The organism is Streptomyces sp. NPDC055962 (assembly GCF_042270185.1).
Classification (GTDB): Bacteria; Actinomycetota; Actinomycetes; order Streptomycetales; family Streptomycetaceae; genus Streptomyces.
The window spans coordinates 288,358-344,355 of the sequence record NZ_JBHJYN010000001.1 but is presented as its reverse complement, the minus strand read 5'-3'; the positions used below and the strand labels follow the sequence as shown (position 1 = coordinate 344,355).

Here is a 55,998-nt window from a genome sequence, read left to right as displayed (position 1 = left end):
GGGCCACGGTGAGGCGGGCCCGTCCGCCGGCCCCCGGTCCCGCGGAGACCGCGCCCGCGGCGGCCCGGACCATCGGCCCGTACAGCTCGACACCGGCCCGGTCCAGGGTGAAGACCAGTCCGGTGAGCGCGACCGCCCCGACGACCCGGCCCTCCTCGTCCCGTACCGCCGCGGCGACCGCCCGCCGGTCCTCCCGTTCGTACTGGTCGTCGAGTGCGTACCCGCGCTCCGCCGCCTCGGCGATCGCGGCCCGCAGTTCCGCGGCGGGCACCGGCAGCGGGTGGCCGGCAGCCACGGCGGCGGCGACGGCCTCCTCGGACTCGGCGGCCGGGAGGGCGGACAGCGTCGCGATGCCGGGCGCGGAGAGGAGCAGTGGGGAGCGTGTGCCGGGGCGCAGCTCCAGCGCGTACTCCCGGGCCGGTTCCGACACCTCCAGGCAGACCGCGCTGTCCCCGTCGCGCACGGCGTAGTGCGCGAGGAGTCCGGTGCGGGTGCGGAGTTCGGCCAGCACGGGGCGGACCGCGCGCAGTCCCGGACCGCTGTCGAGCGCGGCGGCGGCCATCCCCAGCAGCCGGGGTCCCGCACGGTAGCTCCCGCCTTCGGCGGGCTCGGCGAAGCCGGAGGCGGCGAGTCCGCGCAGCAGGCGGTGCACGGTGGGTTTGGTGAGCCCCGTGCGGCGGGCCAGGTCGGCCAGCCGGTGCGGTGCACCCGTCTCCACCAGCGCGGACAGGACCTCCATCGCCTTGTCCACCGGACCCATGACGGAGTGTTCGACAGCCCGGCCCGCAGGCGGCTGCTCCTTCGGACGGCTATTGACCGGTTTCCCCATGTCGCTTAGCTTACCCCCACTGCATTCCATCTGCCGGAACGGATGTGTTGTTCAATGGAACGAATATGTGGAGGGTGGATCGGGGACCGCAGCCGCCCCTCCCGCCGCACGATCCTGCGGTACGGCAGTGCACTGCTCCCCGCGGTGGCCGCGCCGGCGCTGCTCACCGGCTGCGGCACCGATCCCGCATCCGGCGCCGGCAACGTCCTGCGGGTCTCCCAGACAGGGGACCCCAAGACCATGGACCCGCAGAAGCAGGGCGACATGATCTCCATGAACGCCCTGGTCAACATGTTCGACACCCTCACGGCGCGGGCCCGCGACAACACCCTGGTCCCCCGGCTCGCCCTGTCCTGGAAGGCGGTCTCCCCCCGCGTCTGGCGCTTCCGCCTCCGGCCCGGCGTCACCTTCCACAACGGCGAGCCCTGTGACGCGGCCGCCGTGCGCTTCAGCATCGAACGCCTCCTCGACCCGGCGACCAAGTCGCCCATCGTCGAGCTGCGTTACGTCGAGGGCGTCACCGTCGTCGACCGGCTCACCGTGGACGTCCACACCACCGTCCACGACCCGATCCTGCCGGACAAGGTGTCCCTCTTCGGCGGAGTCGTCGTCCCCCCGCGCTACATCGGACGGGTCGGTGACGAGGGCTTCGCCGCCCGTCCCGTCGGCACAGGTCCCTTCACCTTCACGCGCTGGCAGCGCGACCACCAACTGCGGATGCGCGCCAACGAGAAGCACTGGGAGGGCAGGCCGGCCGTCGACGAACTCGTCTTCACTCCCGCCCCGAACCCGTCCTCCGCGCTCGCCGCCCTCCAGAGCGGCGGTGTCGACCTCGTCGCCGGACTCACCCCCGACGCGGCCCAGCAGCTCGACGGCTACACCGGAGTCAGCCTCGACCACCACACCGGCATCCGCACCTCGTACCTCTCCCTGGACACCCTCACCGAGGGGCCGCTCCAGGACCGCCGGGTGCGCCAGGCGCTCAACCACGCCATCGACGTGCCCCAGCTCATCAAGGCCGTCCTCGGCGGGAAGGGGACCGAGGTCCCCGCGATGATCCCGCGCGGCGCCTTCGGCTTCGACCCCTCCGTCGAGCCCTTCACCCGCTCCGTCGCCAGGGCCCGCGCCCTGCTGGCCGAGGCCGGACACCCCGACGGCATCCGCACGACCCTCACCGCGTCGAACGTGGACGCCAACGTGGCGGAGGCGGTCGCCGGGCTCCTCGACCGCGCCGGCGTGCACGCCAGGGTCGACCTCCTCGACCCCGGCACCTACGCGCAGCGCCTCACCTCGGACAACCACGGCGCACTGGGCCCCATGTACCTGGCCGCGTCCACCGTCTGGACCCTCGACGGCGAGAGCATGATCCAGTCCAACGTCCGCAGCGACCGGCGGCAGAGCCGCTGGCACGACGAGGAGGCCGACCGGCTCGTCGACCTCGAAGAACTCTCCGTGGACCCGGAGACCCGCCGGCGCGCCTTCTCCGGCCTCCAGCGGCTGATCAAGTCCGAGGCGCCCTTCGTGCCCCTCTACCAGATCGACAACATCTACGCCCGCAACAGCAGGCCCCGCTGGACCCCCGGCTTCGCCGGCGTCCTCGACATGGCGAGTGCGGAGGTCTCCCGATGAGCGAGCTCCTCACCCCTCCCGCCCCCGCACCGGACGAGGAGTCCGAGCGGCCGGCCGAACCGCGCCGCGACGCACTGCGCGTCCTGCGCATGACCGCGTCCCGCATCGGCACCGCGCTGCTGGTCCTGCTCTGCACGGCCACCGTCGCGTTCTTCCTCGTACGGCTCTCCGGCGACCCGGTCAAGGTCCTCCTGCCGCCGGACGCCACGGCCCAGCAGGAGGGCGTCCTGCGCCACAGCCTGGGCCTCGACCGCCCCCTCCTCACCCAGTACCTCGACTACCTGTGGGGCATCCCGCGCCTCGACTTCGGCGACTCCCTCTTCTACAACGAGCCGGTGCGCGCCGTCCTCGCCGACCGCATCCCCGCGACCCTCCTCCTGGCCACCGGGGCGCTCGTCGTCACCCTCGTCGTCGCCCTCCCGGCCGGGACCGTCGCCGCGATGCGCCGGGGCCGGGCCGCCGACCGCACCGTCATGACCGGTGTGCTGCTCGGCCAGTCCACCCCGCCCTTCTGGATCGGCATCCTGCTCATCCTCGTCTTCGCGGTCGGCCTGCACGCCCTGCCCGCCTCGGGCTACGGGACCTTCGCCAACCTCGTCCTGCCCGCCGTGACCCTCGCCGTGTACTCCGTGGCCGTCGTCGCCCGGCTCCTGCGTTCGTCCCTCATCGACGTCCTGGGCGCCGACCACATCCGCACCGCGCGCGCCAAGGGCTTCGGACCCGTCAAGGTCGTCCTCACCCACGGGCTGCGGAACGCCTCCCTGCCCGTGGTCACCGTCGTCGGCCTGGAGGTCGGCAGCCTCCTCGGCGGCGCGATCCTCACCGAGCAGGTCTTCTCCTGGCCGGGGGTCGGACAGCTCACCATCGAGGCCATCTCCAACCGCGACTTCCCCCTCGTCCAGGCCACCGTGCTGCTCTTCGCCGCCACCTTCGTCGTGGTGAACCTGCTCGTGGACCTCTCCTACAGCCTCCTCGACCCGAGGGTGAGGACCTCCCGATGACCACTGCCTCCCGGACTCCGGCCCCCGCGCACGACCGCGCCCCCGCCCCTGACCGCGCCCCCGCGCACCGGACCGCCGCCGTGCGGACGCTGCTGCGCAACCGGCTCGCAGTGGCCGCGCTCGCCTTCCTCGCCCTCGTCGTGATCTGCGCGCTCCTCGCCCCGCTCGTCGCGCCCACCGACCCCAACGCGCAGGACCTGCTGGCCCGCCTCCGGCCACCCGCCTGGCAGGACGGCGGCAGCGGCGCCCACCTCCTCGGCACCGACCAGCTCGGGCGCGACCTGCTCTCCCGCGTCGTCTACGGCACCCGCGTGTCGCTGCTCGTCGGCGCCGGTGCGGCCCTGCTCGCCGGGGTCATCGGCACCGTCATCGGCCTCGCCTCCGGATACTTCGGCGGCTGGCCGGACCGCGTCCTCATGCGCCTCGCCGACGTCCAGCTCGCCTTCCCCGCGATCCTGCTCGCGCTCGCGATCGTCGGGTTCCTCGGCTCGGGCCTCTGGTACGTCATCCTCGTCCTCGGTGTGACCGGCTGGGTGTCGTACGCCCGCGTCGTACGCTCCGAAGTGCTGTCCCTGCGCTCCCGCGACTTCATCACCGAGGCCCATGCCATCGGCGTCGGCCACACCGCGATCATGCGCCGCCACCTGCTGCCCAACGTGATGGCCCCGCTCGCCACCATCGGCACCCTCCACGTCGCGGCCGCCGTCGTCGCGGAGGCCTCGCTCAGCTACCTCGGCCTCGGCGTCCCCAAGGAGACGGTGACCTGGGGCTCGATGCTCGCCGACGGACAGCTCTACCTCGGCACCTCGTGGTGGGTCGCCGTCTTCCCCGGCATCGCCCTCATGCTCACCTCCCTCGCCGTCAACATCACCGGCGACGCCCTGCGCGACGTCGCGGACCCGAAGGCCTACCGCCGATGACCTCCACCACCCCCGCAGCGCCGGTCCTCGAGATCCACGACCTGCACGTCGACTTCCGCCTCGCCACCACGACCGTCCACGCGGTCCGCGGCGTCAGCTTCGCCGTCGCGCCGGGGGAGACCCTGGCCGTCGTCGGCGAGTCCGGCAGCGGCAAGTCCGCGACCGCCCTGTCCGCGCTCCGCCTCAACCCGGAACCGCCCTGCGTCTACGCCGGCGGCCACATCCTGCTCGACGGGAAGGACCTCCTCACCCGCAGCGAACGCGAACTGGGCCGGATCCGGGGCGCCGACCTGTCCATGATCTTCCAGGACCCGATGACCAGCCTCGACCCGCTGCAGCGCATCGGCAGCCAGGTCGCCGAGGTCCTCCGCCACCACGGCGGCCACAGCAGGGCCGAGGCCAGGGCCGCGGCCCTGGCCGCGCTCGACGAGGTGGGCATCCCCGATCCCGAGCGCCGCTACCGCCAGTACCCCCACGAGCTCTCCGGCGGTCTGCGCCAGCGCGTCATGATCGCCGCCGCGCTCGTGGCCCGCCCCCGTGTCCTCATCGCCGACGAACCGACCACGGCGCTCGACGTCACCGTGCAGCGCCAGATCCTCGACCTGCTCGTACGGCTCCAGCAACGGCACGGCATGGCCGTCGTCCTCATCACCCACGACCTCGGAGTCGTCGCGGAGACCGCCGACCGCGTGGTGGTCATGCACCACGGCCGAGCCGTCGAGAGCGGGGACGTCCACGACGTGTTCGCCCGCCCCGAGGACCCCTACACCCGCCGACTGCTCGACGCGACACCCCGACTGGAGACCGCCGGATGACCGCCACAGCTCCGCCGCTGCTCGAACTCGACGCGTTGCGCAAGGAGTTCGCAAACAGCGTCGCCGTCGACGACGTGAGTCTCACCGTCCGTGAGGGCGAGACCCTCGCGCTGGTGGGGGAGTCGGGCTGCGGGAAGACCACACTGACCCGGCTGCTGCTCCGCCTGCTGGAGCCGACCTCGGGCACCGTGCGCTTCGAGGGCACCGACCTCTCCGGCCTCGACGCCGCCGCGATGCGCGCGGTCCGCCGCCAGATGCAGGTCGTCCTCCAGGACCCCTACTCCAGCATGAATCCGCGGCTGCGGATCGTCGACATCGTCGCCGAACCCCTCGTCACCCACGACCCTGCGGCCCGGGGCAGGCGTGGCCGGCCCCACGTCCGGCAGCGCGTCGGCGAACTCCTGGAGGCCGTCGGCCTCGACGACACGATCCTCGACCGCTACCCCCACGAGTTCTCCGGCGGCCAGCGCCAGCGCATCTCGATCGCCCGCGCGATCGGCCTCGAACCCCGCCTCGTCGTCCTCGACGAACCGACCAGCGCCCTCGACGTGTCCGTCCAGGCCCGCGTCCTGGACCTGCTCGCCGAACTCCAGCAACGCCTCGGCCTCACCTACGTCTTCGTGAGCCACAACCTCGCCGTCGTCCAGCAGGTCGCCGACCGGGTCGCCGTCATGCGCCGGGGCCGCCTGGTCGAGGTGGGCACCGCCCACCAGGTCTTCACCGCCCCGGAGCACCCGTACACACGCCAACTCCTCGACGCCGTACCGATTCCGGACCCGGCGAGGGCCCGCAGGACCAGGCTCGCCGCCGCAGACACGGAGAAGGTGCCGGCCGGCCGGCCCCCCGCGCACGACGGCGCCGCATGAGCGCCGCCCCGCGCCTACCCGCCCGACAGGACGAGCCCCGCCCCGCCGAGCAGGACGACGTCGTCCACCGCCGCCTCGCTCACCACCACCCGGGGGAGTTCGCCACCGCCCAGGGCGTCCGAGCGCAGCCGGGACTCGACCAGGGCGCGGAACGGCTCCCCGCCCTCCCGGGCCTCCCCGTGCAGGACGAAGAGCCCGCAGGCGAAGAGCTGCTGGACCGTCGCGAGCCCCAGCACCAGATTCTCCGCGTACTCCGCCACCAGGGTCCGCGCCGCCTCGTCCCGCGAGGCCACCAGGGCACCCAGCGAGGCGCCCGCGGCCCCGAGGCCGAGCGCCTCGGCGCGCTGCCGCAGCCAGCGGGTGGTGGCCACCGTCTTCCAGCAGCCCCGCCGGCCGCACGTGCACGGTTCACCGCTGGCCGACACCGTCATGTGGGCGCCGCTGCGGCCGCCCTCGGGGGCCAGCACCTCACCGTCGTACAGGATGCCCACCCCCAGCACCTCGCCGGTCGACACCGAGGCGAAGGAGCGCCGGCCCCGGCCAGGCCCGAACCACCGGTCCCCGAGCACCTGGACCCGGGCACGGTGCTCCACCCGCACCGGCGCACCGGTCAGCTCCTCCAGCCGCCCTGCCACCCGGTAGCCGCGCAGCGCCGGAGCCTCGTTGACCTCGATCACCCGGCCCCCCGCCGGATCGATCACCCCGGCCGCCGCCACCCCGATCCCGGACGGACGGTGCCCCTCGAACACGGCGGCGACCCGCGCGAGCGCCTCGTCGGGCCCCGCGGGGCTCGGGGACGCCGCGTCGAACTCCGCCTCGGCCCGCCCGAGCACGGCACCCGAGCGGTCGAGCAGCGCCGCGCGGATCCGGCCGGGCAGCAGCTCCACGGCCCCCAGGGTGCGGGGAACCGCCCGCACCTCCGGACCCGGCACGGGGTCCGGCACCAACCGCAAGGGAGAACGTTCATGAGCCATACGCCGACTCTGCCACGCCGGTGTTCCGGGGAGATAGCCGTATGAGCCACCGGCACCTCACCGAAACCACCTGGCAGGAGACCCGCGAGGCGGCACCCGGAGCCATCGCGCTGCTGCCCGTCGGCTCCCAGGAGCAGCACGCCGGGCACCTGCCGATGGGCACCGACACCCTCCTCGTCGACGCCGTGGTGGACCGGGCGCTCACCCTGCTGGACGAGGACGCCGACGGGGCCCCGTCCCTCGTCCGGCTGCCGACGCTGCCCTACGGACACAGCCCGCACCACCTGTTCGCGGCGGCCCTGACCCTGTCCGCCGCCACGCTGGAAGCCGTACTCGGGGAGATCCTCGACTCCCTCGCCGCGTGCGGGCACCGGCGCGTCCTCGTCGTCAACGGGCACGGCGGCAACGACGAGATCATGAAGCTCGCCGTCAAGCGCTTCGCCCTGCGCGCCGAGGTCACCGTCGCCGCCTGCTCGTACTGGACGGTGACCGGCGGGGGCGAGGACGGCGGCCGCCCCGACGTCACCCCCGGGCACGCGGGCTGGTTCGAGACCTCCCTCATGCTCGCCGCGCACCCCTCCCTGGTGCGCACCCCCGTGCCCTCGCGGGCCCCGGTCGACCCGCCGCCGCTCTTCGACCGCCCGCCCTACCCGGGGCTCACCGTCGAGCGGCACGGCGAATGGGAACGCGTCGGGGGCTCCACCGACGACGCCTCCGGTGCCGACGCCGCGCACGGCCGCAGGCTCCTGGACGACCGCGCCCTCGGTCTCGCCCGCGCCGTCCGGGCCTTCGACACCGCGACCCGCACCGGGCCGTGAGCGGACGGGCCCGCTCCCACCGCACCATCCGAACCGAACGAGGAACAGCATGAAGATCACCGATGTCGACGTCCACGTCGTGAACCTGCCCCTGGTCAACCCGTTCACCAGCTCCTTCGAGACGAAGACCGGCGAGACCCGCACCGTCGTGCGCATCCGGACCGACACCGGTGTCGAGGGCTGGGGCGAGACCATGTGGGGCCGGCCCGTCGCCGCCATCGTCAAGATCATTGCCGAGGACCTCATCGGCATGAGCCCCTTCGCGCTCGAAGCCTTCCACCGCAAGCAGCACATGGTGCCCTTCTTCTACGGCTACCTCGGCTACGCCGCGATCGCCGCCCTCGACGTCGCGTGCTGGGACGCCATGGGCAAGGCCACCGGCCAGTCCGTCACCGACCTCCTCGGCGGCCCGGTGCGCGAGGAGGTCCCGCTCACCGCGCTCGTCACCCGGGCCGACGCCCCCGGCGCCCGCCCGGCCGACCTGCCGGCCGCGCTCGCCGAGCACACGCTGCGCGTCGTCACCGAGGGCGGCTTCCAGGCCGTCAAGCTCAAGGGCACCAAGGACGTCCAGGGGGACGTCGCGATCCTCCGCGCCCTGCGCGCCGCCCTGCCCACGGTGAGCCTGCGGGTCGACCCCAACGCGGCGTGGTCCGTGCCCGACTCGATCCGCGCCGGCATGGCCCTGGAGGAGCTGGACCTCGAATACCTCGAGGACCCCTGCGTCGGCATCGAGGGCATGAGCCAGGTCCGCGCCAAGGTCCGCATCCCGCTGTGCACCAACATGTGCGTCGTACGCTTCGAGGACTTCGCACCGGCCATGCGCCTGGGCGCCGTGGACGTCATCCACGGGGACGTCTACAAGTGGGGCGGCATCGCGGCCACGAAGGCCCTCGCGGCCCACTGCGAGACCTTCGGGCTCGGCATGAACCTGCACAGCGGCGGCGAACTGGGCATCGCGACGGCCGCCCACCTCGCGGTGGTCGCCAGCACGCCCGTCCTGTCCCGCGCCATCGACTCCATGTACTACCTGCACGCCGACGACATCATCGAGCCCCTCACGCTCGAGAACGGCAGCCTGCGCGTCCCGGCCGGTCCCGGACTCGGCGTCACCGTCGACGAGGAGAAGCTCCGCCACTACGCGGAGGTCAACGCACGCGAGGGAGACCTCACCCGATGACCTCGACCCCTCCCGGCGCCCGGCGAGCGGTCCGCACCGATCGTGCTCCCGACCCGGCCGGTGCCTACAGCCAGGGGATCGCCGCGGGCCCCTACCTCTTCACCTCGGGCTTCGGCCCGCAGGACCCGGACACCGGTGCGGTCGCCGGCACCGTCGAGGAGCAGACCGCGCAGGTCCTGCGGAACGTCTGCGCCGTACTGGAGGCGGAAGGGCTCGGGCCCCGGGACGTCGTCAAGGTCACGGCCCATCTCCAGCACCTGCGCCGCGACTTCGCCGCCTACGACGCCGTGTACCGCTCCTTCTTCACCGCGCCGCACCCGGTCCGCACGACCGTGGGCTCCGACCTCATGGACATCCTGGTGGAGATCGACGTCGTCGCCCTCCGCCGGGACGCGCCGACGCTCCCGTAGGAGCACCGGGCGCACCTCGTACCGTCCGCCGGACCGAGGTGCGCCCCGGGCGGAGCGCCTGCCGACCGCGGCGGGACGGTCCGTCAAGTCACGGCTGCACGCGGTGCGGTGCGAGTAAAGATCACCCCGCCGTGTCGACAATCTTCACCGAAACATTGAACTGATTACAGGATGGTCACTAAGGTCGTGCTCCGAACCTTCGTACGGTTGATCGCCCATTCGGGGTGGCAGCGAAGGAACCGCCGAGTCCGTGACGTGCGCGGAGCCGGGGACGGGTGCCCGACGACCCGGTAGGCGGCTCGAGGAAGAAGGAGCTCGCCTCCGTGGCGTCCCACCGTCGTCCCAAGCAGCCGAGCCGCACCCGCGTGACCGTGCTCACCGCCACCGCCGCCGCAGCTGTGGCGCTCACCTCCCAGGCGGCCCACGCCGACCCCAAGCCGACCAAGAGCGAGGTCAAGGCGAAGGTCGACAAGCTCTACCACGAGGCCGAGGAAGCCACCGAGAAGTACAACGGCGCCAAGGAGCAGCAGGACAAGCTCAAGAAGCAGGCCGACGCGCTCCAGGACAAGGTCGCCCGCGGCCAGGAGGAGCTCAACACCCTCCGGAACGAGCTGGGTTCGCTGGCCACCGCGCAGTACCGCTCCGGTGGTCTCGACCCGTCGGTCCAGCTGCTGCTCTCCTCGGACCCGGACAGCTTCCTCGACCAGGCCTCCGCGCTCGACCAGCTGACGGCCAAGCAGGCCGAGTCGCTGCGGAAGATCCAGGCGAAGCAGCGGACCCTCGCGCAGGAGCGCAAGGAGGCGCAGGGCAAGCTCGCGGATCTGGCCGAGGTCCGCACGGCGCTCGGCGAGAACAAGAAGAAGTTCCAGGGCAAGCTGGCCGAGGCCCAGAAGCTGCTGAACACCCTCACCGCCGCCGAGCGCGCCAAGATGGCGGAGCAGGAGCAGCGCGCCAGCCGTTCCGCCGGCGACCGGGTCGAGCTCGGCAACGAGGTCCCGGCCTCCGCCCTCGGGGCAGCGGCGCTCGCGGCCGCCGACACACGGGTGGGCAAGCCCTACGTCCGCGCGGCCACGGGCCCCGACTCCTTCGACTGCTCGGGTCTGACCATGTGGGCGTACGCCCAGGCCGGCGCCGACATCACCCGCACCACGTTCACCCAGATCAACGAGGGCACCCGCATCGCGCGCAGCCAGCTGAAGCCCGGAGACCTGGTCTTCTTCAGCAACACCTCGCACGTGGGTCTCTACGCCGGCAACAACACCGTGCTGCACGCGCCGTACCCGGGCGCCTACGTCCGCTACGAGTCGATGAACACCGTCGGCAGCTACCAGGCCGCCGTTCGCATCTGACGACCGGCGCCCGCCGGACGACGTGCAGGAGGGGACCGCTCGGGGGGTGGTCTCCTCCTGCGTCGTTCCCGCTGCGGGGCGTCAGTCCTTCTTCAGCTCCTCGGCGAGCATCACCAGGATGCCGCTGGGCCCGCGGAGGTACGTGAGCTTGTAGACGTCCTCGTATGCCGCCACCCCGCGAAGCGGACGGCATCCGTGCCTCGCGGCCACTTCGAGGGCCTCGTCGATGTCGTCGACCGAGAAGGCGACGCGGTGCATGCCGATCTCGTTGGGACGCGTGGGCTGCGTATCGATCGCCTCGGGGTGGATGTACTCGAAGAGTTCGAGGCAGCCGTTGCCGTCCGGCGTCCGGAGCATCGCGATCCTGGCGTGGTTGCCGTCCAGGCCCACTGCGGTGTCGGTCCACTCCCCACGTACCGTGTCACGGCCGACGACCGTGAGGCCGAGATCGGTGAAGAAGGAGACCGCTGCTTCGAGGTCGCGGACGGCGATACCGACGTTCTCAAGTCTGATGGCCACGCGCCGCATGCTACCGAGCCGGACGGACCGGCTCCGGGAAGGACGCAGCCGCCTGCCGGACCACCGCGGGGAACGGCACGCCCGGCTCACCGCGCGGGACACGGGCTCCGGCGGCCCGGCCCGGGTCAGCGCATGTCGTCGCGGGACGAGTAGGTCTTGCTCGTCAGCACGCCGTCGGTGAAGAAGAACTCGATCTCCGGGTAGGACTCGTCGACGGTCCCGGTGCACCGGACCATGGTCTTCCACCCGCTGGACGACGGATAGCCGGGGCGCTCGATCCAGATGTCGGTGCATGCCGTACCGGCGACGCGTGCGTCGACCTCCGCCAGCGTGTCGCCCACCGCGAACTGCTGCTCGTACTGGACCTTGGTCATGGTCGTGGGCAGGTCGTACGTGTACCAGGCGTAGGCGAAGGCGTAGTCCTTCTCCTTCCTGACCAGCTGGTCGGAGGCGTTGAAGGTGAAGGACGCCGTCTGGTCGACGAACTGGTTCTTCGCCCAGCAGACCAGGGCGCCGCCGACCCCGACCGCGGAGCAGTGCGGCTGTGTGCCGATGACGGCCTCGACCTGCTGTCTGCTCATACCGAAGCTCACGGCTTCGTACTTGGTGTCGGTGAGGTAGTTCTTGTCCGGATCGGCCTTGGGGTCGGCCGAGGAGACCGACGAGGTGGAGCCGACCACGGCGGCCGCGAGAACAGCGGCGGTGACCAGACGGCGAAGGCGCATGTGTGTGCTCCTGACGAAGGCTGCGGACGTCCGCGTACGACTCGGACGGACGGCGGCCACAACGGCCAGCGGCATCCTGGGACCCGGGCCTCTCACCGCGCTCTCCGCTCACCGCCCGGTGGCCGGGAATGCTCCACCGCCTGCCCTCGTCCGGTGGCCCGGGACCCGTCCCGGCCCAGCTCTCTTCCGTCGGCAGGGACGGGAGCGAGGGGCGGCCCCGTCGTCCCGCAGAGGCGGGGGCAGGCGACTGTGAAGTCGCTGCCCAGCCGCCGGGGCCGGCCACCATCGGCCGGTCGGACCTTCCCGTGACTCGTGCAGGGCGGGTGCGGAGGTTCAGGTCCGGGGCTGGACGGCGGCGCATGCCGGCTCCAGGGAGGAAGGGCTGAACGACCGGTCGTGCACGCGGGCGGGTATCGGCCTCCGGGGCGTGTGCCGACTCCTCGGCCGCCGTTGCCTCCGGCAAGGGCCGGGTGAGTCCCGCGACCGTGCGGGCGTACGCGTGCGCCGCCTGCCGACGTTCGCTGAACGGCAGGAGGTGTGGGCGGCAGGCCGTCAGCCTGCCGCCCGCAGTCCGAGGCCCCGGGGCTTCGGATCAGCCGTCGAGGCGGCGCTTGGCGAGCCAGGTCACGATCTCGGGATCGTGGTGGTCGAAGAAGAGGGAGCTGCCGGTGTCGAGGGTGGCGATCTCGGCCATCTGCTCGTCGGTGAGGTCGAAGTCGAAGACGTCGAAGTTCTCCGCCATCCGCTCGGCGCGCACGGACTTCGGGATGGTGACGATGTCGCGCTGGGTGAGCCAGCGCAGGACGACCTGGGCGACGGACTTGCCGTGTTCCTTGCCGATGCCTGCGAGGAGGGGGTTGGTGAACAGGTCGTTCCTGCCTTCGGCGAAGCCGCCCCAGGACTGGTGCTGCACGCCGTGCTCGCGCATGAGGGCGTGGTGGCCGGAGCGCTGGAAGAAGGGGTGGGTCTCGATCTGGTTGACCGCAGGGGTGATCTCGTTGTTGACGATCAGGTCGATCAGCCGGTCGGGGTAGAAGTTGGCGACGCCGATCGCGCGGGTCAGGCCGTCGCGGTTGAGGGCTTCCATGGTGCGCCACTGGCCGTAGACGTCGCCGTAGGGCTGGTGCATCAGGTACAGGTCGAGGTGGTCCAGGCCCAGCTTCGTCAGTGAGGTCTCGAAGGCGCGGCGGGTGTTGTCCTGGGCAGGGGCGTCCTGGACCCACAGCTTGGTGGTGACGAACAGGTCCTCGCGCGGGATGCCGCTGGACCTGATGGCACGGCCGACGGCTTCCTCGTTGCCGTAGGCGGCGGCGGTGTCCAGCAGCCGGTAGCCGGCGGCGAGCGCGTCGGAGACGGTGCGTTCGGTGTCCTCGGCGGGCACCTGGTAGACGCCGAAGCCGAGCAGCGGCATGACGACGCCGTTGTTGAGGGTGACGGTCTTCATCAGAGGGTGTCCTTTGCTGTGCGGGCGCCGGTCGTGGTCAGGGGCGGATGAGGGCCTTGAGGACCTGGCGGTCGGCCATGGCCTGGTAGGCGGCCGGCGTCCGGTGGAGGGGGAAGGCCTGGTCGAAGACGCGGCCGGGGGCGATGGTGCCGTCCAGAACGTGGGGCAGCAGCTGTTCGATGTAGGCGCGGGCGGGGCTGGCGCCGCCGGTCAGGGTGATGTTCCGCATGAACCCGGCCGGGCCGAGAGGGCCCTGCTCGTACTGGGGCACGCCGAGGCGGCTGATGGTGCCGCCGTCGAGGACCGCGCCGAGCGCGGTATCGAGGGTCTGGCGGGTGCCGACAGCCTCGATGACCTTGTTCACGCCGCCGGTCAGTTCGCGGATGTGCGTGACGGCCTCCTCCCCGCGCCCGGCGACCACGTCGGTGGCGCCGAACTCACGGCCGAGATCCGTGCGCGCCTGGTGGCGTCCGGCGAGGACGATCCGCTCGGCCCCGAGCCGCTTGGCGGCGATGACCGCGCACAGGCCGACTGCACCGTCGCCGACGACGAGGACGGTGTCGCCGCGGCCGACGCCGGCGGTGACGGCGCCGTGGTGCCCGGTGGTCATGACGTCGGACAGAGCCAGCAAGGACGGGAGCAGCGCGGAGTCTGCGCCTACCGGGAGTCTGACCAGGATGCCGGCCGCCTGGGGGACGCGGACCGCTTCGCCCTGGCCGCCGTCCACGCCGTCGAAGCCGTACCGGCCGCCGTGGCGGCAGGAGATGTGCAGGCCCTTGGCGCAGTAGTCGCAGGTGTTGTCGCTGTACGTGAACGGGGCGACGACCAGGTCTCCTGCCGCCAGCCCGGTCACCTCCGTCCCGGTGTCCTCGACGACGCCGAGGAACTCGTGCCCCATGGGACGGCCGGCGTCGGTGGCGGGCATGGAGGCGTAGGGCCACAGATCGCTCCCGCACACGCAGGAGGCGACGACGCGCACGATGGCGTCGGTGGGCTGGTCGATCCTGGGGTCGGGCCGGTCTTCGACGCGGACGTCTCCGGCGCCGTACATCACGGCTGCACGCATGACGGTGCTACTCCGAACGGGTGGGCGGAACAGTGCTCCGGCGGGTGTGGGGGTCAGCGCTCCAGCATCCGGGCCTGGGCCTCGGTGTGGGTGGCGCCGGAGGCCGACGGGAGGGCGGTCAGCGTCTGGATCTGCCGCGGGGTGAGGGTGACACCGTCGGCGGCGGCGTTCTCCTCCACCCGGGACACACGTTTCGTGCCGGGGATCGGGGCGATGTCGTCGCCCTGGGCCAGCAGCCAGGCCAGCGCCACCTGCCCCGGCCTCGCACCGACCTCGTCGGCCAGGTGCTTGACCTGGTCCGCGAGGGCCAGGTTGCGCTGGAAGTTCTCGCCGGTGAAGCGCGGGTTGCCGCGGCGGAAGTCGTTCTCGTCGAACTGGCCGGTGGAGCGCACCGTGCCGGTCAGCATCCCCCGTCCGAGCGGGGAGAAGGGCACCAGGCCGATGTTCAGCTCCCGCAGCACCGGCAGCACCCGCTCCTCGATCCCGCGCGTGAACAGCGAGTACTCCGACTGCACGGCAGTGACCGGCTGGACGGCGTGGGCGCGCCGGATCGTGTCCGGGCCGGCCTCCGAGAGTCCGAAGGCCCGCACCTTGCCCTCGGCGATCAGGTCGCCGACCGCGCCCGCGGTCTCCTCGATCGGCGTGGCCGGGTCGACGCGGTGCTGGTAGTAGAGGTCGATGTGGTCGGTACCGAGCCGCTTCAGAGAGCCCTCGACGGCCGTACGGATGTTCGCCGGGCTGGAATCCAGGTTCCATGCACCGTCCCCGCCGTGGGAGACCAGGCCGAACTTCGTCGCGAGGACCACCTGGTCCCGGCGGCCCTTCAGAGCCCGGCCGAGGAGCTCTTCATTGGTGCAGGGGCCGTAGATCTCGGCGGTGTCGATCAGGGTGACGCCCAGCTCCAACGCCCGGTGCACGGTCCTCATCGATTCCGCGTCGTCGGTGCCGGAACCGGTGTAGCCGTGGGACATGCCCATAGCGCCCAGCCCGATCCGGGAAACCTCCAGGTCGCGCAGCTTGATGTACCGCATCTCGCCCTTCCTTCACCTCACAGATGTCCGGCCCCTTCCACATTCGTCGGGTCGGGCAGGCCGCGCCTGTCCGCCCAGGGGGCCGGGGTGTCTTGCTCCTTCACCTTCACCCAAATTGCGTGCGTGTGGCAGGGCGGGCTCTTCAGGGGTAACGACAGGGCCCCCTCGGCGCTGCGCGCGGGGCGCAGAGCGGGTGAGACTGGGGGCATGGCACCGACGAGCGCACACAGCGAGGGCGCCGAGCTGGGCCGCTACCTGCGCGCCCGCCGCACCCGGACTAGCCCCGGACACGTGGGTCTCACACCAGGCGCCGGCACCCGCCGCACGCCGGGAATGCGCCGCGAGGAACTGGCCACCCTGTCCGGCATCAGCATCGACTACTACGTCCGTCTGGAACGCGGCAAGGAGACCCACCCCAGCCCCGCCGTCCTCGACGCTCTCGCCCGCGCCCTGCACATGGACGACCAGGAGCACCAGCACCTGCGCGAGCTCGCCGCCCGCGCTGCCCGCTACGTCGCCGAACCGCCGCCCGCGCCCAGCCGCACCGTGCGACCCCACCTCAAGCTGTTGCTGGAGTCCCTGCGCCCCAACCCCGCGTATGTGATCAGCCGCAGCATGGACATGCTCGCGTGGAACCCCGGCGGGCTCGCCCTGTACGCGGGACTCGAGGACTGGCCTGCCAAGCACTGCAACCTGGCCCGCTACCTCTTCCTCCACCCCGCGGCCCGTGATCTCTTTCCCGACTGGGACCGCCAGATCACCGCCTGCGTCGCCCGCCTGCGCGCCACCGCCGGCACCGCACCCGACGCGCCGGATCTGACCAACCTCGTCGGCGAACTGCTGCTCAAGAGCCCGGATTTCGCCGGCTTGTGGGAGCGCTACGAGGTGACCGGACGCAAACCCGCCCACAAGAGGTTCCAGCATCCACAGGTCGGCGCCCTCACTCTCACCTCGCAGTCCCTCGACGTCGAGGGCACCCCGGGGCAGCGCATCGGCGTCTACACCGCCGAACCCGGCAGCCCCGACCACGACGCCCTGCTGCTGCTCGACATGACCGCTCCCCGCCCCACGCACGGACCGGCTCTCGGATCGACGAATCCGGGGACCTCCTCGTAGGACAGCCACACCCTGCCGGGCGCGCGTCAGGCGACGAGGTACAGGCGCGTCAGGCGACCAGGTGCAGGAGGGTCTTGGATCCGACGCCGAGGTCGAGCAGTCCGCGGCACAGCGAGCCATCGGCGACTTCACCCCGAGCTCGCCGACCTGACCGACGAGGCGCGCTCCGCGGACGTGGGGGAGCGCGACGGTCTGTCGCCCCGCGACCGCGGCCTGGCCAGCCTCCGCGCCGTTCGCCCCGGCGCTCCCGGCAGGTCTCACGCGACGGGTGCCTCCGCCCAGCTCAAGGCCGTCGTCACCGAGGTGTGGTCACGAGCGGCCGCGCGCCACTGACACCTGCGTTGATCAAGGAGAGATCCGCCCGGGCCGATCACGGCTTCGAGCAGTCCTTCGCGTTCGGTGGGACCGACGACGCCTACGCCGGGATCTTCATCGGGCAGAGCTGCCTGGCTCCCCTGACCGGGGAGTGTCCCGGTCAGCAACGTGTCCTTCGAGCCGGGCTGCCGCAACGACCGGCACGTCCGTCACGGCACCGACGCCGGCGGCGATCGGCGCACGGGGAGAGATCCCAGGGACTGGCTCCCACGTCTGTCCGAGGGCGTTCCCCAGGGACCTTCCGCCGAGCGGGCAGGAATGCCCTGACAGCGCTGAAGACACGAACGCGCTGGTCAGGGCACGCTCGCCTAGCACTCGATGATGTTCACCGCGAGCCCGCCCCGCGCCGTCTCCTTGTACTTGACGCTCATGTCCGCGCCGGTGTCCTTCATGGTCTTGATGACCTTGTCCAGGGAGACCTTGTGGCTGCCGTCGCCGCGCAGCGCCATCTTCGCCGCCGTGACGGCCTTGACCGCCGCCATGCCGTTGCGCTCGATGCAGGGGATCTGGACGAGGCCGCCGACCGGGTCGCAGGTGAGGCCCAGGTTGTGCTCCATGCCGATCTCCGCGGCGTTCTCCACCTGCTCGGCGGAGCCGCCCAGGACCTCGGCGAGGGCTCCCGCGGCCATGGAGCAGGCGGAGCCCACCTCGCCCTGGCAGCCGACCTCGGCGCCGGAGATGGAGGCGTTCTCCTTGAAGAGCATGCCGATGGCCCCGGCGGCCAGCAGGAAGCGTACGACGCCGTCCTCCTTCTCGGCCTGGGTGCAGCCGCCCGCCGCGAAGGTCAGGTAGTAGTGCAGGACGGCGGGGATGATGCCCGCCGCGCCGTTGGTCGGAGCGGTGACGACGCGGCCCCCGGCCGCGTTCTCCTCGTTGACGGCCATCGCGTAGAGGGTGATCCACTCCATCGCGTGCGCCTGGGGGTCGCCCTCGGCGCGCAGCTGCCGCGCCGAGTTCGCGGCGCGGCGGCGGACCTTCAGGCCGCCGGGGAGGATGCCCTCGGTGGACATGCCGCGCGCGATGCAGGCCTCCATGACGCGCCATATCTCCAGGAGACCGCCGCGGATCTCGTCCTCCGTGCGCCAGGCCTTCTCGTTCTCCAGCATGAGGGAGGAGATCGACAGGCCGGTCTCACCGGCGAGGCGCAGCAGCTCGTCACCGGTGCGGAAGGGGTGCTTGAGGACGGTGTCGTCGGGGATGATCGGGTTCTCGCCGGCCACGGCGTCCTCGTCGACGACGAAGCCGCCGCCCACCGAGTAGTACGTCTTCTCCAGGAGCGGGGCGCCCTCGCGGTCGTGGGCGGTGACCGTCATGCCGTTGGCGTGGTACGGCAGGGCCTTGCGCCGGTGCAGGACCAGCTGCTCGTCGGCGTCGAAGGGGATCTCGTGCACCCCGAGCAGATTGATGCGGCCCGAGGTGCGGATCTCCTCGACGCGGGCGTCGGCGCCCTCGATGTCGACCGTGCGGGGCGATTCGCCCTCCAGGCCGAGCAGCACGGCCTTGGGCGTCCCGTGGCCGTGGCCGGTCGCGCCGAGCGAGCCGAAGAGCTCCGCCCGCACCGACGCGGTGTGGACCAGCAGGCCCTCGTTCTTGAGGCGGCGGGCGAACATGCGGGCCGCGCGCATCGGGCCGACCGTGTGGGAACTGGACGGGCCGATACCGACCGAGAAGAGGTCGAAGACCGAGAGGGCCACGGGAGTACTCCTAAGGCGTTGGTGGACGTCGTTGTCCGCCGGGTGGTGCGGGGACGGGCCGGTGGGCCCGGGTACGCGGGGCAAAGGGGTGGGGGCACCGCGCACACGGTGTCCAGTGTGCGCGGTGCCCCCACCCGGCGTGCAAATCCTGGGTGACTACTTGACGCCGGGGTACAGCGGGAACTTCTCGGCCAGCGCGATCACGCGGGCCTTGAGCGCCTCGGCGTCGTAGACGGGCTTCAGGGCGGCCGCGATGATCTCGGCGACCTCGGTGAAGTCCTCGGCCTGGAAGCCGCGGGTGGCCAGGGCGGGCGTGCCGATGCGCAGACCCGAGGTGACCATCGGGGGCCGCGGGTCGTTCGGGATCGCGTTCCGGTTGACCGTGATGCCCAGCTCGTGGAGGCGGTCCTCGGCCTGCTGGCCGTCCAGCTCCGAGTTGCGCAGGTCGACCAGGACCAGGTGGACGTCCGTGCCGCCGGAGAGGACGGAGACACCCACCTCGGTGACGTCCGGCTGCACCAGGCGCTCGGCGAGGATGCGGGCGCCGTCCAGGGTGCGCTGCTGGCGCTCCTTGAACTCGTCGGTCGCCGCGACCTTGAAGGAGACGGCCTTGGCCGCGATCACGTGCTCCAGCGGGCCGCCCTGCTGACCGGGGAAGACCGCGGAGTTGATCTTCTTGGCGAGCTCCTGCGTCGACAGGATGACGCCGCCGCGCGGGCCGCCGAGGGTCTTGTGCGTGGTGGTCGTGACGACGTGGGCGTGCGGCACCGGGTTGGGGTGCAGGCCCGCGGCGACCAGGCCCGCGAAGTGCGCCATGTCGACCATCAGGTACGCGCCGACCTCGTCCGCGATGCGGCGGAAGGCGGCGAAGTCCAGCTGGCGCGGGTAGGCGGACCAGCCGGCCACGATGAGCTTCGGCTTCGACTCCTTGGCGAGGCGCTCGACCTCGGCCATGTCCACGACGCCGGTGTCGTCGACGTGGTACGGGACCACGTCGTAGAGCTTGCCGGAGAAGTTGATCTTCATGCCGTGGGTCAGGTGACCGCCGTGGGCCAGGTTCAGGCCCATGATCGTGTCGCCCGGCTTCAGCAGCGCGAACATCGCGGCGGCGTTGGCCTGCGCACCCGAGTGCGGCTGGACGTTCGCGGCCTCGGCGCCGAAGAGCGCCTTGATGCGGTCGATCGCGATCTGCTCGACCACGTCGACGTGCTCGCAGCCGCCGTAGTAGCGGCGGCCGGGGTAGCCCTCGGCGTACTTGTTGGTGAGGACGGAGCCCTGCGCCTCCATGACCGCGACCGGAGCGAAGTTCTCCGAGGCGATCATCTCGAGGGTGGACTGCTGGCGGTGGAGCTCGGCGTCGACGGCGGCGGCGACGTCCGGGTCCAGCTCGTGGAGGGAGGAGTTGAGAAGCGACATCAGTGGGTCCCTAAGGTCTCAGTTGCCGGAGAACGCGGTGTACTCGTCGGCGGAGAGAAGGCCCTTCGGCTCCTCCGCGACGCGCACCTTGAACAGCCAGCCGCCCTCGAAGGGGGCGGAGTTCACCAGCGACGGGTCGTCCACGACGTCCTGGTTGGCCGCGGTCACCTCGCCGGTCACCGGCGAGTACAGGTCGCTGACCGACTTGGTCGACTCCAGCTCACCGCAGGTCTCGCCCGCGGTCACCGTGTCACCGACCTCCGGGAGCTGGGCGTAGACGACGTCACCGAGCGCGTTGGCCGCGAACTCGGTGATGCCGACCGTGGCCACGCCGTCCTCGAGGGCCGACAGCCACTCGTGCTCCTTGCTGTACCGCAGCTGCTGGGGGTTGCTCATGACCTGAATTCTCCTGTACGCGGGGGAGTGCTGATGAACGGTGGTCTTACGGTGTGAGACACGACTGCGTCACGTGCGCGGGCGCCGTGTCACTTGCGGCGCTTGTAGAAGGGCAGCGCCACGACCTCGTACGGCTCGTGCGTGCCCCGGATGTCGACCCCGACACCCTCGGTGCCGGGCCCGGCGTACGCGGCGTCCACGTAGGCCATGGCGATCGGCTTGCCCAGGGTGGGCGACGGGGCACCGGAGGTGACCTCGCCCACGACCTCCCCGCCGACGACCACCGGGAAGCCGGCGCGAGGGACCCGGCGCCCCTCGGCGACGAGGCCGACGAGCTTGCGGGGCGGCGCGGTCTCCGCGCGCGCGGCCGCGGCGATCAGCGCCTCGCGGCCGACGAAGTCGCCCTCCTTCTCGAACTTCACGACCCGGCCCAGGCCCGCGTCGAAGGGCGTCAGCGCGGTGGTCAGTTCGTGCCCGTACAGCGGCATGCCCGCCTCGAGACGGAGCGTGTCGCGGCAGGAGAGCCCGCAGGGGATCAGCCCGTAGGGCGCGCCGGCCTCGGTCAGGGCCTTCCACAGCTGCTCGGCGTGGGCGGGGGCCACGAACAGCTCGAAGCCGTCCTCGCCGGTGTAGCCGGTACGGGCGATGAGCGCGGGGACGCCGGCGACCGTGCCGGGGAGGCCGGCGTAGTACTTCAGCCCGTCCAGGTCGGCGTCGGTGACCGACTTCAGTACGGCGGGGGAGTCGGGGCCCTGGACGGCGATCAGCGCGTACGCGTCGCGGTCGTCCCGCACCTCGGCGTCGAAGCCGCCGGCACGCTCGGTGAGGGTGTCCAGGACCAGCTGCGCGTTGCCCGCGTTGGCGACGACCATGTACTCCGTGTCGCCCAGGCGGTAGACGATCAGGTCGTCCAGGATCCCGCCGTCCTCCGCGACGATCATCGTGTAGCGGGCCCGGCCCACGCCGACGGTGGCGATGTTCCCCACCAGTGCGAAGCCGAGGAAGGCCGCGGCCTGCGGTCCGGTGACCGTGATCTCGCCCATGTGCGACAGGTCGAAGAGTCCGGCCCGGGTGCGCACGGCGTTGTGCTCGTCGCGCTCGCTGGCGTAGCGCAGCGGCATGTCCCAGCCGGCGAAGTCGGTCATGGTCGCGCCCAGGGAGCGATGCAGGGCATCGAGGGCGGTCAGACGGGGGGCGGCGCTCGGGGCAGTGCTCATGGACATGGCTCCAGGGCATGACGACAGGGGGTGGTTCCCTCCCCATCTGTCATCGGAACCTGAGAGGTTCGCCGAGAGCCTCTGAAAGGGTCCTGACGGGGTCAGCCCTGTCAGGCTCGGCTTGCACCTTGGGTGGGGCCGCACAGCGGCCCGCTTTTCAGATCTGCCTCATCCACGCGGTACGGGGCCTGAGAGATTCAAGGGAGGAACTTGCTCCTTCGGCGCCCGGCGCACACGGTGACCGGGACTCTCCCGCGCGGATTCAAACGGCCGGTATGCAGTTGGCGGGGTCATCATCGCACGCCTTGGGGGAGAGTGGGGCGTCCCGGTCCGTACGGGTGCCGGTACCGACACGTGGGACCGGAAGCGGTTGTGCCGCATTACCTTTTCTTTACACTTCTTGGGCAGGTCGGTGGGTGACTCGGCAGGGGGAAGGCGATGACGTTGCAGCGCTACGCGACGACGGCGGGGGCGGCACCTGGTGCGATGCCGCGGCAGCCGGGCACGCCCGCCCGCGGGCCGGTGGGCGGGGGCGTGCCGGTGGTCAGTGACCTGCGGGGCAGGGGCGGCCGGGGCCCGCACCGGCTGGAGTTCGCGGCCGGTGACGTGGTGGTGGTCTCCGGGCTGCCCGGCAGCGGCAAGTCGACGCTGATCCGGCGCGCGGTCCAGGAGTACGCGATCGACTCCCAGGACACCAGGGACCGCTGGGCGGCCGCCCTGCCCGGGTCACTCCCGTACGCCCTCTACCGCCCCCTGGTGCGCGTCGCGCACTACGCCGGGCTGTGGCGGGCCCTGCGCTCGGGCGGCCCGGTCGTCGTGCACGACTGCGGCACGCAGGCCTGGGTGCGGCGCTGGCTGGCGCGCGAGGCCCGGCGCCGGGGCAGCACCCTGCACCTCGTGCTGCTCGACGTCACCCCCCGGGTCGCCAGGCAGGGGCAGCGGGAGCGGGGGCGGGGAGTCTCCGGATACGCCTTCGCCCGGCACCGGCGCGCGGTCGGACGGCTGCTGCGCGACACCGAGAGCGGGATCCTTCCGCCGGGGTGCGCCTCGGCGGTCCTGCTCGACCGCGAGGCCGCCGCGGCGATCGGCCGGATCTCCTTCCCGGCGGCCCGGCTCCCGCAGGAGTAGAGGGGCTGCGCGACCCGGTGCGGACCGGGAAGGCGGAGCGCACGGTTCCGGGGAAGCCCGGAACCGTGGCCCGGGGCGTCACCGTTCGCATACGCACAGTTCGCACCCGTCCGGACCGGCGTCCGGAATCTGGACGGCACGGCGGCCCCGGACGCCGCCCCCGCCTGCGGCGCTGCCGTCACGGCGCGAGCCGGTCTAAGGTTTCAGCCGCACCGCACGGCGAGAAAGGGACACAGACACCGTGGACATTCCGGCTCAGGCCCAGGCTCCGCATCCGTCGCAGGGATGGCCGGCCAACGAGCTCGAAGAAGTGCTCAGCGCCTCGCTCGGCGTCCCCGGCGCGGGGGGACGGCTGGTCGAGGTGCTCGGCCGCAGTCAGATCTGGGTGCCGCTGCCGAACGGCGGCGGGCCCGACAGTGCTGCCCTGGACCTGCCGACGATCGACATCGAGGGCGGTGCGTACGTCCCCGTCTTCAGCTCCGAAGCACAGTTCCTCCAGTGCGTCGGATCCCATCTCTCCTTCACCGTCGCACCCGCGCGCGAGTTCGCCCGCGGGCTCCCGCCGCAGCTCGGCATCGCGGTCAACCCGGGCGGCGTGGTCGGGACGCCCCTGCCGCCGCCCGCCGTCGCCGAGCTCTGCCGGGCCGGGCGCACCGCGCTGGACGGCCCCGCGAGCGGTGGCCGGGTGCGGCTGTACGAGCCGGACTGGAAGGAGGACCCCGTCGACTTCCTGTCCGCGGTCTCCGCCGAGTTCCAGGCCGCAGGCGTGGTGGGCACCGCGCGCAGGGTGCTGGCCAGCATCGAGGGCGACAGCCCCGTCCTCTTCGTCGGCGTCGAGCTCACCGTCCTGGACGCCACGACGCAGAGCGTCCCGCTGGACGCCCTGGGGCGTGCGCTGGGGCGGGTCCAGGTCCCCTGGCCGGTCAATCTCCTCCTGCTCGACGTGGCGCAGGATCCCGTCGGCGACTGGATGCTGGAGAAGGTGCGCCCCTTCTACCTGCGCGACGGGCGCTGAGCGGCGAGCCCCCCGCGGCCCGTGGCGTCAAGCCGGTGTCGGGGGCGGCGCATAAGCTGGTTGGATGACGAGGCCGCCCCGTGTGCCCGGGCGCGGCGCCAGAGCACCGCGAGGCATGCGGGAACAGCGGATCGAAGAGGGGCGGGACCCAGGGTGAGTGCGTCAGGCACCGCGGCGGCCGGGCAGGTCGAGCACATGCTGCGCCAAGTGGCCCCCGGGCGCCTCGACACCTACGAGTCGCTGCTGCGGTCACTGGCGGACGGCCAGGTCTGGATGCTGCTCTGGCACGGCACGGCGGGTTCCCCCGACGCCCAGTACGGCAACATGGAGGTCGACGGCCTGGGTTACGCCCCGTGCGTGACCTCCGCCCAGGAGCTCTCGGCGAGCGGCTGGAACAGGGCCCACGAGGTCACCACGGGCCGGGACATCGCCCGTTCCCTCTTCCCGGACCGCTGGGGCATCTGGCTCAACCCGCACGCCCCCGGCGGCGGAGTGGGCATTCCCTGGCTGGACCTGCGCCGCATCGCCACCGGCCTCGACCGGATGCCGGCGGGGCCGCTGAGGCTCACCGAACCCGCCGTCGAGATCCCGCAGTTCTACGCCCTGCTGTCGCAGAACGCCCACCGCACCCCCGCCGTCCGCGCGCTGCGGCGCGCCTGGGTGCAGCCCGCACTCGGGGTCCCGTACCTCGCGATCGGGCTCGATCTCTACGACACCGGCCGGCCGTCCGTCGACGCCGTACGCGCGATGATGCAGCAGTCGATCGGTGTGGTCCCCGACGGCCTGCCCGTCTCCACGGTGTCGTTGTCCGACGAGTACGACCCGGTCGCGATGTGGCTGAACGCCAACGCACGGCCGTTCTACGACCGCGAGGCGCACGCCCCGGCCCCCGCCGCTCCCGGCTACGGCTACCCGCCGGCCACCGGACAGGCTCCCCGGGCGTACTGAGCCGACGTCAGCCGGCGTCGAGGAGACCTCAAGGCAATTGGCCCGGTGTTCAACGCTGTTGGGCCTCATGTCCGCTATGGCGGATTAGCGACCGAGAGGTCCGCTCAGTGAGCACGGCTGTCCGGATAACGGAAGCCCCTTGGCAGCATCACGTTTGAGCAAACATTCCCCGTCAGGTCTGGCGGGTGATCGCAAAGTGGTTGAAGACTCCCTACAGCAGGTGCTCCATGCCCCGCGTACCCCTCTTTCAAACAGGGTTCGTTCGGCCCGCGCACCACCACACGCACCACATGTTGATACGAGCCGCTACAGCGGCGGTCACAGGCCGGCCACCGTCGGCCGAGAGGGGTCTCCAGCGCAATGACGGCACCGATCGAGACCACCGGGGCGGATGTACGGCCCGAAACGGTGCTGGAAGGCGCCGGGCGCAAGGAGATCGAGGGCCGTTCGCTCGGCCGCATCGCCTGGACGCGCTTCAAGCGGGACAAGGCCGCGATGGCCGGTGGCATCGTTGTCGTGCTGCTGATCCTCGTCGCGGTGCTGTCCAAGCCGCTCCAGTCGCTCTTCGGGCTCGATCCCGACGCGTTCAACCAGAGCCTGGTCGACCCCGTCCTGCTGGCGCCCAAGGGCTCCCTGGGCGGCATCAGTTGGGACCACCCGCTCGGCGTCGAGCCGCAGACCGGGCGCGACATCCTGGCCCGCATCCTCGAAGGATCCTGGGTCTCCCTCGTGGTGGCCGTCGGCTCCACGCTGCTCTCGGTCGTCATCGGCGTCGTCATGGGCGTCGTGGCCGGGTTCTACGGCGGCTGGGTGGACAGCTTCATCAGCCGCCTGATGGACACCTTCCTGGCCTTCCCGCTCCTCCTCTTCGCGATCTCCATCTCCGCCTCCCTCCAGGGCAACGCCTTCGGGCTGGAAGGCCTCACGCTGCGGATCGCGGTCCTGATCTTCGTGATCGGCTTCTTCAGCTGGCCCTACATCGGCCGTATCGTCCGCGCGCAGACCCTGTCGCTGCGCGAGCGGGAGTTCGTCGAGGCCGCCAGGTCGCTCGGCGCACGCGGTCCGTTCATCCTCTTCCGCGAGCTGCTGCCGAACCTGATCGCGCCGATCCTCGTCTACGCGACGCTGCTGATCCCCACGAACATCCTCTTCGAGGCGTCCCTGTCCTTCCTCGGCGTCGGTATCGCACCGCCGCAGGCGTCCTGGGGCGGCATGCTGACGCAGGCGGTCGACCTCTACGAGGTGGACCCGATGTTCATGGTCATCCCCGGCATGGCGATCTTCATCACCGTGCTGGCCTTCAATCTGCTGGGGGACGGGCTGCGTGACGCACTCGACCCTCGTGGCAAGTAATCGCGGCTGTGCCGCACCGGACTAGCGAGGGGGCTTTCCTCAGCATGCAGAACAGAAAGACAGCAGCGGCCATAGCCGTGGCCGTGGCGGTATCGCTCGGCGCATCGGCCTGCAGCGGCAGCGACTCGGGCGGTGACAGCAACGGCGGTGGGGGCAACGCCAAGGCGGACGCCGCGCTGACGAGCATCGTCAACGGCACCGACAAGAAGGGGGGGACGGTCACGTACGAGCACTCCAGTGGCCCGGACTCCCTGGACCCGGGCAACACGTACTACGGCTGGGTGCAGAACTTCTCCCGCCTGTACGCCCGTTCCCTGGTGACCTTCAAGCCGGCCGCCGGCAAGGAGAGCCTGGAGGTCGTCCCCGACCTCGCCACGGGCCTCGGCAAGGCCAGCGCGGACGCCAAGACCTGGACGTACACGATCCGCAAGGGCGTGAAGTTCGAGGACGGCACCGAGATCACCTCGAAGGACGTCAAGTACGCCGTCGAGCGCTCCAACTTCGCGCCGGAGGCCCTGTCCAACGGCCCGACGTACTTCAAGGCGTACCTCGAGGGCGGCGACAAGTACAAGGGTCCGTACAAGGACAAGTCCCCCGAGGGCCTCAAGTCCATCGAGACCCCGGACGACTACACGATCGTCTTCAAGCTGAACAAGCCGTTCGCGGACATGGACTACCTGGCCGCGTTCTCGCAGACCGCGCCGATCCAGCAGAAGGCCGACACGGGCGCCAGCTACGTCCAGAAGATGGTCTCCTCGGGCCCGTACAAGGTCTCGGCGTACGACGAGAGCAAGGGCGCGACGCTCGTCCGCAACCCGGAGTGGGACCCGAAGACGGACCCGATCCGCAAGGCCCTGCCGGACAAGATCGAGCTGAAGCTCAACGTCAACCCCACCACGGTCGACGACCACCTGCTCAACGACGTGAGCACCGCTGACGTCGCGGGCACCGGTCTGCAGTCCAAGACGCAGCCCAAGGTCCTGGTCAAGGCCGCCGAGAAGGCGAAGACGGACAACCCGTACGCCGGCGCCCTCCAGTACATGGCGCTGAACGTCAACGTGAAGCCGTTCGACAACATCGAGTGCCGCAAGGCCGTCCAGTACGCGGTCGACAAGCAGAGCCTGATCGACTCGATCGGTGGCTCGGTCAAGGGCGACCCGGCCAGCACGGTCATCCCGCCCACCGTCGCCGGTTACAAGAAGTTCGACCTGTACCCGACCGAGGGCAGCAAGGGCGACGCCGCCAAGGCGAAGGAGCACCTGACCAAGTGCGGTCAGCCCAAGGGCTTCAAGACCACGCTGACGGCGCGCTCCGACCGTCCTGACGAGATCACCGCCGCCACGCAGCTCCAGGGCAGCCTGAAGGCGATCGGCATCACCGCCGAGATCAAGCAGTTCCCGTCGGACAAGTACTTCACCGACTTCGCGGGCGTCCCCGAGTGGGTCCACAAGAACAACGCCGGCATGATGATGATGCAGTGGGGCGCCGACTGGCCGACCGGCTTCGGCTTCCTGGACCAGATCGTGAACGGCACGGCCATCAAGCCGTCCGGTGGCACGAACCTGATGGAGCTCGACGACAAGGGTGTCAACGAGGCCCTGGTCAAGGGCATCGGCACGGTGGACACCACGGCCCGTAACGCCGCCTGGGGCGAGGTCGACCAGAAGGTCATGGAGAACGCCTCCCTCGTTCCGCTGGTCTACCGCAAGAACCTGCTCTACCGCCCGGACTCCGCGGCGAACGTCACGGTCACGGACGCGTACCTCGGCATGTACGACTACGTGCTGATGACGTCCACCAAGTAACACCTGTTCATCGACAGCATCCCTTGAAAGGCAGGTGAAGGCGCCGGGCCGGCGGGCGTTACCCCGTCCGCCCGCCCGGCGCCGCACGGCTGTGGCTGCGTACATCATCCGACGCGTATTCGCCGCGGTGTTGCTGCTGCTGGTGGTCAGCGCAGTCACGTTCGCGATCTTCTTCCTCGTTCCCCGGCTCGGCGGCCAGACCGTCGACTCGATGGCCGCCCAGTACGTCGGCAAGAGTCCCGACCCCGACGTCATCGCCGCGGTCAAGAAGAACCTGGGGCTCGACCAGCCCCTCTATCTGCAGTACTGGCACTTCGTCAAGGGCATCGTCGTCGGCGCCGAGTACCAGTTCGGGCCCGAGCCGGTCACCTGTCACGCGCCGTGCTTCGGCTACTCCTTCAAGACCCACACCGAGATCTGGCCGCAGATCATCGACCGCATCCCGGTCACGCTGTCGCTGGCCGTCGGTGCGGCCGTCCTCTGGGTGGTCTCCGGTGTGGCGACCGGTGTGGTGTCCGCCCTGAAGCGGGGATCGGTCTTCGACCGCCTCTCCATGGGCGTGGCCCTCGCGGGTGTCTCGCTGCCGATGTTCTTCACCGGTCTCGCCGTGCTGGCTCTGTTCGGCAACGGTGACTACGTCCCCTTCACCCAGAATCCGGCCGAGTGGGCCGCGGCCCTGGTGCTCCCCTGGTGCACCCTCGCCCTCCTGTACTCGGCGCTCTACGCCCGGCTCACCCGCGCGGGGATGCTGGAGACGATGAGCGAGGACTACATCAGAACCGCCCGGGCCAAGGGGCTCAAGGAGCGCAAGGTGGTCGTCAAGCACGGCCTCCGCGCGGCGCTCACCCCCCTCATCACGATCTTCGGCATGGACTTCGCGCTGCTGCTCGGCGGCGCCGTCATCACCGAACGGGTCTTCTCCTTCCAGGGCATGGGCGCCATGGCCATCGAAGGTGTGACCAAGGCCGACCTGCCCAAGGTGATGGGCGTGACGCTCGTCGCCGCCTTCTTCATCGTCATCTGCAACCTGCTGGTGGACCTCGTGTACGCCGCGATCGACCCCCGGGTGAGGCTCTCATGAGCGACGCAACCAAGAAGGACGCCCCGGCGGCGGACACCACCGTCCCGGCCCCGCGGTCCGGCGACGACGGAGCGTTCCTCTCCGTGCGCGACCTCAGCGTCCACTTCGACACCGACGACGGCCTGGTCAAGTCCGTCGACGGTGTGAGCTTCGACCTGAAGGCCGGCCAGACCCTCGGCATCGTCGGCGAGTCCGGCTCCGGCAAGTCCGTGACCTCGCTGGGGATCATGGGCCTGCACACCTCGGAGCGCGCACGGATCGGCGGGGAGATCTGGCTGGACGGCGAGGAGCTCATCGGCGCGGGTCCCGAGCGCGTACGCCAGCTGCGGGGCCAGAAGATGGCCATGATCTTCCAGGACCCGCTGTCGGCCATGCACCCGTACTACAGCATCGGCGCGCAGATCGTCGAAGCGCACCGGGTCCACCACAAGGTCGACAAGAAGACCGCGAAGAAGCGCGCGATCGAGATGCTCGACCGCGTCGGGATCCCCGAGCCGCACCGCCGTTACGAGGACTACCCGCACCAGTTCTCCGGCGGCATGCGCCAGCGCGCCATGATCGCGATGGCCCTGGTCAACAACCCGCAGCTGCTCATCGCGGACGAGCCGACGACCGCCCTCGACGTCACCGTCCAGGCGCAGATCCTCGACCTCATCCGCGACCTCCAGAAGGAGTTCGGCTCCGCGGTCGTCATGATCACCCACGACCTCGGCGTCGTCGCCGAGATCGCGGACCACCTGCTCGTGATGTACGCGGGACGCTGCATCGAGCGCGGCAGCGCCGAGAAGGTCTTCTACGAGCCCCAGCACCCCTACACCTGGGGGCTGCTCGGCTCGATGCCGCGCATCGACCGGGAGCAGACCGAGCGGCTCATCCCCGTCAAGGGATCGCCGCCCAGCCTCATCAACGTCCCGTCGGGCTGCGCCTTCCACCCGCGCTGCCCGTACGCCGACGTCCCGCCGGACAACATCACCCGCACCGAGCGTCCGGAGCTGCAGCAGGTCAGCGACGGACACTACTCCGCGTGCCACATGTCGCGTGAGCAGCGCGACCGGATCTGGACCGAAGAGATTGCGCCGAAGCTGTGACTGATCTGAACAAGAAGGCTCCCGCGTCTCCCGCGGCCGGGTCGGACGGATCCGGGTCGGAGCCGCTCCTCAAGGTCGAGGGCCTCGTCAAGCACTTCCCGATCACCAAGGGCGTGCTCAGGCGCAAGGTCGGCGCGGTCCAGGCCGTGGACGGGCTCACCTTCGACGTGCGCCCCGGGGAGACCCTGGGCGTCGTCGGCGAGTCGGGCTGCGGCAAGTCGACCATGGGACGGCTGGTGACCCGCCTGCTGGAGCCGACCGGCGGCAAGGTCGAGTTCCAGGGGCGCGACATCACGCACCTGTCCGCGGGACGCCTGCGGCCGATGCGCCGCGACATCCAGATGATCTTCCAGGACCCGTACGGCTCGCTGAACCCGCGCCACACGGTCGGCGGGATCGTCGGCACCCCCTTCCGGCTCCAGGGCGTCAAGCCCGAGGACGGCGTGAAGGCGGAGGTCCAGCGGCTGCTGGAGCTGGTGGGGCTCAACCCCGAGCACTACAACCGCTATCCGCACGAGTTCTCCGGCGGCCAGCGCCAGCGCATCGGCATCGCCCGGGCCCTCGCACTGAAGCCGAAGCTGGTCGTCGCGGACGAGCCGGTCTCGGCGCTGGACGTCTCGATCCAGGCACAGGTGGTGAACCTGCTGGACGACCTCCAGGAGGAGCTCGGCCTCACCTACATGATCATCGCGCACGACCTGTCGGTCATCCGCCATGTCTCGGACCGGATCGCGGTCATGTACCTCGGCAAGATCGTCGAGCTGGCCGACCGCTCGTCGCTGTACGAGGCGCCGATGCACCCGTACACGAAGGCCCTGATGTCCGCGGTGCCGGTGCCCGACCCGCGCCGGCGCGGTGCGAAGAGTGAGCGCATCCTGCTCAAGGGCGACGTGCCGTCGCCGATCTCACCGCCCAGCGGCTGCCGCTTCCACACCCGGTGCTGGAAGGCGACGCAGGTCTGTGCGACGACCGAACCGCCGCTGCTGCAGCTGAAGACCGGGCACCAGGTGGCGTGCCACCACCCGGAGAACGGCGAGGACCAGAAACCGGGGGACGCGCCGCTCGTCGCGGACGTCATCACGGTGAAGTCGGCGGCCGCCGAGCCGGTCGCGGTGGCGAAGGCGGAGGACGCCGGGGCAGCCGCCCCGGAGGAGCCCGCCGAGCCCGTGGCGTCGGACGAGGCCGGGGCCGCCGCCTCGGACACGACCGAGGCCGCCGCTGGGTCTGCCGCGTCGGACGTGCCTGCCGCGCGGGACGAGTCTGCCGCGTCCGACGAGGCCGGTGAGGCTCCCGCCGCACCGTCCAAGGGTGCGGAGGCCGAGCCGAAGGAGTAGTACCGGCACAATTGCCCGGTGCTCAACGAACTCTTCACCCCCTCCGTCCAGCATGCGCTCGACATCGTCGGAATCTTCGTCTTCGCGATCTCGGGCGCCCTGCTCGCCGTACGCAAGAACTTCGATGTCTTCGGCATCGCGGTCCTCGCCGAGGTGACGGCGCTGGGCGGGGGGATCTTCCGTGACGTGATGATCGGCGCGATCCCGCCCGCTGCGTTCACCGATCTCGGGTACTTCCTCACCCCGTTGCTCGCCGCCGGCCTGGTCTTCTTCCTCCACCCGCACGTGGAGCGGATCCAGGTCGGCGTCAACGTCTTCGACGCGGCGGGGCTGGGGCTCTTCTGCGTGTCCGGCACGGTCAAGGCGTACGACTACGGGCTCGGCCTCACCTCCTCCGCCGCCCTCGGGCTGGCGACCGCGGTCGGCGGCGGCGTGCTGCGCGACGTCCTGGCCAACGAGGTGCCCTCGCTGCTGCGCTGGGACCGCGACCTGTACGCCGTGCCCGCGATCGTGGGCTCCGTCATGGTGGTCCTCTGCATCCGTTTCGAGGTCCTCAACGCCTACACGAGCGGCACCGCCGTGATCACCGCGTTCGTCCTGAGGCTGCTGTCCATGCGCTTCCACTGGCGGGCGCCGCGGGCCTACAACCGGCGCTCGGCCACGGCGGAGGAGAGCCCGGCCGTCATCTGAACGCAACAAAAAGCTACCGCTCAGTAATACGATCGGTGTACGGTGCATGCCATGGCACAGGCAGCAGCGCAGGAGTCGCGCGCAGTACAGGCGACCATCGGTGACAGCGAGTTCGACCGTGACACCGCGGTCACGCTCAGGGAGGAAGGCGTCTACGACGCGGAGCTCTCCGCGGGCTGGACGATCATCCACGCGGTCAACGGCGGCTACCTGCTCGCCATGCTCGGCCGCGCACTCGGCGAGGCGCTCCCGCACTCCGACCCCTTCTCGGTCTCGGCCCACTACCTCACGGCCTCCGTGCCCGGCCCCGCCGTGATCCGCACCCAGGTCGTCCGCACCGGCCGGACCCTGTCCACCGGCGAGGCCTCGCTCTTCCAGTTCGCGGAGGACGGCTCGGAGGTCGAGCGCATCCGGGTGCTGGCCACCTACGGGGAGCTGGACGGCCTGACCGACGAGGTCCGTACGACCGCCCTGCCGCCGGCCATCCCGCCCCTGGACCAGTGCCTCGGGACGAGCGACGGCACGGCGCCGATCCCCGGCAGCTCCGCCATCACCGAACGGCTCGACATCAAGCTCGACCCGGCGACGGTCGGCTGGGCCGTCGGCGCACCCTCGGGCAAGGGCGAGATGCGGGGCTGGTTCGGGCTCGCGGACGGCCGTGACGCGGACCCGCTCTCGCTGCTCCTCACGGTCGACGCGCTGCCGCCGACCTCCTTCGAGCTGGGGCTGAAGGGCTGGACCCCCACCATCGAGCTCACCACCCACATCCGCTGCCGCCCCGCCCCCGGTCCGCTGCGGGTCTCCATCACCACCCGCAACCTCGCGGGCGGGTTCCTGGAGGAGGACGCGGACGTCTGGGACAGCGCCGACCGGCTCGTCGCCCAGTCCCGCCAGCTGGCCCGCGCACCCCGGGGCTGATCCCGCGCCATGATGGCGAGGTGAAGTCCGACCGGCTGCTCTCCGTCCTGCTGCTGCTCCAGACCCGCGGCCTGGTGCCCGCCGGTGAACTGGCCGAGCGCCTCGAAGTCTCCGTACGCACCATCTACCGGGACGTCGAGGCGCTCTCCGCCTCCGGGGTGCCCGTCTACGCGGAGCGGGGGCGCAACGGCGGGATCGCCCTGCTGCCCGGATTCCGTACGGACGTCACCGGGCTGACCGCCGACGAGGCGCGCGCCCTCTTCGTCGTCGCCACGCAGGGGGCCCACTCGGCGCTCGGGCTGGACGCCGCGCTGGGGTCGGCGCTGCGCAAGGTGATGGCGGCCCTCCCGGCTCCGCACCGGCCCGCCGCCGAACAGACCAGCCGCCGCATCCTGGTGGACCCCGTCCGGTGGATGAGCGGGCCCCCCGTCACCGTCGAGGTGGGAGAACTGCGCGACGCGGTCTTCGCCGACCGGAGGCTGTTGCTCCACTACCGCCACAGCGGCACGGACACCCCGCGCGTGTACACCGTCGACCCGTACGGCCTCGTCGTGAAGGCGGGTGTCTGGTACCTGACCGCGGACCTGGACGGCGCGCCCCGGCTCTTCCGCGCGGACCGGGTGGAACGGGCGGTCCTCACCGGGGAACCCGTGGTGCGCAGGGACGGCGTGGAGCCCGCCGACGTCTGGGAGGAGCTGCGCCGCCAGGTCGAGGAACGGCCGGGCGGCGTACGGCTCCGGGTGCGCGTCCACCGATCCCGGCTGGACCTCTTCGTGCGCCTCCACGCGGCGGTGCTGACCGGTCGTCCGGAGCCCGAGGGGGAGCCGGAGGGGGAGTGGGTGCTGGCCGAACTCGACGTGCCCGAGGTGGAGTGGGCGCGCTCCCTGCTCTCCTTCGGCCCGAACCTCGAAGTGCTGTCGCCGCCCCGGGCGCGCCGTGTGGTCGCCGAGGCCGCGGCCGCGGTCACGGAGCTGTACGCAGGAAACGGGTGAGCGCCGCGGTGAGCTCGGCGGGCGCGTCCTCCTGGACCAGGTGCCCGGCGCCGTCGATCAGCCGCAGCTCGGAACCGGGGATCAGCCCGGCCAGCTCATGGCCGCGAGCCACCGGGATCCACGTGTCGTCCGTCCCCCAGCAGATCAGCACGGGCAGGTCCAGCTCCCCGTAGCGGTGCTGGATCTCGTCGGTGAACCTCTGGTCGTTCTGGGTGATCTGCCGGTAGAACGCGGGCTGCCCGGCCTCGGTGCACCAGGGGGCGACCAGCCGGTCCAGCACCGCCGGATGCAGTCCCCGGTGGCTGGCCGATCCGACGTACTCGGTCACCAGCGCGCGGTGCAGCTCCGGCGGCAGTTCCTCGAAGACCTCGGCGCGGCCGCCGAGCAGCCGGTAGGCCGGCGAACCCCACGGGGACAGCGCCACCGGGTCGACGAGGGCCAGGCGCCGGTAGCGGGCGCCGTGCAGGAGGCGGGCGCGCAGGGCGACGCAGCCCCCGAAGTCATGGGCGGCCACGGCCGGTTCCTCCAGCTCCCAGTGCGCGAGGAGCTCGGTGAGCACCCGGGCCTGGGCCCGCAGCGACACGTCCTGGCCGGCGAACTGTGCGGAGGAGCCGTAGCCCGGAAGGTCCCACACGTACACCCGGTGGTCCTGCGCCAGGCCCCGGGCGATCCCGCGCCAGACGTACGAGGAGAAGGGTGTGCCGTGCACGAGGACGACGGGCGGGGCGTCCTCGTGGCCGAGTGCGGCCCAGCACACCTCTCCCGAGGAGCTGGTGAAGGTCCGGTCCGGGGTCCAGTCGCTCATGGAGCCGACCTTACGGCTCGTCCAGCCAGTGGGCCCGGCCCAGCGTCACGAGGCGCAGCCGGCGCCGGGCGACCCGGACGACCTCGTGCTCGCCCCGGGGGCCGGCGTCCAGGAGGGCGGAGGCGGTGAGCACCATGTGGTCGACGTACAGACCGCCCAGCATCAGCAGGTCCGCCCGGTCCCAGCCCGCCGACTCGGGTTCGGCGCCGAGGACGTGGGCGACCTCCTCGGCGAAGCCGCGCAGCTGGGCGTCGATCGCTTCGCGCACCTGGACCACGCCGCCGTGCTGCTCACGGGCGATGAAGCGGAAGTGGGCGGGCTGGGCGGCGACATGACGGGCTATCAGCCCCACGCTGCGGTCGAGCCTCTCCTCGGTGTCCCCTGTGTCGGCGAGTATCGCGCCGATCATGCCGTGCAGGCTCCCGAGCGTCTCCTCGACGAGGGCGACGCCCAGCGACGCCGTGCCGTCGAAGTGGCGGTAGAAGGCGGTCGGGGTCACGCCCACGGCCCGGGTGACCTCGCGCAGGCCCAGGCTGCTGAGGCTCTGGTGCTCCAGCAGTTCCAGGGCGGCGTCGAGCAGCGCCTGACGCGTCTTCAGCTTCTGGGCCTGGCGGATGCCGATGGTGTGACTCATGCCATTCAGTAAACAACCGTTCTCCGAGTCCTGGAAGGGGTACAAGGTCTAGACTCAGAAGTCAGTGAACAGTCGTACTCTCAAAGCTCGCGGAAAGGCCGGACATGTTCGTGCTCGTCGCCGCCCTGCTCCTGCTGGGGGTCGTCCTCGGGGCGGTCGCACACCTCCCGCTCCCCGTGGCCCTCGTCGCCGCCGCCGTGATCGGTCTCTGGCTCGCGGTCTTCGGCGCCCGTGAGCGCCTCGCCCGCCGCACCCGCTGAGGAAGGAGTCCCCACCATGGCACTCACCACCGCACGCACCGCACCGCGCGACAGCCGTTCCGCAGGCCCCGCCGATGGCGCGTCCACCGGTAGCGCATCCACCTGCGGCCGGTCCGGGGCTGTGCCCCGGCCCGCCTCCCGGGACGCCTCCCGGCCCGCCTCCCGGGACGCCGACGGGCTCGCCGTCGCCTCGTTCGTGCTCGGGCTGCTCGGTCTGCTCGTGATGAACATCGTGCTCGGGCCGGTCGCCATCGTCATGGCGCTGCTGGCCCTCGCCCGCTCGACCGCCCGCCGTGGCCGGGCCCTCCTCGGACTGGCCCTCGGGATCGCGGACCTGGCCGTCCTCGCCGTGCTGGTCACCGCCAACGGCACGGTCTCCTGGAGTCTCGCGGGCTGACTCCGCGACCGCGGTGCGTCGTCTACGCCCGGACCGACCGCCAGATCTGTTCCGGCAGGAGGCGTGCCGCTTCGTCGAGGTCCACGTCGCCGATGCCCGACAGCGAGCGGCGGACGACCGCCACGACGGGGTCCAGGACGAGCGACTCGATCAGCGGCAGCGGGAGCGGGGCGAGCTCCCCGGAGTCCATCCGTAGCCGGACCCACGCGGCCATGCCCGAGACCCTGGGCGATGCCCTTGCGGTCGGAGAGCGGGGAGTGCAGGAGCAGGGCGGGCCCCGGGAAGGTGCGGGCATGTCGGATCCGACGGGCAGCGGAGCCGAGCCGCTGGGCGCGGACGACCCGCGCCGGATCGGCGGAATTCCGCTCGCGGGCAGGCTCGGCTCCGGCGGCATGGGGCGCGTCTGAGCACGGCGCCGTGCGGACTCCTCCGATGCCGTCCCGGGCCGCCCGCCGCCCGGGACGCGCGGGGGCGGGCACCGGCCGCGGGCTCCCGCCCGGTCCGGGACCGGTGCTCCCGGCACGAGCCGCTCCGCGGGCTCGTAGAATCGTCACCACCATGGCTTACCTCGACCACGCCGCGACCACGCCGATGCTTCCGGAGGCGATCGCGGCGATGACCGCGCAGCTCGCCGTCACCGGTAACGCGTCCTCCCTGCACGCTGCCGGGCGCCGGGCCCGCCGTACCGTCGAGGAGTCCAGAGAGACCCTCGCCGACGCGCTCGGCGCGCGCCCCAGCGAGGTGGTCCTGACCTCCGGTGGCACCGAGGCGGACAACCTCGCCGTGAAGGGGCTCTACTGGGCCCGCCGCGACGCCGACGCCCGGCGCACGCGTGTTCTCGCCAGCCCCGTCGAGCACCACGCCGTCCTCGACGCCGTGGACTGGCTGGCCGAGCACGAGGGCGCCACCGTCGAGTACCTCCCGGTCGACACGTTCGGGCGGGTGCACCCGGACGCGCTGCGCGAGGCGCTCGCCCGCAACCCCGACGACGTCGCACTGGTCACCGTGATGTGGGCCAACAACGAGATCGGCACCATCATGCCGATACGTGAACTGGCCGAGGTGGCAAGCGAGTTCGACGTCCCCATGCATGCCGACGCGGTGCAGGCGTTCGGGCAGCTGGAGGTCGACTTCGCCCGCTCGGGGCTGGCCGCGATGACGGTCAGCGCGCACAAGATCGGCGGCCCCTTCGGTATCGGCGCGCTCCTGCTCGGGCGTGAGTACACCCCCGTACCGGTCCTGCACGGCGGCGGGCAGGAGCGCCATGTGCGCTCCGGCACGCTCGACGTACCCGCCGTGGCCGCGTTCGCCGTGGCCGGGCGGCACGCCGCCGACGGACGCGAGGACCACGCCGGCAGGATCGGCGCCCTCCGGGACGCGCTGGCCGCGGCCGTCCTCGAGGCCGTGCCCGACGCCCTCCTCGGCGGCGACCCCGCGCCCGGCGGGCGGCTGCCCGCCAACGCCCACTTCACCTTCCCCGGCTGCGAGGGCGACTCCCTGCTGCTGCTCCTCGACGCCCAGGGCATCGAGTGCTCCACCGGGTCCGCGTGCACCGCCGGGATCGCGCAGCCCAGCCATGTGCTCCTGGCCACGGGCACCGACCCCGCCCTCGCGCGCGGCACGCTGCGCTTCTCGCTCGGCCACACCTCGACGGCGCAGGACGTCGAGGAGCTCGCGCGGGCGATCGGCCCCGCGGTCGAGCGGGCCAGGACGGCGGGGCTCAGCTAGCCCGGGACCCGCCGGTGGACGCCGCGCGCACCAGCTTCATGTAGCGCGGCCAGTCCCAGTGCGGTCCGGGATCGGTGTGGTCCGTGCCGGGAACCTCGACGTGCCCGATGATGTGCTCCCGGTCCATCGGGATCTCGTACCGCTTGCATATCGCCGCCGTCAGCCGGGCCGACGACGCGTACATCGCCGCGGTGAAGTCCTGCGGGCGGTCGACGAAGCCCTCGTGCTCGATGCCGATGCTGCGCTCGTTGAACGAGCGGTTGCCCGCGTGGTACGCCACGTCCAGCTCGCGGATCATCTGCGTCACCCGGCCGTTCTGCCGGACGATGTAGTGCGTCGCCGCCCGGTGCGCGGGGTCCTGGAAAACCTTGACCGCGCTCGCGTAGCTGCCCTGGGTGACATGGATGATCACCCGGTCCACGCCGTAGTCGTCGGGGCGGTCGGCCCGTCGCCAGTTCGCCTCGGAGGCCGCCACCCAGCGAGCCGGGGCGTAGTCCAGCGCGCCGGCCTCACGGGGCTTCTCCACGCCCGGCACCCGCCACCACACGCGCCGGATCTCGTCCGCGGCCAGGACGGCCGTGCCCGCCGCCGCGACGCCGCCGCCGATCAGCAGTGAGCGTCGGCTGATGCCGTGACCGGGGCCTTTACCCGATCCGCCGGCACTCCCGTTGTTCCCCATGTGCTCCTCAACGCTTATCCGCGAGCATTCGGTTCCCGGGGCCCCGTACTCTGGTGAAGCTATGACTCAGACCTCCCAGCGCCCCCTCCGTGTGCTCGCCGCCATGTCGGGCGGCGTCGACTCCGCCGTCGCGGCCGCCCGAGCCGCCGAGGCGGGCCACGACGTGACCGGTGTGCACCTCGCCCTCTCCGCGAACCCGCAGTCCTTCCGCACGGGCGCCCGCGGCTGTTGCACCATCGAGGACTCCCGGGACGCCCGCCGCGCGGCGGACGTCATCGGCATCCCGTTCTACGTCTGGGACCTGGCGGAGCGCTTCCGCGAGGACGTCGTGGACGACTTCGTCGCGGAGTACGAGGCCGGACGCACGCCCAACCCCTGCCTGCGCTGCAACGAGAAGATCAAGTTCGCCGCGCTGCTCGACAAGGCGCTGGCCCTCGGCTTCGACGCCGTGTGCACCGGCCACTACGCGACGGTCGTGCTCAAGGAGGACGGCACCCGCGAGATGCACCGCGCCTCGGACATGGCCAAGGACCAGAGCTACGTCCTCGGTGTCCTCGACGAGAAGCAGCTCGCCCACGCGATGTTCCCGCTCGGTGACACCCTCACCACCAAGGACGAGATCCGGGCCGAGGCCGAGCGCCGGGGCCTGGCGGTCGCCAAGAAGCCGGACAGTCACGACATCTGCTTCATCGCCGACGGCGACACCCAGGGCTTCCTGGCCGGCCGCCTCGGCGGTCCGGCCCAGGGCGACATCCTCGACGAGGAGGGCGCCAAGGTGGGCACCCACGAGGGCGCCTTCGGCTTCACCATCGGCCAGCGCAAGGGCCTGCGCATCGGCCACCCCGCCCCCGACGGCAAGCCCCGCTACGTCCTGGACATCTCCCCGGTGAACAACACGGTGACGGTCGGCCCGGCGGAGGCCCTCGACGTCACCGCCCTGACCGCCATCAGGCCCCGCTGGTGCGGCACCGCCCCCACGGGTCCCGGCACGTACACCGCCCAGCTCCGCGCCCACGGCGGCGAGACCGAGGTGACCGCGGAGCTGGTGGACGGCACCCTGACCGTCACCTTCGCCGAGCCGGTCCGGGGCGTGGCCCCCGGCCAGGCGGTCGTGCTGTACGACGGGACGCGCGTCGTCGGCTCGGCGACCATCGCGACGACGGTGCGTCGCGAAACGGCGGCGGCGGGCTGACGGGCCGGGGCTGGCACGGCCGGTGCCGGCGTCATAGGCTGCACGTGCGGATCGTCCGCATGCGGTGTACGTACGACGGGGTCAGCCTCCCCGTCCTGTCGGGAGGCCGAGGGTGCTACTGCGTTTCCGGGTGGCCAATCACCGCTCGATCCGCGATGAGTGCGAGCTGTCTCTGATCGGTTCGGAACCCGGCGTGAGTGGTGGCCGCCCGACCGGACTCCGCCACGCGGAGCAAGAAGTCTCGGCGCTGCCGGTGCTGGGGGTCTTCGGCGCCAACGCCGCGGGCAAGAGCAACATGCTCAGTGCCCTGCGCGACATGCGCGCCGCGGTCCGTACCTCGTTCGCCGACTGGGCGAAGACGCCCGGGGTGCCCCGGAAGCCGTTCAAGCTCGCCCCGGCTTACGCTGAGGAGACCAGCCTCTATGAGGTGGACCTCACTCTGGGACGCAGCCGCACGCGGTTCACGTACGGGTTCGAGCTCTCGGACGAGCGTGTCGAGGCCGAATGGCTGCACGCCTACCCGCAGGGGAAGCGCGAGATCTGGTTCGACCGGGAGGCCGGGCGCCCGGAGCCCGAGGGCGGGGAGTTCGTCTTCGAGAGCGACGGCTTCAAGGGCCGCCGCGAGGACCTGGTGGCGCTCACCCGCCCCGACGCCCTCTTCCTGTCCACCGCCGCCACACTGAACGACCCCCAGCTCTCCGCGCTGCACCGGTGGTTCCTGGACAACCTGTGGCTGGTGACACCAGGCGCGGACGTCGAGCACCGGACCAGATGGACGCAGGAGCTCATCGAGAGGAGTGCGGAGGAGGGGTACCGCGAGCGCGTCATGAACCTGCTGGCTGTCGCCGACCTCGGTGTCACCGGCATGGACATCGACCAGGAGTCCGGCGCTGTCAGGCTCAGGCACCGCACGGAGGACGGCACCGAGACCTCGCTGGACTTCCTCACCGAGGAGTCCTTCGGCACGCACGCCTGGTTCGCCTTCCTCGGGCCCATGCTCACGGTGCTCGACAAGGGGGCGGTGCTGCTCGTGGACGAGCTGGACTCCAGCTTGCACCCGACGCTGGCGGCAGAGGTCGTACGGATCTTCCAGGACCCGAAGGCCAACCCGCGCAACGCACAGCTGATCTTCACGACGCACGACGCCACCCTCCTGGGCAGCGAGGTGCTGGACCGGCCTCTCGGCCGTGACCAGGTATGGATCGCGGCCAAGGACCGATCGGGCGCGACGGAGGTCTATCCGCTGACCGCCGCGCATCCGAAGGACGGCGAGAACCTGGAGCGCGGCTATCTGCGCGGCCGGTACGGCGGTGTGCCCCGAGTCAGCGCGGGGGAGATCGCCCGCGAACTGTCCTGGCAGGAGGAGAAGGCGACAGCGTGAGTACGCGGGGCGGGCAGCAGCACGGACAGCACGGTGACGAGGGGCGGGCGGACGAGCAGCCCCGGCGGAAGCGCAAAAGCCGCAAGGGCGAGGAAAAGACCCTCGCGGCGCCTGCGCCGCCGCCTCCTGCGGACACGAGAGCGCAACGGGTGCTCTATGTCGGCTGCGAGGGCGAGTCGACCGAGCCGGACTACCTGAACTATCTCAACGAACGGTTTGGGGACGGCAGTCTCACCGGCGGGCGGCGGTTCAAGATCCAGCCGGTGTACACCAAGAACGGGTACACACCGTCCAGAGCCGTTGCCGCTGTCCAGGCCAAGGCGGAAGAGGACGAAGCCTGGGCCCTGTTCGATCGGGACCAGCACCACGACATCCCTGAAGCCCTGGACCTGGCAGCCGAAAAGGGTACCGAGGTCTGCTTCTCGCACCCCTCGTTCGACCTGTGGCTGCTGCTCCACTTCCAGGCCTTCGGCGGGAAGCGCAGCGGGAGTAGCGAACACGTCGTGGAAGCGCTACGACAGGCGGACCCGGCCTTCAAGAATTTCGACAAGAGGAACAACAAGAGCGTCAAGGAAGGGCGGCGTACGGCGCTGGACAAAAAGGAGTCCGACGCCGTCAGCCGGGCACGAAGCATGGTCAAGCAGTGCGAACACGGCACCTGTAAGGCCAAGTCCACTCGGAAGGACCGCTACCAGTGGCCCGGCGCTCCCGAGCGCCCCGATCCGCTGATCCCGCACTCGGGGCACGCCGCCGACTGCCCGGTCCTCGACCGCGACCCGTCCACCGATGTCTGGCGCCTGCTGGTGAGTCTGGAGATCGTGGACGCCTGATCGACGGGGTGGCGCGCGATTCGGCTGATCGTCTTCGCGGCACCCTCGCGGCGCCTAAACTTCTTTAGCATCCTGATCCCTCTCCGTACATACGAAGGAATGGCGCGTGGCCAGAATCACCCTGCCCGAGCTCGAACGGCACCTGTATTCGGCCGCCGACATCCTGCGCGGGCGGATGGACGCCTCCGAGTACCGGGACTACATCTTCGGGATGCTCTTCCTGAAGCGGGCCTCGGACGAGTTCCAGCCGGAGTGGGACCGGCTGTACAAGGACACGCTGGACCGCACGAAGGACGAGACCAAGGCGCTGAAGCGGGCCAACGACGCGGACTCGTACACCGACGTCTTCTACGTCCCGCCCCGGGCACGCTGGTGGAAGGGGCCGCACGTCGACCTGGAGGACCCGGAGAACCCGGCGCCCGGCATCCAGGCCCTCACCAACCGCGTCGGTGAGCGACTCGACCAGGCGATGGTCGCGCTCAGCGAGGGCAACGATCGCCTGGCCGGTGTCACCACGCACATCAGCTTCAACGAGATCATCGGCACCAAGCCCCGCTTCACCGACGACGAACTCGCTCAGCTGATCCGCCACTTCACGCTCTACCGTCTGCGCAACGAGGACTTCGAGTTCCCCGACATGCTGGGCGCGGCCTACGAGTACCTGCTGGGGGAGTTCGCCGACTCCGCCGGGCAGAAGGGCGGGGAATTTTATACCCCGCGCGCCGTCGTACGCATGATGGTCCGGCTCGTCGACCCGAAGGCCGAGGAGTCCGTCTACGACCCCTGCGCCGGCTCCGGCGGCATGCTGATCGCGGCCCGCGAGCATGTGGAGGAACACGGCGAGAACCCGACGCTCCTCTCGGTCAACGGCCAGGACAAGAACGGCCCCTCCTGGTCCATGGCCAGCATGAACATGGTGCTGCACGGCATCCGTGAGTTCGATCTCCAGCATGGCGACACCCTCACCGAACCGCTGCACTTCCAGCCCGGTACGAAGCGCCTTCGCCGGTTCTCCAAGGTCCTGTCCAACCCCCCGTTCTCCCTGAACTACGACGCCTCCCTGGTCGCCGAGGCCGACAGGAACCACGGGGCACGGATGAAGCACTGGGCTCCGGAGGGTGGCAAGAAGGCCGACCTCATGTTCGTCCAGCACATGGTTGCCGTGCTGGAGGAGGAGGGTGTCGCGGCGATCGTCATGCCGCACGGGGTGCTGTTCCGGGGTGGCAAGGAACGCGACATCCGCGAGCAGCTCCTCAAGGACGACTGCATCGAGGCGGTCATCGGGCTCGGCCCGAACCTCTTCTACGGGACGGGTATCCCCGCCTGCGTACTGGTGCTCCGCCGCCCGCACCGCAAGCTTGCCAAGCGGGTGGACAAGGTCCTCTTCATCAACGCCGACCGGGACTTCACGGCGGGCCGGAACCAGAACGAGCTCCGCCCGGAACATGTCGAGAAGATCGTCACCACGTACCAGCAGTGGCGGCAGATCCCCCGGTACTCCCGCGAGGTCGAGGTGAAGGACCTGCTGGCGGCGGAAGCCAACCTCAACATCCGCCGCTGGGTGGACAACTCGCCGCCCGCCGAACCCCAGGACGTACGGGCGCACCTGTACGGCGGGGTGCCGGTGACCGAGGTCGAGAGCCGGGCGGAGCTGTTCGGCTCGTTCAATGTGGACGCGGCGGAACTGTTCGCCGTACGAGCAGGCGACCCGGACTACTACGACTTCCTGCCTGAGGGGCCGGACACGACGGCCCGACGGATTCCGCTGCTGGCGGCGGAGAAGGAGTCGGAGCTGGACGAGGTGTACGGGGCGTGGTGGAAGGCCCACGCGCCGCTCTTCGCGGGGCTGGCGGCAGACCGTGAGCTGATGAAACTGCGGAGCGGGCTCCTGGACTCGTTCAAGAGGGACATCGGCGCTGTCGGAGTGATCGACGAGTTCGCCACGGCCGGCATCATCGCCGACTGGTGGTCCACCAACCGTTACGACATGAAGGCCTTGGCGGCCGGAGGGTTCGAACGGGTGCTGACCGGCTGGGTCGATTCGGTCGAGGCGATCGTCGAGCCCGTGATCCCCGACGACGACACGGCCACTCGTAAGAAGACGGTCACGACCGCCGACCGCCGCCGAGCCATGGACCAGCCGGTGGTGCGCGTGCTGATCCCGGAGTTCTTGGACGCGGTGGCTGCGGCGGACAAGGCGGTGGCCGAGGCCGACGTGGCGTACAAGACGGCGATGGAGAAGCTGGCCGAGGCGAAGGGGCCGGAGCCGGCGGAGGGCGACGAGGACGAAGACGCTGAGCCGGAGGGCTCGGACGAGGACGCCGCACCGGTCGCCTCGCCGGAGGAGATTGCCGCGCTGACCCGTGCTGTTGCGGCCGGTAAGAGGGCCCTGGCGGCAGCTCGGAAGAAGCGGAAGGCACTGGACGACGTGTTTCTCCGCCAGTTGCGGGGTGCGCGGGACGTGGTGCGGGACGCGGAGGCGGGCGGTCCGGAGCGGGTGGTTCTGGAGGTCCTGGACACGGACCTGTCGGGGCGCCTGGACTCGGCCACGGCTGCGCGGAGGCGCGAGCTGGTGGCGGCGTTCCGGGGGTGGGCGGAGAAGTACGCGGTGTCGCTGACTGACCTGGAAGCGGAGAGCGATGGGGCTGCGGGCGAGCTGGGGACGTGGCTGAAGGAGCTTGGGTATGCCTGAGCGCGTGAGTGATGATGCTGACTACCTGGCGCTGGACCACTACCTTCGTGATATCGACACAGGTAAGAGCCCAGTGGCCGAGAACACACCCGCTGGTGATGGGGAGTGGGGGGTACTGAAAGTCAGCGCGGTTCAAGAGGGCTGGTTTCTCCCACGCGAAAACAAGGTGATCCGAGACGCTGCGCACATTCAACCCCGCTTCGAGGTGCGTCCGGGTGACCTTCTCATGACCAGGGCAAATACAGAGGATCTGGTTGGGCTGGCCTGCATCGCTAATGCACCGCCGCCAGGACTCATGCTGAGTGACAAGACACTTCGACTCGTAATCGATGAAGAGGTTGCCGATCCGGCATTTATCGCCATTTCCCTTCTGCGCCCAGCCACGCGAAAGCAAGTCCGGGCGATGGCTACGGGTACGAGCGCTGGTATGAAGAACATCGGCCAGCGACAAATCCGCAGGCTGAGGGTCCCGAGTGCATCCCTGGATGAGCAGCGCCGGATCGTCGCCGTGCACGCCGCCTTCGAGCGGCGGATCGAGGCTCTGCAGAAGCAAGCGGACAAGCGCACGGCACTGCTTTCGGGCTTGAGTGAGTCACTCCTCCAGCGCTGTGGGGACAAGATCGTAGCGCTGGGTGACGTGGTCGCCGAGTGCCGGGCAGGCGTAACGCTCGGAGCGCATCGGGCACCTCGCCGTAACGCCGTGGGCTACTTGCGCGTGGCTAACGTACGCAAGGGCTGGATTGACACCGACGACATCGCTGTCCTGGAGACCCAGGAGCGCGACCGCCCCCGCTACGAGCTGGCCCCTGGGGACGTCCTTGTCGTCGAGGGGCACGCAAACCCCGAACAGATCGGCAGAGCTGCTGTAGTCGGCGGAATGGCAAGCGGGCTGCTTTACCAGAACCATTTGTTCCGTCTCAGGTTCGGCGACGTGATCCCTGAGTTCGCCGCGTTGTGGCTTAATGCCTCGATGGTCCGCGGTTACTGGCGTACGCGCTGCACAACTAGCTCTGGTCTCTATACGATCAACTCGAATCTTCTCGCTGGCGTTCCGTTTCCGCTTGTCGCCTCCGAACAACAGCGAGAGGTCGTGGAGGCCTGCCAAGTCGTCGACCGCTCGGTGAAGAGTGCAGAGCAGCAGATCGAAAAAATCCGAGTGTTGCAGGCTGCTGCGGTCGAAGGGTTGCTGGCTGGGTGACGGTCACGCGGTGGCGTGTCAGGTGTTGTGGCTTTTCATTTCCAGTACGAGAGCGTGCAGCGCGGAATAGCTGGCTATCAAGACGACATCAGGGCTGTCGCTCTCACGAATCGCAACCCTCTTGTCCTCCATCGCAGCTACCTCGACGCAGTTGTTCCCCCCTGCGTCGGAGAACGACGATTTCACCCAGTGCAGGTCGGGCACGTGAGACACCTGTTACAGCTCCTTGGCGATGGAGTGGATGAAGTCTCTGGACTTGGAGGGAGTCAACGCCACCCGCTCGACCAAGTCCAGCCTGGTGCGGAAGTTGGCCAGCTGCGTGGGGGAGTCGATGAACACCGCCCCGGTCGGCGAGTCCATGTGGACTGTGTCCAGGTGAGAGTTGGGAGCCTCCGCGTAGAGGACGGAGGAGTCGCCCAGGAGCGGGTATCCACCTGCAGCGAATGGGATGACCTGGAGCGTCACGTTGGAGCGCTCGCAGGAATCCAGTAGGCGCAGCAGCTGGGCGCGCGCAGCGCTGCGGCCTCCGAGCTGCATCCGGATCGCTGCTTCGTGGATCACCCCGGAGTACGGGACTGCGTGTTCCCCCGTGATCACGGACTGGCGTGCAAGTCGGTGCGCCACCCGTAGTTCGACTTCGAGACGCGGCAGGGACGGGACGAGGAGTTCGAAGATGGCGCGCGCGTGGTCCTCCGTGTGGAAGAGGCCGGGTAGATGCGCCGTCTGGACCGTACGCAGGCGGACCGCGTAGTCCTCAAGGGCCGACACGTCCAGAAAGCCCGGCGGGATCTTGCCCCGGTACTCCTCCCACCAGCCTGTCTTGCGTCCCCCCGTCAACGCGGACAGTGCGTCGATCAGTTCCGGCTCGTCGCATTCGTAGATGCTGCTCAGGCGCCGCAGGCGCTCCTCGCTGATCCCGAACCGCCCGGCCTCCACGTTTGAGATGACCGTCCGGTCTGTCCCCAGCAAACCCGCAGCCTCCGGGGCTGTCATGCCGGCGGCCTCCCGGAGCCGCTTCAACTCGATGCCGAACCGGCGTTGAAGGATGGTCGGGGCGTGTCGTGGTGCCATGTGTCGTCCTCGTTGTCTGCGGGGCCGCGCTCAGTTTGTCCAGCGGAAGCGTCACGGTCCATCGAAATCGGCAAGTTAACTCTTCGGAGTGCCTTGGTAGCACCGTTATGGGAGCAGCCCCTACTCTTCGGTGAGCGCCACTCACTCACCGTTGCCAACGGAAGCGCACCGATCCACCCTGCCCACCCGGGGGGCAGGCCCGGACCGGCATTGCCACCGTTGCTCGCGGTGCAGCCCCAACCACCCCTGGCGCACGCTCGTTTCATTCGCTCGCACGCACCCCAGGAGGTGCCCGTGAGGACCGAACCCGCGCTCCACACCTCGTACAGCCCGTACGAGGACCCTCACCCCGCCCCCATCCCCTTCGCCGACCCCTGGAGTTACGAACTCGCCTTCCCCCGTGACCCGCGCGGCCCCCGTGTCGCCCGTGCCACCCTGCGGGCCATCCTCGGTGCGCACGAACTCGCCGAACTCAGCTACCGCGCCGAGGTGCTGGCCTCCGAGCTGACCACCAACTCCGTGCGGCACACCCAAGGCCCCGCCGGAGTACGGCTCCAGTGGCGGCACCCCGTGCTCCGGGTCAGCGTCTGGGATCTCAGCCCGGATCTGCCCCGGCCGTACACATCGCCCGCCGGGCCCGACGCCGAGGCCGGACGCGGGCTGGCCATCCTCGAACTGGTCGCCGACCGCTGGGGTGGTTGTGCCATAGGGGAAGGGGAGCTGGGATCGGGAGGCAAGACCATCTGGTTCGAGCTGGCGCTCACCAGCTGACCACAGGTCCCGCCGGCCGGCCCCGCCCTTCCGCCCTGGTCGATCCGACGCCCACCGGTAGAGTTCCGCGTACACCCATACGGGTGCGGGTGAGACGTACGGTGACGGGCGCGCGGGGAGACCAGGGATGGGTCAGCCGGAGTACGACAGGACCGAGAAGCCGCTGACCGAGCAGTTGGCCGCCATGGGGTGGACGCACCTCCAGGGCGGCCCGCCGCACGGCACGGTCACCGATCCGGGTGCCTCCGGGCGGCAGGGCTTCGACCAGGTCGTCTACGCGGAGCGGTTCAGGGACGCAGTCGCCCGGATCAACCCGGGGTGCGACGGGAAGCCCTGGCTGTCCCGTGCCCAGCTGGACCACCTCCTCGCGCGGGTCCGGGGTACGGCGCCGGGATTCGGGCGCCCGGGCCGCGGTGTCGCGGGCAACCTCGACGCGACCGAACTCCTGCGCAAGGGGATCAACTCCAAGACCGTCCCGGGCTGGACCAGAGGCGATCCCGAACACGTCAGGCTCGTCGACTGGGACGGCGAGTTCGAGAACGGCAACGACTTCCTCGCGGTGTCCCAGTTCCGCGTGGAGCGCAGGAACGCCGAACCCGTCATCCCGGACGTCGTCCTGTTCGTCAACGGTCTGCCCTGGGTCGTCATCGAGTGCAAGGCCCCCTTGGTCTCCGGCCGGCAGGAACAGCGCGCGGCGCTGGACGCGGCCGTCGAGCAGGTCATCGGCTACGCCGGGGTGGAGGCGCCTGAGCCTGTCGCGGAGTTCGTAAGGTTCGCCCAGGTGCTGATCGGGACCGACCGTGACCACGCGGAGCTCGGCACCGTCACCGCCGACTCGCTGCGCTTCGCGCCTTGGCGCACCACGCTGCCCGCCTCCGAGGAACAGGTGCGCGAGGAGACCGGAGGGAGTAGCGGCGCCCCGCTGAGCGACCAGGACATCCTGGTGGCCGGCGTGCTCCGGCCGGCACATCTGCTGACCCTGGTCAGGGACTTCACCACCCAGGCCGGGAGCGGTCCGCGTACGGTCAAGATCATCGGCCGCTACCCGCAGTTCAAGGCCGTGCACAAGCTGTCCCGGCGTCTACTGGAGCGGCGCCGGAAGATTGCGGCGGGGGAGCCGGTCGACCAGCGCGGCGGGGTCGTCTGGCACACCCAGGGGTCGGGCAAGAGCCTCACCATGGCGTTCCTCGTACGCCATCTGCGCAGCACACCCGGTCTCGACGGGCACAAGGTCGTCGTGGTGACGGACCGGCTCGATCTGGAGAAGCAGATCCGGGGGAGCCTCGCCGCGAGCGACCAGAAGATCTACCGGGCGTCCAGCGTGGCCCAGTCGCGCAGCTACCTCGCGGTGGACGTCGCCGACCTCGTACTCGTCACGCTGCAGAAGGCGCGCAGGGACGACACGGAGTACGACGGCCGTGAGGAGAAGCTTCCCGAGGGCGACGACGACGGCTTTCTGTACAACCGTGTCGCGAACCCGAGTCCGGACATCGTCGTCCTGATCGACGAGGCCCACAGGGGCCAGGCCCGGTGGCAGCACGCGCGGCTGCGCGCGATGCTGCCGAACGCCACCATGGTCGGTTTCACCGGAACCCCGATCCTCAGCGGAGACCGGAAGACCACCGAGGACATCTTCGGCCCCTTCGCGGACCTCTACACCCTGCGCGACGCCGAGCGTGACGAGGCCGTGGTCCCGGTGCGGTACGAGGCGTACAGCGTTCCGCTGGAAGTGATCGAGAAGGCCGCGCTGGACGCGGAGTTCGACGAGAAGGTGCCCGCCGACCCCGAGCAGCGGGACCGCGTCCTGGAGAAGTTCGCGCGGCGCAAGGAGATCCTCGAAGCCCCCTCGGTGATCGAGGCCAAGGCCGACTTCATACTGCGGCACTGGGCGCGGACCGCGCTGCCGGACCGTTTCGGCGCCCAGCTCGCCGCCGTCTCCCGGCTTGCGGCGGTCCGCTACCGCGATGCCCTCCTTGCGGCGCGGGACCGGCTGGTGGCACGGATCGACGCCCTCGAACCGGATCTCGTCCACGACCCGATCGCCGCTCTCGAGGCCGAAGGGGAGGAACGGGAGCTGCTCGACCTGGTCGCCCACCGGGACGTGCTCCACTCCATCGAAGCCGCCGTGGTGATCTCCGAGGCCCAGCCGAACAACGGGCGTAAGGACCCCGAGGAATGGAAGTGCTGGACCTCGAAGTCCCGGCAGGACGGGCACATCAAGCGCTTCCAGAAGGGCATCGGTGACCCGCTGGCCGCTGCCGAGGACCCCGCTTGGGAGGCAGCCACCCACGGGACGTCTGCATCCGGTACGGGAACGCCCGGAGGGTCGGGCGAGGCCTGGCACCCCGAGGGACCACAGCCCGGCACCCTGGCGTCCGAGTACGAGGAATCCGGGGAGAAGCCCATGGCCTTCCTGGTTGTGCAGTCGATGCTGCTCACCGGCTTCGATGCCCCGGTCGAGCAGGTTCTCTACCTCGACCGCGCCCTGTCCGGCGCCGGACTGCTCCAAGCGGTCGCCCGCACCAACCGCCCCTACCCGGCGAAGCGATGGGGGCAGGTCGTCGATTTCGTCGGAATCGGCCCGCAACTCGCACAGTCGCTGACGGAGTACGAACAGGCGCACCTTCGCGAGCTCTATGGCTACGAACTCTCCGTCGACCACCTCGACACGAAGACCTTCACGGGCGATCAGCCCGTCCGGGACCGTCTGCTCCTCCAGGCTGATGCAGCGGCGGAAGCCCTGCTCACCGATCTGCGCACCCGTGTCTCCGACTTCCTGGGCCGGCTGGGCGTCACCTCCCTCGCGGCGGAGGAACAGCGGGAGAACCTGCTGGCCGCCCTTGAGGACCCACTGCTGCGCGGCGATTTCGACGAGCTCGCGCGTGACTTCCTCACCGCGCTCAATGCCGTGCTGCCGAACCCCGAGGCACTGCGGCACGAGGCATTCGCCCGGCTGCTCGGCGAGGTCCAGTACGTCGCCCGCCGGCGCTACCTCGACGGGCGCGACGACTTCAGCCCCCGCCGCTACGGTGCCAAGATCCGCCAGCTCATGGCGCGGCACCTCAAGGTGACGGCGATCGAGCAGCGCGTCCCGCCCGTCGACCTCACGGCCGCGGACTTCATGGAACGGGTCGACGCCAACACCGACGCGCGCGCCCGCGTCTCCTACATGACCGGTTCGGTCCGGGTGCGGATCGCGGCCGAGATCGGTACCGACCGGGCCCGCTACACACGGTTCAGCCGGCGCCTCGAAGAGATCGTCCAGCAGATGGGGGACGACTTCGAGCAGGCGGCGGCCGATCTCGCCCGCTTGGTCGGCGACATGAACACGAGCGAGGCCGAGAACACCGGTGCGGGCAGCGGACTCGACCCGCTGACCGAGCGGCCGGTCCACGGGCTGCTGGTGCAGGAACTGGAGGAGAGCGCGCAGATTGCCTCAGGCGTCGATCTGGAGGCGGCCGCGCGGGCCCTGACCTCGGAGATCGCCGACCTCGTCCGCTCGCCGGACATCGTGCACCTCACGGACACGCAGGACCGGGTCCGCAAGGTGATGCGCGGCCGGCTGGAGGTGTATCTCGCGCTGGACTGGGAGGACACCGGTCATCTGGCGAGCCTCCTGGTGGAGCTGGCGGTCGAAGGCAGAGAGCACTTCCTGCGGTACCGGGACGGGACGGAGAGCTGAGCGAAGGGGAGGGGCAGCCCCGGGAACCGTGCCACCGGGTGGTAGGAATGCCCGCGTGAGCACTCCCGTCCACCAGGCGATCGCGGCGCTCCCCGTGCCGGGGGAGTGGACGTGGCAGGTCGTCGTGCGGCCCCGGCGGCGCACCCTGGGCATCGAGGTCGACGAGGCCGGGGACGTCCTCTTCGCCGTGCCGCCGGACGCCGACCCGGAAGCGGTGGCGCGAGCCGTACGGACGAGACTGCCCCGGCTCGCGCGCGAAGTGCGCAGCCGACAGGCCCGGCCGGACGAGCCGGTCAAGGAAATCGTCGGCGGAACCGGCTTCACCTACCTGGGGCGGCGCCACCGGCTGAAGCTCCTGCCCCCGGGAGAAGGCGGCCGTGTGAGGTTGCACCGAGGGTGGCTGGAGCTGCCCCGGCCGCACGCGGCCGACGAAGGCGCACACCGGATCGCCCAGTGGTACGAGGTGTGCGGCACCCGGTGGCTCTCCGGGCGGCTGCCCTCGTACGCGTCCCGCGGCGGTCTGCCCACACCCCCGGTGGAGGCCCGTGACCTCGGCCCCAGATGGGGGGCGCTGGGGCCGGACGGCTCCATCGCGGTGCACTGGGCAGTCATGCAGCTGCCGCCGGCCTTGGTGGACCTTGTCCTCGTGCACGAGCTCTGCCACCTGCGCGCCTCCGGGCACGGCGCGGCCTTCCGGCGGGAGGTACGGCTCGTGCTGCCGGACGCCGACGCGCGCGAAGAGGCGTTCGCTAAGGCAGAGCCCGGACTGTGGCGGGGTGCGCTCCGATAGTGCCACCCCGGTGGCCGGTCCGATGTTCCTCCCGCGCGGGCCATGTCCGACCCCTGTACGGACCTGGCCCGCGCGAAGTCATCGGGAGACCCGGACGGCGAACACCTCCCGGGCGAAGAAGTCCGCCAGCACCGGTGCGATCACATGGGGTGCCAGCTCGCGCGTCTGCCCCGTCAGGGTGCGGTGCCTGGCGCGGGGGATCGCGGCGGCGAGGGCGAGGGTCGTCTCCTGGGCCTGTGCGGTGCTGAAACCGCCGGTCACCACCAGGGTGCGTGCCGTGAGGGACGCGAACCTGCCGGCGGGCACCGAGCCGTCGCCCAGCAGCGCGTCGTCGTACGCGAGGGTGTGCGCCACCGCTTCCAGGCCGGGCCACAGCGGGGCGCGCCGCATGCGGGCGATCGTCGCCTCCGGGACCCCGGTCCGTGACAGGTACAGCTCGACGGCGCCGCCCCGGTCACCGCCCGCCAGCAGCCGGTGCAGCAGTGCCGTGCAGCGGGACTTGTGCAGGAGACCGGCGGCACCGGGGGTGTACGGCGGCTCGTAGACCGCGAGCAGGTCCACCGGCAGCCCCGCGGCGTGCGCCTCCAGGGCCAGGGCTCCGCCCGACAGCATCCCGAACAGCGAGACGGGCCCACCCGCCGCGGCCGCGACCGCCGCCAGGTCCTCGATCTCGCGGCGGAGCGCGTACGCCCCGCCGTCCCCGCTCGCCCCGCGGCCCCGGCGGTCGTACGTGACGACCGTGAAGCGCGGGGCGAGCAGCGCGGCCAGCGGCGCTCCGTCGGCGGCGGTGCTCAGCGCTCCGCCGACCAGGATCACCGGTGGCCCGTCGCCGCGGCGGCGGTACGCGATCGACGTGCCGTCGCGGGAGAGAGTCTTGTCCATGTGAGGGTGGACCGCCGCGCCCCGGAAAACTCATCGCTGCGGTCGGGAAATTTTCTGACGGTCAGTCGGGGACGACCTCCGTGGCGTAGAAGCAGAAGTGGGCCTCGATCTCCTGGACTTGCTCCTTGGGCTCCGGATAGGCCCAGACGAGGTCCGCGGCGCCCGGCACGGACCAGTAGGACGCGTCCCCCTTGAAGGGGCAGTGCGTACGGGTGTCCGACGGAGTCAGCAGGTCGGTGCGGACGTCCTCGGGCGGCAGGTAGTAGCGGTCCGGACAGCCCGTCTCGCGCAGCACCAGCGGGCGGCGGCTGTCGGCGAGCACCTGCCCGTCGTGGACGGCGCGCACGTGCGCGTCCGCGGGCTCGACGGTGATGATGTGTCCTGTGGTCGAAGTCATACCTGGTTCAGCCCGGGAGGAGGCCGGTTTCTTCCCGCCCCATGAGCCGGTCGTACGGTGTCCGTATGAACATCTGCGTCTTCCTCTCCGCCGCCGACCTCGACGACCGCTACACCACCCCCGCCCGCGAATTCGCCGAACTGCTGGGCCGGGGCGGACACACCCTCGTCTGGGGAGGGTCGGAGAGCGGCCTCATGAAGGTCGTCGCGGACGGTGTGCAGGAGTCCGGCGGGCGGCTCGTGGGGGTGTCGGTGGACTTCCTGGCCGCCAAGGCGCGGACGGACGCCGACGAGATGGTGATCGCCAAGGACCTGGCCGAGCGCAAGGCGCTGCTCCTGGAGAAGTCCGACGCGATCGTGATCATGGTGGGCGGCACCGGCACGCTCGACGAGGCGACGGAGATCCTGGAGCTCAAGAAGCACGGCAAGCACACCAAGCCCGTCGTGCTGCTGAACACCGCCGGCTTCTACGACGGCCTGCGCCAGCAGTTCCAGCGCATGGAGGACGAGGGCTTCCTCCCGCTGCCCCTGACCGAACTGGTCTTCTTCGCCAAGGACGGCGTGGGCGCGCTGGCCTACCTGGAGGAGTCCGCCGGTCAGCAGTGATGCGAGCATGAGGGCATGCCTACTCACCTCATCACCGGCGCCGGCTCCGGTATCGGCGCGGCCGTCGCGCGCCGCCTCCAGGAGCGCGGCGACGACCTCGTGCTGCTGGCCCGGGACGCGGGACGCGCCAAGGAACTGGCCGCCCTCCACCCCGGTGCCCGCACGCTCGTCGGCGACCTCGGCAACCCCGACCGGCTCTCCTGGGCCTTCGGGCAGCAGACCATGCCCGACCGCCTCGACTCGCTTCTGCACATCGCGGGCGTCGTCGAACTCGGCACGGTCGGGGACCTCACCCCCAAGGCCTGGCACTTCCAGCTCAACGCCAACCTGGTCTCCCCGGCCGAGCTGACCCGTCTGCTGCTGCCGCAACTGCGCGTCTCCCAGGGCCAGGTCGTCTTCGTGAACTCCGGCGCGGGACTCGCGGCGCACGCCGAATGGGGTGCGTACGCCGCGAGCAAGCACGGGCTCAAGGCGCTCGCCGACTCGCTGCGCCACGAGGAGCACGGCAACGGTGTCAGGGTCACCTCCGTCTATCCCGGCCGCACCGCCAGCCCGATGCAGGCCAAGGTCCACCAGCAGGAGGGCAAGGAGTACGACGCCTCGCGCTGGATCGACCCCGAGTCGGTGGCCACCACGATCCTGCTCGCGCTCGACCTGCCGCGGGACGCCGAGATCAACGACCTGACGGTCCGTCCCGGCCGCTGAGACCGGCCGCTGAGACCGGCCGCCGGGACCGCCGCCGAGGCCGACCGCCGGGAGGCGGCTCCGGCGGTCCCGGACCCGGCCGCCCGGAGCCCGCGTCCCGGGCCCGTAGGCTTTCCGCGTGAGCGAGAAGAGCGGGTTCAGCGCCAGTGCAGCCACCGGGATCGGGTCCATGCCGGGAGGGGACGCCCGGGAGGTGGCCAAGACCGTCACCGGGTCCTTCGCCGACGGCCAGGGCATGCCGTACCTGGCGGAGCTGCCCGCGCGCGGCCCCGGCGCGGACATGATCGGGCGGACCGTCGGCCTCCTCGTCGAGATGTACGGCCATGTCGAGCCCAGCGGCTGGCGGATCAGCGACCGCCCCGGCCGCGACACCCGGCGGGCCCGCTCCTGGCTCGGCGAGGACCTCGACGCGCTGGAGGAGTTCACCCAGGGCTACGAGGGGCTGCTGAAGGTCCAGGCCGTCGGGCCCTGGACGCTGGCCGCCGGGCTGGAACTGCGGGGCGGCGAGGCCATGCTCGGCGACCCGGGAGCCTGCCGTGACCTGGCGGGATCGCTGGCCGAGGGGCTGCGCTCCCACCTCGCCGAGGTACGGCGCAGGATCCCCGGCGCCGAGGTCGTCCTCCAGCTCGACGAACCGTCCCTGACCGCCGTGCTCCAGGGGCGGGTCAGGTCGGCGAGCGGCTACCGCACCTACCGGGCCGTGGACCGCCAGGTCGTCGAAGGTACGCTCCGCGAGCTGCTCGCCGTCAACGACGAAGGGCTCACGGCCGTCCACTCGTGCGCCCCCGAGGTGCCCTTCGCACTGCTGCGCAGGGCCGGGGCGGGCGCGGTCTCCTTCGACTTCTCCCTGCTCACCGAGCGTGAGGAGGAGGCGATCGGGGAAGCCGTCGAAGCCGGCACCCAGCTCTTCCTCGGCGTGGTTCCCGGCACCGACGCCGCCTCGACCGCATTGTCGGACCCGGGCGGTAGCGTCAAGGAGGTCAGGACGTTGTGGAGCAGGCTGGGGCTGAATCCGGGGACTCTCAGCGAGTCCGTCGTGATCACCCCTTCCTGCGGGCTGGCGGGCGCGTCACCCGCGTACGCGCGCGCCGCGCTCGCCCACTGCGCCCGGGCCGCGAAGTCGCTCGCGGACAACCCTGAGTAACGGGTCGCGGAGTCAA

Annotated in this window: 54 protein-coding genes and 1 riboswitch (1 of these 55 only partly in view); of the genes, 35 read left to right on the top strand and 19 right to left on the bottom strand. The window is 70.9% G+C overall.

Annotated features, from left to right (window positions below):
* Positions 1–829: the 5' portion of an IclR family transcriptional regulator gene (locus ACFC51_RS01530; RefSeq protein ID WP_376369124.1), read on the bottom strand. It extends 41 nt beyond the left edge of the window; the window shows 829 of its 870 coding nt (coding positions 1–829); it begins with the start codon at positions 827–829; the stop codon falls past the left edge of the window.
* A gap of 54 nt (positions 830–883) precedes the next feature.
* Between ACFC51_RS01530 and ACFC51_RS01525 the strand changes: the two genes are divergently transcribed.
* From ACFC51_RS01525 to ACFC51_RS01505, 5 genes are read left to right on the top strand one after another with little or no spacing between them, the layout of a single operon-like run.
* Positions 884–2,458: an ABC transporter substrate-binding protein gene (locus ACFC51_RS01525; RefSeq protein WP_376526441.1), complete on the top strand. Its 1,575-nt coding sequence runs from the start codon at positions 884–886 to the stop codon at positions 2,456–2,458.
* Entirely contained in the window at positions 2,455–3,459 is a 1,005-nt protein-coding gene (locus tag ACFC51_RS01520) for an ABC transporter permease (protein ID WP_376369126.1), read from the top strand. The genes ACFC51_RS01525 and ACFC51_RS01520 overlap by 4 nt, the downstream gene beginning before the upstream one ends.
* Positions 3,456–4,379 carry an ABC transporter permease gene (locus ACFC51_RS01515; protein WP_376369127.1) on the top strand — a complete coding sequence of 308 codons (924 nt, stop codon included), beginning with the start codon at positions 3,456–3,458 and terminating at the stop codon, positions 4,377–4,379. Before ACFC51_RS01520 ends, ACFC51_RS01515 begins: the two co-directional genes overlap by 4 nt.
* The gene (locus tag ACFC51_RS01510; protein WP_376369128.1) at positions 4,376–5,194 is read left to right on the top strand and encodes an ATP-binding cassette domain-containing protein; all 819 of its coding nucleotides are present in this window, start codon (positions 4,376–4,378) and stop codon (positions 5,192–5,194) included. The genes ACFC51_RS01515 and ACFC51_RS01510 overlap by 4 nt, the downstream gene beginning before the upstream one ends.
* Positions 5,191–6,060: an ATP-binding cassette domain-containing protein gene (locus tag ACFC51_RS01505; RefSeq protein ID WP_376526438.1), complete on the top strand. Its 870-nt coding sequence runs from the start codon at positions 5,191–5,193 to the stop codon at positions 6,058–6,060. Before ACFC51_RS01510 ends, ACFC51_RS01505 begins: the two co-directional genes overlap by 4 nt.
* A gap of 14 nt (positions 6,061–6,074) precedes the next feature.
* Here the strand turns inward: ACFC51_RS01505 and ACFC51_RS01500 are convergent, their stop codons facing one another.
* Positions 6,075–7,034, bottom strand: a complete 960-nt coding sequence (locus tag ACFC51_RS01500) for an ROK family protein (RefSeq protein WP_376526435.1) — start codon at positions 7,032–7,034, stop codon at positions 6,075–6,077.
* Positions 7,035–7,075: 41 nt separating this feature from the next.
* On the opposite strand from ACFC51_RS01500, the gene ACFC51_RS01495 reads away from it, so the two are divergent.
* The 4 genes from ACFC51_RS01495 (at position 7,076) to ACFC51_RS01480 (ending at position 10,788) form a co-directional block, all read left to right on the top strand.
* Positions 7,076–7,852 (top strand): creatininase family protein, encoded by a 777-nt coding sequence (locus tag ACFC51_RS01495; protein WP_376526433.1) that lies wholly within the window; start codon positions 7,076–7,078, stop codon positions 7,850–7,852.
* A gap of 49 nt (positions 7,853–7,901) precedes the next feature.
* Positions 7,902–9,029, top strand: coding sequence for a mandelate racemase/muconate lactonizing enzyme family protein (locus tag ACFC51_RS01490; RefSeq protein WP_376369131.1), 1,128 nt, complete (start codon positions 7,902–7,904; stop codon positions 9,027–9,029).
* Positions 9,026–9,439, top strand: coding sequence for a RidA family protein (locus ACFC51_RS01485; RefSeq protein ID WP_376526430.1), 414 nt, complete (start codon positions 9,026–9,028; stop codon positions 9,437–9,439). The genes ACFC51_RS01490 and ACFC51_RS01485 overlap by 4 nt, the downstream gene beginning before the upstream one ends.
* A 323-nt stretch (positions 9,440–9,762) precedes the next feature.
* Positions 9,763–10,788: an NlpC/P60 family protein gene (locus tag ACFC51_RS01480; RefSeq protein WP_376526428.1), complete on the top strand. Its 1,026-nt coding sequence runs from the start codon at positions 9,763–9,765 to the stop codon at positions 10,786–10,788.
* An 81-nt stretch (positions 10,789–10,869) separates the two neighbouring features.
* Here the strand turns inward: ACFC51_RS01480 and ACFC51_RS01475 are convergent, their stop codons facing one another.
* The 5 genes from ACFC51_RS01475 to ACFC51_RS01455 form a co-directional block, all read right to left on the bottom strand.
* Positions 10,870–11,316, bottom strand: a complete 447-nt coding sequence (locus tag ACFC51_RS01475) for a VOC family protein (protein ID WP_376369134.1) — start codon at positions 11,314–11,316, stop codon at positions 10,870–10,872.
* Positions 11,317–11,432: 116 nt separating this feature from the next.
* Complete coding sequence (locus ACFC51_RS01470) at positions 11,433–12,032, bottom strand: BLIP family beta-lactamase inhibitor (RefSeq protein WP_376369135.1); 600 nt, start codon at positions 12,030–12,032, stop codon at positions 11,433–11,435.
* Between the two features lie 592 nt (positions 12,033–12,624).
* Complete coding sequence (locus tag ACFC51_RS01465) at positions 12,625–13,476, bottom strand: aldo/keto reductase (protein ID WP_376526426.1); 852 nt, start codon at positions 13,474–13,476, stop codon at positions 12,625–12,627.
* Between the two features lie 37 nt (positions 13,477–13,513).
* Positions 13,514–14,542 (bottom strand): zinc-binding dehydrogenase, encoded by a 1,029-nt coding sequence (locus ACFC51_RS01460; protein ID WP_376526424.1) that lies wholly within the window; start codon positions 14,540–14,542, stop codon positions 13,514–13,516.
* A 53-nt stretch (positions 14,543–14,595) separates the two neighbouring features.
* Positions 14,596–15,573 carry an aldo/keto reductase gene (locus tag ACFC51_RS01455; RefSeq protein WP_376369138.1) on the bottom strand — a complete coding sequence of 326 codons (978 nt, stop codon included), beginning with the start codon at positions 15,571–15,573 and terminating at the stop codon, positions 14,596–14,598.
* Between the two features lie 207 nt (positions 15,574–15,780).
* Between ACFC51_RS01455 and ACFC51_RS01450 the strand changes: the two genes are divergently transcribed.
* Positions 15,781–16,689 carry a helix-turn-helix transcriptional regulator gene (locus ACFC51_RS01450; protein WP_376526422.1) on the top strand — a complete coding sequence of 303 codons (909 nt, stop codon included), beginning with the start codon at positions 15,781–15,783 and terminating at the stop codon, positions 16,687–16,689.
* 683 nt (positions 16,690–17,372) lie between these two features.
* Here ACFC51_RS01450 and ACFC51_RS01445 read toward each other — a convergent pair.
* The 4 genes from ACFC51_RS01445 to gcvT form a co-directional block, all read right to left on the bottom strand.
* Positions 17,373–18,758, bottom strand: coding sequence for an L-serine ammonia-lyase (locus ACFC51_RS01445; protein ID WP_376369140.1), 1,386 nt, complete (start codon positions 18,756–18,758; stop codon positions 17,373–17,375).
* Positions 18,759–18,914: 156 nt separating this feature from the next.
* On the bottom strand, positions 18,915–20,174 hold the full coding sequence (gene glyA, locus ACFC51_RS01440; protein WP_376369141.1) for a serine hydroxymethyltransferase: 1,260 nt from the start codon (positions 20,172–20,174) through the stop codon (positions 18,915–18,917).
* An 18-nt stretch (positions 20,175–20,192) separates the two neighbouring features.
* Complete coding sequence (gene gcvH, locus ACFC51_RS01435) at positions 20,193–20,570, bottom strand: glycine cleavage system protein GcvH (protein ID WP_376526419.1); 378 nt, start codon at positions 20,568–20,570, stop codon at positions 20,193–20,195.
* Between the two features lie 89 nt (positions 20,571–20,659).
* Positions 20,660–21,787: a glycine cleavage system aminomethyltransferase GcvT gene (gcvT, locus tag ACFC51_RS01430; RefSeq protein WP_376526416.1), complete on the bottom strand. Its 1,128-nt coding sequence runs from the start codon at positions 21,785–21,787 to the stop codon at positions 20,660–20,662.
* Between the two features lie 167 nt (positions 21,788–21,954).
* Positions 21,955–22,052, bottom strand: a riboswitch (glycine riboswitch).
* Between the two features lie 173 nt (positions 22,053–22,225).
* On the opposite strand from gcvT, the gene ACFC51_RS01425 reads away from it, so the two are divergent.
* From ACFC51_RS01425 to ACFC51_RS01375, 11 genes are all read left to right on the top strand, one after another.
* Positions 22,226–22,915 carry an AAA family ATPase gene (locus tag ACFC51_RS01425; protein WP_376526414.1) on the top strand — a complete coding sequence of 230 codons (690 nt, stop codon included), beginning with the start codon at positions 22,226–22,228 and terminating at the stop codon, positions 22,913–22,915.
* A gap of 241 nt (positions 22,916–23,156) precedes the next feature.
* Positions 23,157–23,930 (top strand): enhanced serine sensitivity protein SseB, encoded by a 774-nt coding sequence (locus ACFC51_RS01420; protein WP_376369144.1) that lies wholly within the window; start codon positions 23,157–23,159, stop codon positions 23,928–23,930.
* A gap of 153 nt (positions 23,931–24,083) precedes the next feature.
* Positions 24,084–24,878, top strand: a complete 795-nt coding sequence (locus tag ACFC51_RS01415) for an enhanced serine sensitivity protein SseB C-terminal domain-containing protein (protein ID WP_376369145.1) — start codon at positions 24,084–24,086, stop codon at positions 24,876–24,878.
* 360 nt (positions 24,879–25,238) lie between these two features.
* Positions 25,239–26,231 carry an ABC transporter permease gene (locus tag ACFC51_RS01410; RefSeq protein ID WP_376369146.1) on the top strand — a complete coding sequence of 331 codons (993 nt, stop codon included), beginning with the start codon at positions 25,239–25,241 and terminating at the stop codon, positions 26,229–26,231.
* Between the two features lie 44 nt (positions 26,232–26,275).
* A complete protein-coding gene (locus ACFC51_RS01405) occupies positions 26,276–28,036 on the top strand; it encodes an ABC transporter substrate-binding protein (protein ID WP_376369147.1) in 1,761 nt (586 codons plus the stop codon).
* Positions 28,037–28,127: 91 nt separating this feature from the next.
* Positions 28,128–29,117 (top strand): ABC transporter permease, encoded by a 990-nt coding sequence (locus ACFC51_RS01400; protein WP_376369148.1) that lies wholly within the window; start codon positions 28,128–28,130, stop codon positions 29,115–29,117.
* On the top strand, positions 29,114–30,205 hold the full coding sequence (locus ACFC51_RS01395) for an ABC transporter ATP-binding protein (RefSeq protein WP_376369149.1): 1,092 nt from the start codon (positions 29,114–29,116) through the stop codon (positions 30,203–30,205). The genes ACFC51_RS01400 and ACFC51_RS01395 overlap by 4 nt, the downstream gene beginning before the upstream one ends.
* The gene (locus ACFC51_RS01390) at positions 30,202–31,539 is read left to right on the top strand and encodes an ABC transporter ATP-binding protein (protein WP_376526411.1); all 1,338 of its coding nucleotides are present in this window, start codon (positions 30,202–30,204) and stop codon (positions 31,537–31,539) included. Before ACFC51_RS01395 ends, ACFC51_RS01390 begins: the two co-directional genes overlap by 4 nt.
* Positions 31,540–31,557: 18 nt before the next feature.
* The gene (locus ACFC51_RS01385; protein WP_376369151.1) at positions 31,558–32,229 is read left to right on the top strand and encodes a trimeric intracellular cation channel family protein; all 672 of its coding nucleotides are present in this window, start codon (positions 31,558–31,560) and stop codon (positions 32,227–32,229) included.
* A gap of 51 nt (positions 32,230–32,280) precedes the next feature.
* Entirely contained in the window at positions 32,281–33,147 is an 867-nt protein-coding gene (locus tag ACFC51_RS01380) for a thioesterase family protein (RefSeq protein ID WP_376526409.1), read from the top strand.
* Between the two features lie 20 nt (positions 33,148–33,167).
* The gene (locus ACFC51_RS01375) at positions 33,168–34,139 is read left to right on the top strand and encodes a helix-turn-helix transcriptional regulator (protein ID WP_376369153.1); all 972 of its coding nucleotides are present in this window, start codon (positions 33,168–33,170) and stop codon (positions 34,137–34,139) included.
* Here the strand turns inward: ACFC51_RS01375 and ACFC51_RS01370 are convergent.
* Both ACFC51_RS01370 and ACFC51_RS01365 read right to left on the bottom strand, forming a co-directional pair.
* Positions 34,111–34,944, bottom strand: coding sequence for an alpha/beta fold hydrolase (locus tag ACFC51_RS01370; RefSeq protein ID WP_376526406.1), 834 nt, complete (start codon positions 34,942–34,944; stop codon positions 34,111–34,113). The two genes, ACFC51_RS01375 and ACFC51_RS01370, sit on opposite strands and share 29 nt — an antisense overlap.
* A gap of 10 nt (positions 34,945–34,954) precedes the next feature.
* Complete coding sequence (locus ACFC51_RS01365) at positions 34,955–35,578, bottom strand: TetR family transcriptional regulator (protein WP_376369155.1); 624 nt, start codon at positions 35,576–35,578, stop codon at positions 34,955–34,957.
* A gap of 104 nt (positions 35,579–35,682) precedes the next feature.
* On the opposite strand from ACFC51_RS01365, the gene ACFC51_RS01360 reads away from it, so the two are divergent.
* Both ACFC51_RS01360 and ACFC51_RS01355 read left to right on the top strand, forming a co-directional pair.
* Positions 35,683–35,838 carry a hypothetical protein gene (locus ACFC51_RS01360; protein WP_376369156.1) on the top strand — a complete coding sequence of 52 codons (156 nt, stop codon included), beginning with the start codon at positions 35,683–35,685 and terminating at the stop codon, positions 35,836–35,838.
* Between the two features lie 16 nt (positions 35,839–35,854).
* Positions 35,855–36,235, top strand: a complete 381-nt coding sequence (locus ACFC51_RS01355) for a DUF4190 domain-containing protein (RefSeq protein WP_376369157.1) — start codon at positions 35,855–35,857, stop codon at positions 36,233–36,235.
* A 22-nt stretch (positions 36,236–36,257) separates the two neighbouring features.
* Here the strand turns inward: ACFC51_RS01355 and ACFC51_RS01350 are convergent, their stop codons facing one another.
* A complete protein-coding gene (locus tag ACFC51_RS01350) occupies positions 36,258–36,449 on the bottom strand; it encodes a hypothetical protein (protein ID WP_376526404.1) in 192 nt (63 codons plus the stop codon).
* A gap of 344 nt (positions 36,450–36,793) precedes the next feature.
* On the opposite strand from ACFC51_RS01350, the gene ACFC51_RS01345 reads away from it, so the two are divergent.
* The gene (locus ACFC51_RS01345) at positions 36,794–37,963 is read left to right on the top strand and encodes a cysteine desulfurase family protein (protein ID WP_376369159.1); all 1,170 of its coding nucleotides are present in this window, start codon (positions 36,794–36,796) and stop codon (positions 37,961–37,963) included.
* Here ACFC51_RS01345 and ACFC51_RS01340 read toward each other — a convergent pair.
* Positions 37,956–38,642, bottom strand: a complete 687-nt coding sequence (locus ACFC51_RS01340) for an N-acetylmuramoyl-L-alanine amidase (RefSeq protein ID WP_376369160.1) — start codon at positions 38,640–38,642, stop codon at positions 37,956–37,958. The genes ACFC51_RS01345 and ACFC51_RS01340 overlap by 8 nt on opposite strands.
* A 61-nt stretch (positions 38,643–38,703) precedes the next feature.
* On the opposite strand from ACFC51_RS01340, the gene mnmA reads away from it, so the two are divergent.
* The 5 genes from mnmA (at position 38,704) to ACFC51_RS01315 (ending at position 45,935) form a co-directional block, all read left to right on the top strand.
* The gene (gene mnmA / locus ACFC51_RS01335) at positions 38,704–39,834 is read left to right on the top strand and encodes a tRNA 2-thiouridine(34) synthase MnmA (RefSeq protein ID WP_376526402.1); all 1,131 of its coding nucleotides are present in this window, start codon (positions 38,704–38,706) and stop codon (positions 39,832–39,834) included.
* Positions 39,835–40,027: 193 nt separating this feature from the next.
* Positions 40,028–41,215 (top strand): ATP/GTP-binding protein, encoded by a 1,188-nt coding sequence (locus tag ACFC51_RS01330; RefSeq protein ID WP_376526400.1) that lies wholly within the window; start codon positions 40,028–40,030, stop codon positions 41,213–41,215.
* On the top strand, positions 41,212–42,045 hold the full coding sequence (locus ACFC51_RS01325; protein WP_376526399.1) for an RloB family protein: 834 nt from the start codon (positions 41,212–41,214) through the stop codon (positions 42,043–42,045). The genes ACFC51_RS01330 and ACFC51_RS01325 overlap by 4 nt, the downstream gene beginning before the upstream one ends.
* 106 nt (positions 42,046–42,151) lie before the next feature.
* Positions 42,152–44,737: an N-6 DNA methylase gene (locus ACFC51_RS01320; RefSeq protein WP_376526396.1), complete on the top strand. Its 2,586-nt coding sequence runs from the start codon at positions 42,152–42,154 to the stop codon at positions 44,735–44,737.
* Positions 44,730–45,935 (top strand): hypothetical protein, encoded by a 1,206-nt coding sequence (locus tag ACFC51_RS01315; protein WP_376526394.1) that lies wholly within the window; start codon positions 44,730–44,732, stop codon positions 45,933–45,935. The genes ACFC51_RS01320 and ACFC51_RS01315 overlap by 8 nt, the downstream gene beginning before the upstream one ends.
* An 18-nt stretch (positions 45,936–45,953) precedes the next feature.
* Here ACFC51_RS01315 and ACFC51_RS01310 read toward each other — a convergent pair whose 3' ends face one another.
* The gene (locus tag ACFC51_RS01310) at positions 45,954–46,139 is read right to left on the bottom strand and encodes a DUF397 domain-containing protein (RefSeq protein WP_376526392.1); all 186 of its coding nucleotides are present in this window, start codon (positions 46,137–46,139) and stop codon (positions 45,954–45,956) included.
* Positions 46,140–46,151: 12 nt separating this feature from the next.
* Positions 46,152–47,006 (bottom strand): helix-turn-helix domain-containing protein, encoded by an 855-nt coding sequence (locus tag ACFC51_RS01305; protein ID WP_376526390.1) that lies wholly within the window; start codon positions 47,004–47,006, stop codon positions 46,152–46,154.
* Between the two features lie 294 nt (positions 47,007–47,300).
* Between ACFC51_RS01305 and ACFC51_RS01300 the strand changes: the two genes are divergently transcribed.
* From ACFC51_RS01300 to ACFC51_RS01290, 3 genes are all read left to right on the top strand, one after another.
* On the top strand, positions 47,301–47,777 hold the full coding sequence (locus ACFC51_RS01300; RefSeq protein ID WP_376526388.1) for an ATP-binding protein: 477 nt from the start codon (positions 47,301–47,303) through the stop codon (positions 47,775–47,777).
* Between the two features lie 127 nt (positions 47,778–47,904).
* The gene (locus tag ACFC51_RS01295) at positions 47,905–51,459 is read left to right on the top strand and encodes a type I restriction endonuclease subunit R (RefSeq protein ID WP_376526386.1); all 3,555 of its coding nucleotides are present in this window, start codon (positions 47,905–47,907) and stop codon (positions 51,457–51,459) included.
* A gap of 55 nt (positions 51,460–51,514) precedes the next feature.
* The gene (locus ACFC51_RS01290; RefSeq protein WP_376526383.1) at positions 51,515–52,249 is read left to right on the top strand and encodes a M48 family metallopeptidase; all 735 of its coding nucleotides are present in this window, start codon (positions 51,515–51,517) and stop codon (positions 52,247–52,249) included.
* A 78-nt stretch (positions 52,250–52,327) separates the two neighbouring features.
* On the opposite strand, the gene ACFC51_RS01285 is transcribed toward ACFC51_RS01290, so the two are convergent.
* Together ACFC51_RS01285 and ACFC51_RS01280 are read right to left on the bottom strand one after the other, a co-directional pair.
* Positions 52,328–53,131, bottom strand: a complete 804-nt coding sequence (locus ACFC51_RS01285) for an alpha/beta fold hydrolase (protein ID WP_376526381.1) — start codon at positions 53,129–53,131, stop codon at positions 52,328–52,330.
* A 61-nt stretch (positions 53,132–53,192) separates the two neighbouring features.
* Complete coding sequence (locus ACFC51_RS01280) at positions 53,193–53,528, bottom strand: DUF427 domain-containing protein (RefSeq protein ID WP_376369163.1); 336 nt, start codon at positions 53,526–53,528, stop codon at positions 53,193–53,195.
* A 65-nt stretch (positions 53,529–53,593) separates the two neighbouring features.
* Between ACFC51_RS01280 and ACFC51_RS01275 the strand changes: the two genes are divergently transcribed.
* The 3 genes from ACFC51_RS01275 to ACFC51_RS01265 all read left to right on the top strand — a co-directional run bounded on the left by ACFC51_RS01275 (position 53,594) and on the right by ACFC51_RS01265 (position 55,982).
* Positions 53,594–54,133, top strand: a complete 540-nt coding sequence (locus ACFC51_RS01275; protein WP_376369164.1) for a TIGR00730 family Rossman fold protein — start codon at positions 53,594–53,596, stop codon at positions 54,131–54,133.
* A gap of 15 nt (positions 54,134–54,148) precedes the next feature.
* Positions 54,149–54,838, top strand: coding sequence for an SDR family oxidoreductase (locus ACFC51_RS01270; RefSeq protein ID WP_376369165.1), 690 nt, complete (start codon positions 54,149–54,151; stop codon positions 54,836–54,838).
* Between the two features lie 118 nt (positions 54,839–54,956).
* On the top strand, positions 54,957–55,982 hold the full coding sequence (locus tag ACFC51_RS01265; RefSeq protein ID WP_376369166.1) for a methionine synthase: 1,026 nt from the start codon (positions 54,957–54,959) through the stop codon (positions 55,980–55,982).
* Positions 55,983–55,998 lie beyond the last annotated feature (16 nt).

Bases quoted from the DNA above. Each gene is read 5' to 3' on its own strand.
- ACFC51_RS01525 (WP_376526441.1), top strand. From the start codon at position 884: ATGGAACGAATATGTGGAGGGTGGATCGGGGACCGCAGCCGCCCCTCC.
- ACFC51_RS01520 (WP_376369126.1), top strand. From the start codon at position 2,455: ATGAGCGAGCTCCTCACCCCTCCCGCCCCCGCACCGGACGAGGAGTCC.
- ACFC51_RS01515 (WP_376369127.1), top strand. From the start codon at position 3,456: ATGACCACTGCCTCCCGGACTCCGGCCCCCGCGCACGACCGCGCCCCC.
- ACFC51_RS01510 (WP_376369128.1), top strand. From the start codon at position 4,376: ATGACCTCCACCACCCCCGCAGCGCCGGTCCTCGAGATCCACGACCTG.
- ACFC51_RS01505 (WP_376526438.1), top strand. From the start codon at position 5,191: ATGACCGCCACAGCTCCGCCGCTGCTCGAACTCGACGCGTTGCGCAAG.
- ACFC51_RS01500 (WP_376526435.1), bottom strand. From the start codon at position 7,034: ATGGCTCATGAACGTTCTCCCTTGCGGTTGGTGCCGGACCCCGTGCCG.
- ACFC51_RS01495 (WP_376526433.1), top strand. From the start codon at position 7,076: ATGAGCCACCGGCACCTCACCGAAACCACCTGGCAGGAGACCCGCGAG.
- ACFC51_RS01490 (WP_376369131.1), top strand. From the start codon at position 7,902: ATGAAGATCACCGATGTCGACGTCCACGTCGTGAACCTGCCCCTGGTC.
- ACFC51_RS01485 (WP_376526430.1), top strand. From the start codon at position 9,026: ATGACCTCGACCCCTCCCGGCGCCCGGCGAGCGGTCCGCACCGATCGT.
- ACFC51_RS01475 (WP_376369134.1), bottom strand. From the start codon at position 11,316: ATGCGGCGCGTGGCCATCAGACTTGAGAACGTCGGTATCGCCGTCCGC.
- ACFC51_RS01470 (WP_376369135.1), bottom strand. From the start codon at position 12,032: ATGCGCCTTCGCCGTCTGGTCACCGCCGCTGTTCTCGCGGCCGCCGTG.
- ACFC51_RS01465 (WP_376526426.1), bottom strand. From the start codon at position 13,476: ATGAAGACCGTCACCCTCAACAACGGCGTCGTCATGCCGCTGCTCGGC.
- ACFC51_RS01460 (WP_376526424.1), bottom strand. From the start codon at position 14,542: ATGCGTGCAGCCGTGATGTACGGCGCCGGAGACGTCCGCGTCGAAGAC.
- ACFC51_RS01455 (WP_376369138.1), bottom strand. From the start codon at position 15,573: ATGCGGTACATCAAGCTGCGCGACCTGGAGGTTTCCCGGATCGGGCTG.
- ACFC51_RS01450 (WP_376526422.1), top strand. From the start codon at position 15,781: ATGGCACCGACGAGCGCACACAGCGAGGGCGCCGAGCTGGGCCGCTAC.
- glyA (WP_376369141.1), bottom strand. From the start codon at position 20,174: ATGTCGCTTCTCAACTCCTCCCTCCACGAGCTGGACCCGGACGTCGCC.
- gcvH (WP_376526419.1), bottom strand. From the start codon at position 20,570: ATGAGCAACCCCCAGCAGCTGCGGTACAGCAAGGAGCACGAGTGGCTG.
- gcvT (WP_376526416.1), bottom strand. From the start codon at position 21,787: ATGAGCACTGCCCCGAGCGCCGCCCCCCGTCTGACCGCCCTCGATGCC.
- ACFC51_RS01425 (WP_376526414.1), top strand. From the start codon at position 22,226: ATGACGTTGCAGCGCTACGCGACGACGGCGGGGGCGGCACCTGGTGCG.
- ACFC51_RS01410 (WP_376369146.1), top strand. From the start codon at position 25,239: ATGACGGCACCGATCGAGACCACCGGGGCGGATGTACGGCCCGAAACG.
- ACFC51_RS01405 (WP_376369147.1), top strand. From the start codon at position 26,276: ATGCAGAACAGAAAGACAGCAGCGGCCATAGCCGTGGCCGTGGCGGTA.
- ACFC51_RS01395 (WP_376369149.1), top strand. From the start codon at position 29,114: ATGAGCGACGCAACCAAGAAGGACGCCCCGGCGGCGGACACCACCGTC.
- ACFC51_RS01380 (WP_376526409.1), top strand. From the start codon at position 32,281: ATGGCACAGGCAGCAGCGCAGGAGTCGCGCGCAGTACAGGCGACCATC.
- ACFC51_RS01370 (WP_376526406.1), bottom strand. From the start codon at position 34,944: ATGAGCGACTGGACCCCGGACCGGACCTTCACCAGCTCCTCGGGAGAG.
- ACFC51_RS01365 (WP_376369155.1), bottom strand. From the start codon at position 35,578: ATGAGTCACACCATCGGCATCCGCCAGGCCCAGAAGCTGAAGACGCGT.
- ACFC51_RS01360 (WP_376369156.1), top strand. From the start codon at position 35,683: ATGTTCGTGCTCGTCGCCGCCCTGCTCCTGCTGGGGGTCGTCCTCGGG.
- ACFC51_RS01355 (WP_376369157.1), top strand. From the start codon at position 35,855: ATGGCACTCACCACCGCACGCACCGCACCGCGCGACAGCCGTTCCGCA.
- ACFC51_RS01350 (WP_376526404.1), bottom strand. From the start codon at position 36,449: ATGGCCGCGTGGGTCCGGCTACGGATGGACTCCGGGGAGCTCGCCCCG.
- ACFC51_RS01345 (WP_376369159.1), top strand. From the start codon at position 36,794: ATGGCTTACCTCGACCACGCCGCGACCACGCCGATGCTTCCGGAGGCG.
- ACFC51_RS01340 (WP_376369160.1), bottom strand. From the start codon at position 38,642: ATGGGGAACAACGGGAGTGCCGGCGGATCGGGTAAAGGCCCCGGTCAC.
- mnmA (WP_376526402.1), top strand. From the start codon at position 38,704: ATGACTCAGACCTCCCAGCGCCCCCTCCGTGTGCTCGCCGCCATGTCG.
- ACFC51_RS01315 (WP_376526394.1), top strand. From the start codon at position 44,730: ATGCCTGAGCGCGTGAGTGATGATGCTGACTACCTGGCGCTGGACCAC.
- ACFC51_RS01305 (WP_376526390.1), bottom strand. From the start codon at position 47,006: ATGGCACCACGACACGCCCCGACCATCCTTCAACGCCGGTTCGGCATC.
- ACFC51_RS01295 (WP_376526386.1), top strand. From the start codon at position 47,905: ATGGGTCAGCCGGAGTACGACAGGACCGAGAAGCCGCTGACCGAGCAG.
- ACFC51_RS01285 (WP_376526381.1), bottom strand. From the start codon at position 53,131: ATGGACAAGACTCTCTCCCGCGACGGCACGTCGATCGCGTACCGCCGC.
- ACFC51_RS01280 (WP_376369163.1), bottom strand. From the start codon at position 53,528: ATGACTTCGACCACAGGACACATCATCACCGTCGAGCCCGCGGACGCG.
- ACFC51_RS01275 (WP_376369164.1), top strand. From the start codon at position 53,594: ATGAACATCTGCGTCTTCCTCTCCGCCGCCGACCTCGACGACCGCTAC.
- ACFC51_RS01270 (WP_376369165.1), top strand. From the start codon at position 54,149: ATGCCTACTCACCTCATCACCGGCGCCGGCTCCGGTATCGGCGCGGCC.